45 protein-coding genes (2 of these 45 running past the window's edge) are annotated in these 57,671 nt (G+C 72.7%); 18 read left to right on the plus strand and 27 right to left on the minus strand.

Going from position 1 to position 57,671, the window contains the following annotated elements:
• A protein-coding gene (locus RNL97_RS21430) for an OmpA family protein (RefSeq protein ID WP_243314963.1) crosses the window boundary here: on the plus strand, window positions 1-517 show its 3' portion. 131 nt of this gene lie to the left of the window's left edge; the window shows 517 of its 648 coding nt (coding positions 132-648); its start codon lies off the left edge, out of view; the stop codon is at window positions 515-517.
• A gap of 300 nt (window positions 518-817) precedes the next feature.
• On the plus strand, window positions 818-2,392 hold the full coding sequence (locus RNL97_RS21435; RefSeq protein WP_030576302.1) for a hypothetical protein: 1,575 nt from the start codon (window positions 818-820) through the stop codon (window positions 2,390-2,392).
• A gap of 172 nt (window positions 2,393-2,564) precedes the next feature.
• On the opposite strand, the gene RNL97_RS21440 is transcribed toward RNL97_RS21435, so the two are convergent.
• Together RNL97_RS21440 and RNL97_RS21445 are read right to left on the minus strand one after the other, a co-directional pair.
• Window positions 2,565-3,179, minus strand: coding sequence for a hypothetical protein (locus RNL97_RS21440; protein ID WP_308381893.1), 615 nt, complete (start codon window positions 3,177-3,179; stop codon window positions 2,565-2,567).
• A 31-nt stretch (window positions 3,180-3,210) separates the two neighbouring features.
• A complete protein-coding gene (locus tag RNL97_RS21445; protein WP_243314965.1) occupies window positions 3,211-5,250 on the minus strand; it encodes a hypothetical protein in 2,040 nt (679 codons plus the stop codon).
• Window positions 5,251-5,520: 270 nt separating this feature from the next.
• Here RNL97_RS21445 and RNL97_RS21450 point away from each other — a divergent pair, with 270 nt between their 5' ends.
• Both RNL97_RS21450 and RNL97_RS21455 read left to right on the plus strand, forming a co-directional pair.
• Window positions 5,521-6,117 carry a hypothetical protein gene (locus tag RNL97_RS21450; protein ID WP_243314967.1) on the plus strand — a complete coding sequence of 199 codons (597 nt, stop codon included), beginning with the start codon at window positions 5,521-5,523 and terminating at the stop codon, window positions 6,115-6,117.
• A gap of 61 nt (window positions 6,118-6,178) precedes the next feature.
• Window positions 6,179-7,375, plus strand: coding sequence for a glycosyltransferase family protein (locus RNL97_RS21455; RefSeq protein WP_243314968.1), 1,197 nt, complete (start codon window positions 6,179-6,181; stop codon window positions 7,373-7,375).
• Between the two features lie 12 nt (window positions 7,376-7,387).
• Here the strand turns inward: RNL97_RS21455 and RNL97_RS21460 are convergent, their stop codons facing one another.
• Complete coding sequence (locus tag RNL97_RS21460; protein WP_243314970.1) at window positions 7,388-7,816, minus strand: DUF192 domain-containing protein; 429 nt, start codon at window positions 7,814-7,816, stop codon at window positions 7,388-7,390.
• A gap of 124 nt (window positions 7,817-7,940) precedes the next feature.
• On the opposite strand from RNL97_RS21460, the gene RNL97_RS21465 reads away from it, so the two are divergent.
• From RNL97_RS21465 to RNL97_RS21475, 3 genes are all read left to right on the plus strand, one after another.
• Window positions 7,941-8,825, plus strand: coding sequence for a prepilin peptidase (locus RNL97_RS21465; RefSeq protein ID WP_030576316.1), 885 nt, complete (start codon window positions 7,941-7,943; stop codon window positions 8,823-8,825).
• Between the two features lie 86 nt (window positions 8,826-8,911).
• Window positions 8,912-9,751 (plus strand): class I SAM-dependent methyltransferase, encoded by an 840-nt coding sequence (locus tag RNL97_RS21470; RefSeq protein WP_243314972.1) that lies wholly within the window; start codon window positions 8,912-8,914, stop codon window positions 9,749-9,751.
• Between the two features lie 137 nt (window positions 9,752-9,888).
• Complete coding sequence (locus tag RNL97_RS21475; RefSeq protein WP_030576323.1) at window positions 9,889-10,335, plus strand: hypothetical protein; 447 nt, start codon at window positions 9,889-9,891, stop codon at window positions 10,333-10,335.
• A gap of 87 nt (window positions 10,336-10,422) precedes the next feature.
• Here the strand turns inward: RNL97_RS21475 and RNL97_RS21480 are convergent, their stop codons facing one another.
• Together RNL97_RS21480 and mgrA are read right to left on the minus strand one after the other, a co-directional pair.
• Window positions 10,423-11,598 (minus strand): winged helix DNA-binding domain-containing protein, encoded by a 1,176-nt coding sequence (locus RNL97_RS21480; RefSeq protein ID WP_030576327.1) that lies wholly within the window; start codon window positions 11,596-11,598, stop codon window positions 10,423-10,425.
• 391 nt (window positions 11,599-11,989) lie between these two features.
• Complete coding sequence (gene mgrA / locus RNL97_RS21485; RefSeq protein WP_308381894.1) at window positions 11,990-13,039, minus strand: L-glyceraldehyde 3-phosphate reductase; 1,050 nt, start codon at window positions 13,037-13,039, stop codon at window positions 11,990-11,992.
• A gap of 263 nt (window positions 13,040-13,302) precedes the next feature.
• Between mgrA and RNL97_RS21490 the strand changes: the two genes are divergently transcribed.
• From RNL97_RS21490 to RNL97_RS21505, 4 genes are all read left to right on the plus strand, one after another.
• Window positions 13,303-14,064 carry an isoprenyl transferase gene (locus RNL97_RS21490; protein ID WP_030576331.1) on the plus strand — a complete coding sequence of 254 codons (762 nt, stop codon included), beginning with the start codon at window positions 13,303-13,305 and terminating at the stop codon, window positions 14,062-14,064.
• 349 nt (window positions 14,065-14,413) lie between these two features.
• Window positions 14,414-15,736 carry a PhoH family protein gene (locus RNL97_RS21495; protein WP_030576334.1) on the plus strand — a complete coding sequence of 441 codons (1,323 nt, stop codon included), beginning with the start codon at window positions 14,414-14,416 and terminating at the stop codon, window positions 15,734-15,736.
• A gap of 389 nt (window positions 15,737-16,125) precedes the next feature.
• Complete coding sequence (locus RNL97_RS21500; RefSeq protein ID WP_030576337.1) at window positions 16,126-16,839, plus strand: aggregation-promoting factor C-terminal-like domain-containing protein; 714 nt, start codon at window positions 16,126-16,128, stop codon at window positions 16,837-16,839.
• 147 nt (window positions 16,840-16,986) lie between these two features.
• Window positions 16,987-18,372 carry an AI-2E family transporter gene (locus RNL97_RS21505; RefSeq protein WP_030576340.1) on the plus strand — a complete coding sequence of 462 codons (1,386 nt, stop codon included), beginning with the start codon at window positions 16,987-16,989 and terminating at the stop codon, window positions 18,370-18,372.
• 94 nt (window positions 18,373-18,466) lie between these two features.
• On the opposite strand, the gene RNL97_RS21510 is transcribed toward RNL97_RS21505, so the two are convergent.
• Entirely contained in the window at window positions 18,467-19,000 is a 534-nt protein-coding gene (locus RNL97_RS21510) for an alkyl hydroperoxide reductase (RefSeq protein ID WP_030576343.1), read from the minus strand.
• Window positions 19,001-19,012: 12 nt separating this feature from the next.
• Window positions 19,013-19,567, minus strand: a complete 555-nt coding sequence (locus RNL97_RS21515; RefSeq protein ID WP_003966619.1) for a peroxiredoxin — start codon at window positions 19,565-19,567, stop codon at window positions 19,013-19,015.
• A gap of 133 nt (window positions 19,568-19,700) precedes the next feature.
• On the opposite strand from RNL97_RS21515, the gene RNL97_RS21520 reads away from it, so the two are divergent.
• Window positions 19,701-20,693 (plus strand): hydrogen peroxide-inducible genes activator, encoded by a 993-nt coding sequence (locus tag RNL97_RS21520; protein ID WP_078651930.1) that lies wholly within the window; start codon window positions 19,701-19,703, stop codon window positions 20,691-20,693.
• Between the two features lie 61 nt (window positions 20,694-20,754).
• Here RNL97_RS21520 and RNL97_RS21525 read toward each other — a convergent pair whose 3' ends face one another.
• From RNL97_RS21525 to RNL97_RS21545, 5 genes are all read right to left on the minus strand, one after another.
• Window positions 20,755-23,148, minus strand: a complete 2,394-nt coding sequence (locus tag RNL97_RS21525; RefSeq protein WP_030576350.1) for an ABC transporter permease — start codon at window positions 23,146-23,148, stop codon at window positions 20,755-20,757.
• Window positions 23,145-23,831, minus strand: coding sequence for an ABC transporter ATP-binding protein (locus RNL97_RS21530; RefSeq protein ID WP_030576353.1), 687 nt, complete (start codon window positions 23,829-23,831; stop codon window positions 23,145-23,147). Before RNL97_RS21530 ends, RNL97_RS21525 begins: the two co-directional genes overlap by 4 nt.
• The gene (locus RNL97_RS21535) at window positions 23,828-24,352 is read right to left on the minus strand and encodes a PadR family transcriptional regulator (protein WP_030576355.1); all 525 of its coding nucleotides are present in this window, start codon (window positions 24,350-24,352) and stop codon (window positions 23,828-23,830) included. The genes RNL97_RS21530 and RNL97_RS21535 overlap by 4 nt, the downstream gene beginning before the upstream one ends.
• A gap of 112 nt (window positions 24,353-24,464) precedes the next feature.
• A complete protein-coding gene (locus tag RNL97_RS21540) occupies window positions 24,465-24,752 on the minus strand; it encodes a type II toxin-antitoxin system antitoxin (protein WP_030576358.1) in 288 nt (95 codons plus the stop codon).
• Window positions 24,749-25,720, minus strand: a complete 972-nt coding sequence (locus RNL97_RS21545) for an SPFH domain-containing protein (RefSeq protein ID WP_030576361.1) — start codon at window positions 25,718-25,720, stop codon at window positions 24,749-24,751. The genes RNL97_RS21540 and RNL97_RS21545 overlap by 4 nt, the downstream gene beginning before the upstream one ends.
• 238 nt (window positions 25,721-25,958) lie before the next feature.
• Here RNL97_RS21545 and RNL97_RS21550 point away from each other — a divergent pair, with 238 nt between their 5' ends.
• Complete coding sequence (locus RNL97_RS21550; RefSeq protein WP_030576364.1) at window positions 25,959-28,187, plus strand: transglycosylase domain-containing protein; 2,229 nt, start codon at window positions 25,959-25,961, stop codon at window positions 28,185-28,187.
• Between the two features lie 63 nt (window positions 28,188-28,250).
• Here RNL97_RS21550 and RNL97_RS21555 read toward each other — a convergent pair whose 3' ends face one another.
• From RNL97_RS21555 to RNL97_RS21565, 3 genes are all read right to left on the minus strand, one after another.
• The gene (locus RNL97_RS21555) at window positions 28,251-30,158 is read right to left on the minus strand and encodes an ATP-binding SpoIIE family protein phosphatase (RefSeq protein WP_243314976.1); all 1,908 of its coding nucleotides are present in this window, start codon (window positions 30,156-30,158) and stop codon (window positions 28,251-28,253) included.
• Between the two features lie 384 nt (window positions 30,159-30,542).
• On the minus strand, window positions 30,543-31,229 hold the full coding sequence (gene fomD, locus RNL97_RS21560; RefSeq protein ID WP_030576370.1) for a cytidylyl-2-hydroxypropylphosphonate hydrolase: 687 nt from the start codon (window positions 31,227-31,229) through the stop codon (window positions 30,543-30,545).
• Window positions 31,230-31,285: 56 nt separating this feature from the next.
• Window positions 31,286-32,701 (minus strand): class II fumarate hydratase, encoded by a 1,416-nt coding sequence (locus RNL97_RS21565; RefSeq protein WP_030576372.1) that lies wholly within the window; start codon window positions 32,699-32,701, stop codon window positions 31,286-31,288.
• A 105-nt stretch (window positions 32,702-32,806) separates the two neighbouring features.
• On the opposite strand from RNL97_RS21565, the gene RNL97_RS21570 reads away from it, so the two are divergent.
• Complete coding sequence (locus tag RNL97_RS21570; RefSeq protein WP_243314977.1) at window positions 32,807-34,360, plus strand: ricin-type beta-trefoil lectin domain protein; 1,554 nt, start codon at window positions 32,807-32,809, stop codon at window positions 34,358-34,360.
• 79 nt (window positions 34,361-34,439) lie between these two features.
• On the opposite strand, the gene RNL97_RS21575 is transcribed toward RNL97_RS21570, so the two are convergent.
• From RNL97_RS21575 to RNL97_RS21605, 7 genes are read right to left on the minus strand one after another with little or no spacing between them, the layout of a single operon-like run.
• Window positions 34,440-37,058 carry an amino acid adenylation domain-containing protein gene (locus RNL97_RS21575; RefSeq protein ID WP_243314978.1) on the minus strand — a complete coding sequence of 873 codons (2,619 nt, stop codon included), beginning with the start codon at window positions 37,056-37,058 and terminating at the stop codon, window positions 34,440-34,442.
• Window positions 37,059-37,095: 37 nt separating this feature from the next.
• Complete coding sequence (locus tag RNL97_RS21580; RefSeq protein ID WP_050499924.1) at window positions 37,096-37,968, minus strand: SDR family oxidoreductase; 873 nt, start codon at window positions 37,966-37,968, stop codon at window positions 37,096-37,098.
• On the minus strand, window positions 37,965-38,705 hold the full coding sequence (locus tag RNL97_RS21585; RefSeq protein WP_243314979.1) for a thioesterase II family protein: 741 nt from the start codon (window positions 38,703-38,705) through the stop codon (window positions 37,965-37,967). Before RNL97_RS21585 ends, RNL97_RS21580 begins: the two co-directional genes overlap by 4 nt.
• Window positions 38,706-38,743: 38 nt before the next feature.
• Window positions 38,744-40,045: a M18 family aminopeptidase gene (locus tag RNL97_RS21590; protein WP_030576387.1), complete on the minus strand. Its 1,302-nt coding sequence runs from the start codon at window positions 40,043-40,045 to the stop codon at window positions 38,744-38,746.
• Window positions 40,042-45,894, minus strand: a complete 5,853-nt coding sequence (locus RNL97_RS21595; RefSeq protein WP_313751084.1) for a MupA/Atu3671 family FMN-dependent luciferase-like monooxygenase — start codon at window positions 45,892-45,894, stop codon at window positions 40,042-40,044. Before RNL97_RS21595 ends, RNL97_RS21590 begins: the two co-directional genes overlap by 4 nt.
• Window positions 45,891-49,070, minus strand: coding sequence for a type I polyketide synthase (locus RNL97_RS21600; protein WP_313751085.1), 3,180 nt, complete (start codon window positions 49,068-49,070; stop codon window positions 45,891-45,893). Before RNL97_RS21600 ends, RNL97_RS21595 begins: the two co-directional genes overlap by 4 nt.
• A complete protein-coding gene (locus RNL97_RS21605; protein ID WP_078651938.1) occupies window positions 49,015-50,430 on the minus strand; it encodes an MFS transporter in 1,416 nt (471 codons plus the stop codon). Before RNL97_RS21605 ends, RNL97_RS21600 begins: the two co-directional genes overlap by 56 nt.
• Window positions 50,431-50,512: 82 nt before the next feature.
• On the opposite strand from RNL97_RS21605, the gene RNL97_RS21610 reads away from it, so the two are divergent.
• A complete protein-coding gene (locus RNL97_RS21610) occupies window positions 50,513-51,514 on the plus strand; it encodes a LuxR C-terminal-related transcriptional regulator (RefSeq protein ID WP_313751086.1) in 1,002 nt (333 codons plus the stop codon).
• Between the two features lie 59 nt (window positions 51,515-51,573).
• On the opposite strand, the gene RNL97_RS21615 is transcribed toward RNL97_RS21610, so the two are convergent.
• The gene (locus RNL97_RS21615) at window positions 51,574-53,253 is read right to left on the minus strand and encodes a fumarate hydratase (protein WP_030576400.1); all 1,680 of its coding nucleotides are present in this window, start codon (window positions 53,251-53,253) and stop codon (window positions 51,574-51,576) included.
• Window positions 53,254-53,421: 168 nt separating this feature from the next.
• Between RNL97_RS21615 and RNL97_RS21620 the strand changes: the two genes are divergently transcribed.
• Window positions 53,422-54,117, plus strand: a complete 696-nt coding sequence (locus RNL97_RS21620; RefSeq protein ID WP_030576403.1) for a DUF1707 SHOCT-like domain-containing protein — start codon at window positions 53,422-53,424, stop codon at window positions 54,115-54,117.
• 171 nt (window positions 54,118-54,288) lie between these two features.
• Window positions 54,289-54,660 carry a WhiB family transcriptional regulator gene (locus RNL97_RS21625; protein WP_030576405.1) on the plus strand — a complete coding sequence of 124 codons (372 nt, stop codon included), beginning with the start codon at window positions 54,289-54,291 and terminating at the stop codon, window positions 54,658-54,660.
• A gap of 72 nt (window positions 54,661-54,732) precedes the next feature.
• On the opposite strand, the gene glpX is transcribed toward RNL97_RS21625, so the two are convergent.
• The gene (glpX, locus tag RNL97_RS21630) at window positions 54,733-55,764 is read right to left on the minus strand and encodes a class II fructose-bisphosphatase (protein ID WP_030115326.1); all 1,032 of its coding nucleotides are present in this window, start codon (window positions 55,762-55,764) and stop codon (window positions 54,733-54,735) included.
• Window positions 55,765-55,966: 202 nt separating this feature from the next.
• Between glpX and RNL97_RS21635 the strand changes: the two genes are divergently transcribed.
• Window positions 55,967-56,470: a DUF4245 domain-containing protein gene (locus RNL97_RS21635; RefSeq protein WP_030576412.1), complete on the plus strand. Its 504-nt coding sequence runs from the start codon at window positions 55,967-55,969 to the stop codon at window positions 56,468-56,470.
• A 98-nt stretch (window positions 56,471-56,568) separates the two neighbouring features.
• On the opposite strand, the gene RNL97_RS21640 is transcribed toward RNL97_RS21635, so the two are convergent.
• The 3 genes from RNL97_RS21640 to xseA form a co-directional block, all read right to left on the minus strand.
• The gene (locus tag RNL97_RS21640; RefSeq protein WP_030576415.1) at window positions 56,569-57,159 is read right to left on the minus strand and encodes a malonic semialdehyde reductase; all 591 of its coding nucleotides are present in this window, start codon (window positions 57,157-57,159) and stop codon (window positions 56,569-56,571) included.
• Window positions 57,160-57,352: 193 nt separating this feature from the next.
• The gene (locus tag RNL97_RS21645) at window positions 57,353-57,595 is read right to left on the minus strand and encodes an exodeoxyribonuclease VII small subunit (RefSeq protein ID WP_030576418.1); all 243 of its coding nucleotides are present in this window, start codon (window positions 57,593-57,595) and stop codon (window positions 57,353-57,355) included.
• Between the two features lie 66 nt (window positions 57,596-57,661).
• Window positions 57,662-57,671, minus strand: partial view of an exodeoxyribonuclease VII large subunit gene (gene xseA / locus RNL97_RS21650; RefSeq protein WP_030576421.1) — the 3' end only. It continues 1,208 nt past the right edge of the window; only the last 10 of its 1,218 coding nucleotides appear in the window; its start codon lies beyond the right edge, outside the window — the gene reads right to left on this strand; its stop codon occupies window positions 57,662-57,664.

The raw sequence follows: 57,671 nt of genomic DNA on the forward strand, positions 1-57,671 counted from the left end.
CGGTACGGAGGCCACGTCGGAGCCACCTGTCCCCGTCGACCCGAACGACCCCGACCTCAAGATGCCGGAAGGAGGCACCCTCGCCCCCGGCCGGGTCCTCGACATCGTCCAGGTCGTCGAGGACCTCGGCGGCGAGGAGCGCCGCGAGGACAGCAACGCCGACATCAAGTTCGCACTCCAGGCGGAAGTCCTCTTCGGCAAGGACAGCGCGAAGCTGGGCTCGGCGGCCAACGCCCGTATCGCCGCCATCGCCGAGGAGATCAAGAAGCAGAACGCGACCAAGGTCCGCGTCTTCGGCTTCACCGACAACCTCGGTTCCTCGGCCCACGGGGACGTCCTGTCCAAGCAGCGGGCCGACGCCGTGCACGGGGTCCTGTCGAAGCAGCTCGGCCCCACGGTCACGTACGAGATCCGGGGCTACGGCGAGCAGTACCCGATCGCCAGCAACAGCAACGAAGAGGGCCGGAAGAAGAACCGCCGCGTGGAGGTCTCCTTCCCGCGCGGAGAGGGGTCCTGACCCCTCCCCAACCGGGCGCCCGGACCGCCGGGCGGCGCACCCCGCACCTCGAAACCCGCGCCCGCCGGCGTTCTCCCACGACGGCGGGCGCGGGCGCGTCCGCCGAGGGCGCACCGCCAGGGCAGAATCCGGCCGCGTGCTCTCCGAACCCGTCACCCGAACGGCGGACCCTCGTTGGTGGTGTGGGCCGGAATCCGGACTGCCCGGCGTAGCAGACTGTGACACGCCGCGCACCGTCGGCACCCGCACAGGTAGGCGGGGGCCGCGACGCGCATACGAACAGTCGTCGAGGAAGGTGTGATGGGTGTGGAGGCCCACGCGACGAACGAACGCGTGACGGGACGCAGGTGGACGGTGCGGCTGGACCCGGTCGGCCGTGGTCGTGCCGACGTACGCGTCTCGTGCAGCCGCCCGGCCTGCGCCGCGCAGGTGCTGCCCTCCGCCGCCGCCGGCCGTACGGCCGCCGTCGCGCACCTCAAGGCCCACCTGCGCGCCGGCCCCGCCCCCCGCCCCTCCGCGCACTGCGCCTGCCGGGCCGAGGAGTGCCATACGCACATCCGCCCCGCCGGACCCCGTGAGCGCCCCGTCCCCTGGCGGTGCGGGGGAGCGGTCGTCCTGGCCGTCATCACGGACCGGGAAGGGCGCTGGTGGCAGGTCATGGAGTGCTGCTCGCGCTGCGCCGCCGCCCACCCCGCCGCGAAGGTCGTCGCCACCGCGCCTGCCGCCGAGGCACCGGCGAGGAGCGACGGGTTCCGGGCCGACGCCGCAGCGCCCGCAGCCCTCGCGCCGACCTTCTCGGCGGCCGGCCCGCACTTCTCGCACAGCGCCGCTCCCACCGCCGTCCCCCAGCAGGCGTCCGCGCCCCGCTCCGCCCCCCGGTCCGCGAGGCCGCCGCGGAAGCGCCCCCCGCGAGGGAGGATCGCTCAGCGCCTCGTCCCGCACGACCTGCGGCCCGTCGCGCTGCGGGACGAACTGACCGAGCTGGGCGAGCTCTTCCGCGCCTACCAGGCCCGCACCGAACCCGACCTCGCGATGCTCGCCGACCTCCACGCCCGTAAGGCGGAGGCCTTCAACGCCTGGGCCGAAGTCACCGCCGACACCGGGCTGCGACTCGACGCCCAGCGCGCCGAACAGGCCGCCGCCACCGCCCGCCTCCAGCATCTGCACCGCATCGGCCAGGCCCCGGACGGCGAAGGGCCCGCTGTCGCACGGCTGCTGACCGCCCCCGCGCAGTGGAACCACGCCCGGGCCGTCCTGGCACACGTGGCCCAGAACGCCCCCCTGCCGGGAGCCGAGGCGCGCCTGCTGGTGGTGATGGTGACGCTGCGCACCGCGCAGGCCGGGGTCGGCAACCTGGTCGGGCAGGACATCAAGGGGCTGCCCCTGCGGGATCCCGAGCACCTGGTGGGGCAGTTGGTGGAGTCCGGCTGGCTCGGCATCTCCGGGACCGTCGAGGAACTGATCGCCTCCCGCCCGGAGAACCCCACCCGGATCAGCGTGCCGTCCCTCACACCCGAGGAGGACGACCCGGGACCGTTCACGTTCGGCAGGAAGCTGCGCCCCAAACTCAGCGGATGGGCCCAGCGGGTCGTCGGGGAGAAGAAGCTCCGCAAGGGCAAGACCGAGGCCGACGTACGACTCCTCGCCCTGGCCCTGGCCACCGGGGCAGACGGCGAAGGACGGCTGGGGCCCGGAGGAGAGGGCCTCGGCCTGGACGCCCTGGCCTCCTGGTGCGTCGTCGACCCCGGTGACCTGCCGCAGCTCGTGGACCGGCTGACCGCTGCGGACTGGCTGGCGGAGTCCGATGTCACCGACACCCTCCTGACCGGCCGGCTGACCGAACGCGTCCTCCCGCTCGGTTGCCCGCTGACCTGAGCAGCAGAGCGCGAGCCGTCCCCGGAGACCCGGGCGGCCCGGGCCGCGGGCCTCAGGACACCCCGAGCTGCGCTCCGGCGGCAGCCCGGCGACGGTGACGGCCGGCCGGTGGACCGCCGGATCCGGCTTGCAGGTACGGGCGTCCTCCGCGGACAGGGCTGTTCTCCATGCCCTACTTGACCGTGATCGACCCCACGAACGCGTCCAGGTCCTCCGCGTCCACCGCGTCCTTCACCGCGTTCAGGCGCACCACGAACGGAACGCCCTTCGAGTCCACCCCCGCGACCAGGACCCCGGTCATCGGTGTCCCCCTGTTCGGGGTGTCCTCCTGGCCGTCCGCCGTGAAGTCGTAGTCGATCCGGCGTGCTTCGCGGGCCTCGCCCGCGTCGTCCGGGCCCGCGAGGCGTACGTCGTCCGTCGCCCTGCGGGTGGAGTTGAGGCCGATGCCCGCGCCCGCCGCTGCCGCCGCCCCGGCCGGGTCGTGCACGCCCGTGGCGAAGTCCAGCTGGACCGAGACCATGCCGGTCCGGATGCCGTCCTCCTCCTTGAGCGCCACGGCCGCGTTGGCCTTGGCCCGCTCGGCCGCGGGCTGCTCCGCGTACCCCTCGTTCCTCGGGTAGCCGACGCTCAGGCTGCCGGTCTCCAACGTGCCCCAGCCCTCGGGCACGGAGGCCTTGCCCGCGCCGCCGCCGCATCCGGTCAGCAGGACGGCCGCCCCCGCGACGGCCCCGGTGGCAGCCGTCATCCGCCGCAGGGCGTTCCGCACGGTCCGCGTCCTGGCACTCATCGTCGTACTCATCGACTCCGTCACCGCCCGTTCAGTTCGCGCAGTAGCTGTACGGAAGATACGTGCGCGCGTCGCCCCGCGGGGCCCCGAGGAACTGTGCGTCCGTGAGCGTCTCCTTCTTCTCCTCCGTGGAGAGGGAGAACCCGAGGCTCATCCCGAGGGAGATCTCGAAGCCGAACTCCTGGGCGTCGCTCTCGCCCGTGTACCGCATGGTGCTGGACAGCCCGTCCTCGAACATCAGCTGCTGGAACGGGTCGTTGCCGTCCGGGCGGTTCTCCATACCGTGGTCGCCGAAGAGGTACTCGAAGGGGGCCGTGTTGTTGCCGGAGCCGTCCAGCCACTGTTCGGCGACGCCCCGCTTGGCCTCGGTCGCCGCGTCCGTGTCCTTGCCGAAGACGATCGAGTTCGTCACCACGTCGATGCCACTCCCGCCCGAGGAGTCCGACGCGCTGCCCTTGCCGCCGCGCTTGTCCTGGCCGCTCTCACCGTTGTCGCCGCCGACCTCGACCTTGCCGGACGTCGAGCCGCTCTCCACCGTCTGCGTCATGTCGATGCGGACGATCTTCCCGGTCTTCTGGTCGCGGGTGACGGTGATGGCGCCGGTACGGTTCTGCTTGCCGCCCACGGTGCCCTTGACCGGGCCCACGTTCCCGCCGGCCTTGCCCTCCAGTTCGAGCTTGGCGGTGTACGTGGACGACTCGTTGCCGTTCACGTCGTCCTTGGTGATCGTCACCTCGGGCGAGAACTTCGCCTTGCCGCCGAGTTTCGCGCCCAGCTCGTCCTCGTCGCCGCCCTTGACGGAGAGGCCGCCGTCCGCGTAGGCGTTGAGGCCGACGGTCGAGTAGGAGATCTTCTTGTCGCCGATCTTCTTCTCGATGTCCTCCTTCTTCTCCGCCCACTTCATCGCGGAGTACCAGCCCCCGCCGTAGCCGCCGCTGTGCTTGGTGGAGGTCTCCCACATCTTCATTTCCTCGATGTCGTCCCGCATCTGCTGAGCCTCCTCCTCGCTCGCGAAGATCCAGGTGTCACCGTTGGTGATCTTGATGCCGCCGCCGATGTCGACATCCGCCTTGCCCAGGCTGCCGAGCTTGACGCCCGGCGTGCTGGCGGTGGCCCCGGCGGACGCGGCGTCGGTGAACGTCATCGAGACGACCTTGTCCTTCCCGTCGACCGTGCCGTCGCCGTTCACATCGGTGGCGGCCTGGGAGACCTTCTGCTGGAAGCCGTACTCCTCACCCCACTCGAACCAGCCGATCTTGACCTTCCCGCCCGCCGTGTCCGAGATGCTGGACACCTGGCACATCTTGGGTTCGTAGTCCGCGTCCGTCTTCGGCTGCGCCTCTGGGTCCTGGCCGCCGGACGCGCAGGAGCCGCCGCCACCGGCCAGCGAGCTGATCGCGCACCGCAGCCGCTCTCCGATCTTGCCGCCGACCCCGGCCATCGCCATCGCGCCGATCAGCATCGTGACCAGGACGACGAGGCCCAGGTACTCCATCGCCGTCGCGCCGCCGTCCCGCCAGTTGTACGAGTACCGGGGCGGCTCCGGGGTGCGTGTGGCGCGCTCCTCCAGCAGCCGGTCGACGGCCACCCCCGACGCCGCGCCCGCCGCCAGTGAGACGGCAGGCATGAGCACGCCCTCGATCCCGACGACGTCGCCGGCGACGGCGAAGCCGTACAGCAGCCCGGCCAGGGGTACGGGCAGGGCCGCGAGCAGATACACCGTGCGGGAGGACTCGCGGTGCTCCTCGGGGAGGATGCGGGTCGCCGCCAGCACCGTCAGCAGCGTCACGACGAGGGCGGGCAGGTGCAGCAGGGCCAGCCTCCAGCCGAACGCCTCCAGCCGCTCCCCGGTGGCCAGCAGATCGACCAGGACCCGGCTCATGACGAACCCGAGGGCGAGGTAGACCAGGCCGCCGATCACCCAGCTCCGGGTCAACGCGAAGAAGCGGCTGCCCTGTCGGCGCTGGTAGGGGACACCGGAACCGGCGATGCCGTGGCGTCCCAGCGGCATGTGCCCCGCGCTCCGGTCTCCCCGGGCCACGCCCCGGCCTCCGCCCCCGTCACCGCTCACGGTGCACCCTCTCCTCGACCCGCGCGTGTTGCCGACGGCCGAGAGCGTACGGCCGAAAAGCTGCCCGGGCCCGGGCCCCCGGTCCCAAAGCCGGGCCCAAGTCCGGGGGGCCTCCTGTCTTTTGCGCGGGGCCGTGGTGGCCGTTCCGCTGGGGGCCGTCCGTGGGTCCGTGGGCCCACGCAGCCCCGGCCGCCGCTCAGTACGCTCGGAGGTCCGGGGGTCGCCGACCACGACACCGCGCGAAGACGAGAGCGATGGGGGTGGGCGTCGATGGGTGCCGGATTCTTCTACTCGTACCACCTCGGCTGGACCCGGCTGGACGCCCGCACCCTGCTGGGCGATCTGGAGGCCGCGGGGCTCCGCCCGGTACACCCGGTGACCGGCCGTACGGTGCTCGTCAGCCTCGACTCCGCGTCCCTCGGGGCCCGTTCGCCCGTCACCCGCGAGCAGTTGCTGTCCCTCGCCGGTCTCCAGCGGCTGCATGAGGTCGGGTTCCGGTTGTGGACGGACGGGGGCTTCGACCTCATGGTGCGCATCCGGCGGGCCCGGGCCGGTGTCGTCGCCGTCGAGTTCTCCGTGGGGGAGCTGCCCGAGCCGGAGCGGGAGCACGCGGTGGGCGCCATCCGGCGGACCGTCGGACGGGCCTCGGTGCTGTGCATCGGCTTCGTCGTCGACCGGGCGGGCGCGACGGCCGCCACCGACTGGGACGGCGTCGTCATCGAGGGCGCCGCTCACCTCGACGCCTGGCCGGACACGGTCGCCGTTCGGGACGAGACGGCGGCCCGGCACCCGCAGCTGGCGGTGGTGGACGCGGTGGAGATGTCGCCGTGGAAGGTGTTCGGGAACGAGGTGCTAGGCGGGGTCTGACCCGGGCGGCCCCCGCTGCCCGTGGCACGGCGTACCCGCCGCCGACGTCATAATCGGCCGTATGTCCGATCACCGGCCCCTCACCCGGGCGCCCGCCGACCCGGCCCCCCGCACTCCCGGTGGGTCCCGGGTCGCCGCCGCGTTCCGGGCCGCCGCGCCCGCCCTCGCGGTCTACGCCGCCGTGCGGGCCCTGGGGCTCCTGGCCTTCTGGGCGGCCGCCTCCGCCGCCGGGAAGGACCCCCTGGGGCCGCTCAGCGGACGCTGGGACTCCGTCTGGTACCAGCGCATCGCCGAGAACGGCTACCGCTACACCGTCACCCTCCCGGACGGCTCCGTCCACTCCGATCTGGCGTTCTTCCCGCTGCTCCCGGCCCTGGAACGCGCCGTGTCCGCCGTGACTCCGCTCACCCTCGGCGGCGCCGGACTCCTGGTCGCCTGGACCGCCGGGCTGCTCGCCGCCTGGGGCATCTTCGCCGTCGGCGCCCAGCTGCGCGGACGGCGTACGGGGGTGGTGCTGGCCGCGCTGTGGGGCGTCTATCCGACGGCGTTCGTCCAGTCGATGGCGTACACCGAGACGCTGTTCACCGCGCTCGCCGCCTGGGCGCTGTACGCCGTCCTCAAGGGCCGCTGGATCGTCGCGGGCGCGCTGTGCGTCCTGGCGGGGCTCACCCGGCCCTCGGCCGCCGCCCTCATCGCGGCCCTGGCGATCACCGCCGCCGTCACCCTCGTACGGGAGTACCGCGAGACGCACCGCGCCGGCCCGGTGCTCCGCCGCAACGCCCGGATGATCGCGGGAGTGGCCCTCGCGCCGCTGGGCTGGCTGGCGTACGTGGTGTTCGTGGCCGTACGCGAGGGCAGCCCGGTCGCCTACTTCGACGTCCAGGCGCAGTGGGGCAACAACATCGACGGCGGCCGTGCGCTCGCCGCCTTCATCGCGGGGCTGCCGTGGCCCGCCGCCCTCGGCCTGTGCGCGGCCCTGGGGCTGCTGGGGTGGCTGGTGGTCCTCTGCGTACGGCAGCGGCAACCGCTCCCGGTGCTCGTCTACGCGATCACGATCGTCGTCATCTCGCTGATCGGCGCCGGATACTTCGGCTCCCGGCCGCGGCTGATGATGCCCGCCTTCCCGCTGCTGCTCCCGCCTGCCGTCGCCCTGCTGCGGCTGCGCACCACGGGCCGCACGGCCGCCGTACTCGCCGCCCTCGCCTGCGCGTCCGCGGCCTACGGAGCCTGGACCCTGCTGGGCGCGGGCCCGCCGTAGGCCCGCACCCTCCTAGCGGGTTTCCGGCGCGGTGGCCGACGCCGCCTTCAGCTCCAGCCGCACGCCCGGCCGCACCCCCCACCGCTCCATCGCCCCGGCCTCCGCCTCCACCACGTGCCGGGCCCGCAGCCGGGGCAGCCCGAGGCGGCCCGGCTTCATCGTGGTGACCGCCAGGACCGTGAACGCCCGGTCCAGGTACGCCACATCGATGGGGAACCGCATCCGGAAGGTGTGCACACTCCCGCACGGGGTGAGCATCATCGCCCCCTCGATCCCGTCCCGCCCGAGCAGCCCCTTGGTACGGGCCCGGTACGAGGCGGCTATCCGCAACGGCACCCCCCGGGCCCCCGTCCCGGGCCCCGCTCCCGCCCCGGCCCCGGCCCCGGCCCCGGAGTCCGTGTCGACCGTCAGCGTCCCGTCGCCATCGCGCCATGTCCTCATGGGCACCGACCGTAGCGCCCGGCGGACGCGCCCGGACCCCGAACGGCGACGCTTGGGTCCCGGTCGGCCGCTCTGGGTCCTCGGGCCCACGACCCCAGGTCCCGAACCCCGTTAGGGTCGCCCCGTGGACGCCGTGCTGCTCGCCCTCGCCGCGGTCTGGGGTGCCGTCACCGGACTGCTGATCCCGCGTGCCGCCTACCGGTTCGCCGTCGAGCCGGAGGAGCCCTGGCGCACGGCGTGCCCCGCCGGCCACCCGCTCACCGGTCCGGCCCGCGGCTGGCTCGGCCCGGCCCGCTGCACACCCTGCGCCGCCCCGGCCGCCCGGGTCCCCGACACGCCCGCCCCCGAATCGCAGGCTCCAAGAACGCCCGACCCGCATGCCCCCGCCCCGGCCCCGGAACCGCCCGCCCCGCAGTCGCGAGCCCCCGCCGCCCCGGTCCCGGGAACCCCCGTCCCCGCAACCTCCGCCTACGCCCCCAACACCCTCGCCCCCCTCGTCACCGTCCTCGCCTGTGTCGCGCTCGCCGCCGCCACCGGGGCCCGGCCCGAGCTCGTCGGGTGGCTGGCGCTGGCCCCCGTCGCCGTGCTCCTCGCCGTCGTCGACCGGCGGGTCCACCGGCTGCCCGACCCGCTGACCCTGCCGCTCGCGGCCGCGGCCGTCCTGCTGCTCGGCGGGGCCGCGCTGCTCCCGGGGCACGCCGGGTCCTGGACCTCCGGGCTGCTGGGCGGGCTGGCCCTCGGCGGCTTCTACCTGGTGCTCTTCCTGATCAACCCGAACGGCATGGGCTTCGGCGATGTGAAGCTCGCGCTCGCCCTGGGCGTCGTCCTCGGGTGGTACGGCTGGACCGTGCTGTTCCTGGGCGGGTTCGCCGGGTTCCTGTTCGGGGCGGGGTACGGACTCGCCCTCGTGCTCCTGCGCCGGGCGGGGCGCAGGACCGGCATCCCGTTCGGCCCGTTCATGATCGCCGGGGCGCTGACCGGAGTGCTGCTGGGGGCCCTGGCCGGGTAGGAGAGTGGGAAGGGTCGCGCCCTTTCCCCGGGCGGCCCGGGGAGAATCCGTTCGCGTGCTCGGGGCCCGCCTGACACGATTCCCCCATGTCCGACCCATCCGCCTCCGCCCCGAATCCCGCCCCCGCCGAGCCGCCCTCCGGCCCCGACTTCGACTCCGCGGCCTCCCGCGACCGGTTCGAGGCCCTCGTGGCCGAGGCCGACGCCGTGTCCGTGGACGGGTGGGACTTCTCCTGGCTCGACGGCCGCGCCACCGAGGAACGTCCCTCCTGGGGGTACGCCCGCGCGATGGCCGACCGGCTCGGCCGGGCCCACGCCGCGCTCGACCTCCAGACCGGGGGCGGCGAGGTGCTGGCCTCCGCGCCGAAGCTGCCGCCGGTCACCGTGGCCACGGAGGCGTGGCCGCCCAACATCGCCCGCGCCACCGCCCTGCTGCACCCGCTCGGGGCGGTGGTCGTCGCCGACGAGGACGAGCCGCCGCTGCCCTTCGGCGACGCCGCCTTCGACCTCGTGGTCAGCCGCCACCCGGTCACCACGTGGTGGGAGGAGATCGCGCGCGTGCTCGCCCCCGGCGGCACGTACTTCTCGCAGCAGGTCGGCCCGGCCAGCGTCTTCGAACTCGTGGAGTACTTCCTCGGCCCGCAGCCGCCCGAGGTCCGTCGCGGACGGCACCCCGAGGACGCGCGGGCCGCCGCGACGGCGGCCGGCCTGGAGGTGGTGGACCTGCGCTCGGAGACCCTGCGCACCGAGTTCCGCGACATCGGCGCGGTGGTCTACTTCCTGCGCAAGGTGATCTGGATGGTGCCCGGCTTCACCGTCGAGGAGTACCGTCCCCAACTGGCCGCTCTGCACCGGAAGATCGAGACGGAGGGGCCGTTCCTCGCCCGCACCGCCCGCTTCCTGATCGAGGCCCGCAAGCCCCGGTGACGTCGGCCGGATCCCGTACCACCGGTCAACCCGCTTACCCCGTACGTCAGTTCAGCCGTGTCTCGGAGGCAACGGGATCGTGCGGGCCACCGTCCTACCCTGCGAGGGGCACGCACAGTGAAGGAGTGGGAGCGGGCATGACCGTGGAGAGGGAAGACTGTGCGGGGCCCGCCGGGCGCGCGCGCCAGGGCAACGCCGACTGGCTCACGGGGGCCAGGATCACCGCCGTCCTCGGCGTCTACTACCGGCCCGAGGGCCGGGCGGGCGAGCCGGAAGCCGTCGAGTTCGTCCTCGCGGAGGACCAGTCCGTCCTGCTGACCTGCGCCTCCGACCGGACGCTGCGCGTCACCCCGGGCGCCTGGCCGCGGTTACCCGACTGGTGCGTACCGGCGAGCCAGTGGCACCACGCGCCGCCCGCGCTCCTGCCGCCGGTGCCGTACGGGGGAGCGTGGACGGTCGTCGGGACCCAGGAGGTCAGGGACGGTTGCGGCGAGGTGCTCCAGGCCGTCATCCGGTGCCGGGAAGGGGACTTCGTGGTGGTCGCCGGAGACACGATGGCGATCCGCTTCGACCCGCGCCCCTGAGGCGTACCGGCTGCGCCTCTGCCCGCGCTCCCGACGGCGTCCCCGCCTCGCGCCCCGCCTCCGTACGCACGTACACGCGCCCCAGCCCTACGCGTGCGGCCCCACCGCCACCGGGCCGACCGTCAGCTCCGCCGTCCCCTCCATGATGGCGGCGACCCGCTCCACCTGCTCCTCCAGGTCCCGCAGCCGCGCCCCGGACAGCGGCTTCAGCGGTTCCACCGTCACCGCGATCCGGCGGCCCGAGCGGCGCTGGTGCCAGACGCCCGCGACCACGCCGTCCACCAGCAGCACCGGGAAGTTCCCCGCCTGCCCGCCCCCGAGGGCCCGCTCCCGCGCCGCCCCCGGGAACAGCCGCTCACGGGGGCCCGAGGCGATGGCGAACGCGTCGAAGTAGGGGAGCAGGCGCACCCCCCGCACCGGCGCGTCCGGGAAGTCCGTGTCGCCCGCGACCACCCACGCCGGCCCGTCCTCCCCGAACGTCACCTCCTCGATCGCCCCCGATGCGGCCAGGGCGGCGAACTGCTCGGCCGCCCAGCGCTTCGGCGCCGCGAGCCACCGGGCGGCGTGCGCGGGGGTCGCCGGCCCGTAGGCGTACAGGTACCGCTCGACCAGGGCCCGCAGTGCCCCGGCGCCCGGCAGCGGGGTGCACCCGGGGTTCGTGTACGCCGCCTTCCGGCCCCGGTTCGGGGCGTAGGCGAGGGCGCCCCGGTGTCCGGCCCGATGCAGGACCTGCCGCCAGCGCGGCCACATCGCCTGGAACCCGGGCATCACCAGGTCCCCGGCCCACGGCCCGGTCCGCGCGACGACCTCGTCCGAGAGCTCGTCGATGGTCAGCTCCGCCCCGGTCAGCGCCTCCCCGACCGCCGCGACGACCGCCTCCACCTGGTCCGGGGTCATCCGGGCGTTCTTGGGGAAGGGGTTCGGGCCCGTCGGTACGGCGGACAGAGCGCCGGTCCACAGGGGCAGGTCCGCCGCGGGCAGCAGATGGACCGTGCCGCGCGGCCCGAACGTCTTCACCAGGGTCCGGTCGGTCCACAGCGCCGTACGGACGTCCGTGCGCGTCAGCCCGTCCCCGCGCAGCCCCACGGACAGCTCGGCCGCCGACAGCACCTGGGCGTGCGCGCCGAGCATCGCGGCCACCGCGTCGCCCGGCTCGGTGAAGGGCGACGCGGTGGCGGCGGCCTCCGGGTGGAGGCGCTGCCGTGCCAGCCGCCGGGCGTTCGCCCCGGCCCAGGTCACGGTCGCCGGGGATCGTGTCGTCATGCCCCGAACCTAGAGGCCCTGGGGGTCAGCTCCTGTCCTCTTCCGCGGCCCCGGCGTGTGCGTACCGGCCGCGTCAAGGCGGCGGCGCCCGGCGACCCCTCGATACGGAGGTCGATAACGGGCGGCGAACGGGCCCCGGAGGGGGCGCCGACGAGGGATGGGGCCTGCTCGGAACGGAGTCCGGCATATTCGGAGAGTAATGGTGGGGTGGCGTGGCGCGCGTCGGCACTTACGAAGGGTTATGGTGGAAACCCCCCCTCGGGCCGGTCCGTATCCCCCCCCACGGACCGGCCCGTTTTTCGTGGGCCGGCGCCGGCGCTGCCGGGCGGCCCGGGAGCGGCCCCCGGACCGCTCCCGTTCCTCCTTCCGCGCAGGCCCCGTTGAGCCGACGTCAGCCGCGGTCGGCCCAGATGTTGGTGCCCGCCGTGTCCACGGCGAAGGTGTCGATCTCCTTGAGCTCCTCGGCGGTGAGTGCCGGACCCGCGAGGGCCGCCACGTTCTCCTCCAACTGCTTCACGCTCGACGCGCCGATCAGCGCCGAGGTCATCCGGCTGTCGCGCAGCACCCACGCGATGGCGAGCTGGGCGAGCGACTGGCCGCGGCCCTGGGCGATGTCGTTGAGCCCGTTGAGCCGGCGGACCACCTCGTCGGAGAGCAGACCCGGATCGAGGGACTTGCCCTGGGTGGCGCGCGAGCCCTCCGGGATGCCCTGCAGATACTTGTTCGTGAGCAGGCCCTGGGCGAGCGGCACGAAGGAGATGCAGCCCATTCCGGCCGCTTCCAGGGTGTCGAGCAGCCCGTCGTCCTCGATCCAGCGGTTGATCATGGAGTAGGACGGCTGGTGGATCAGGGCCGGGACGCCCATCTCCTTGAGCAGCCCGGCCGCCTCGGCGGTCTGCTCCGCGGGGTACGAGGAGACGCCCACGTACAGCGCCTTGCCCTGCTGGACGGCGGACGCCAGGGCGCCCATCGTCTCCTCCAGCGGGGTGTTCGGGTCGAAGCGGTGCGAGTAGAAGATGTCGACGTAGTCCAGGCCCATCCGCTTCAGAGACGCGTCGAGCGAGGACAGCAGGTATTTCCGGGAGCCCCACTCGCCGTACGGGCCGGGGTGCATCAGATAGCCGGCCTTGGTGGAAATGACCAGTTCGTCACGGTACGGCGCGAAGTCCTGGGCGAAGAGCTTCCCGAAGTTCAGCTCGGCCGAGCCGGGCGGCGGGCCGTAGTTGTTGGCCAGGTCGAAGTGGGTCACCCCGAGGTCGAAGGCGCGGCGCAGGATCGCCCGCTGGGACTCCAGCGTCCGGTCGTCGCCGAAGTTGTGCCACAGGCCCAGCGAGAGGGCGGGCAGCTTGAGGCCGCTGCGCCCGGTCCGGCGGTACTCCATGGAGTCGTAGCGCGAGGGAGCGGCTCGGTAGTACAGGTCGGGGGAGAGGTAATCAGTCACGTTTCTCTCCTTATCACGGAGTTGTGACAGGCCGGGTTGGGTCCAGGTGACCCGCTCGCAGTAATGTGGCGGCTTCGGGGAATGCCGATGTGCGGCGCGGCGAAGGCCCGCGTGGCCCGTGCCGGTGGTAGAGGCGCGGACCGCCCGGGGATCGTGCGAGCGGCGCAGGCCGTGCGGCGATCCCCTGCGGGGGACGTCCCCTGTTGCCCCCGGCGACGGGGAGGGCGGGCCCCGGCCCGTACGGAACCGAGAGGGTGAACGCAGTGAACTTCCGCGACCTGGTGTACAGGCTCTACGCGCGCCGGGTGGAAGGCCGCCTGGACCACGACCAGGTGCCGAAGCACATCGGGGTCATCCTCGACGGCAACCGGCGGTGGGCCAAGGCGTCCGGCGGATCGGCCGTGCAGGGCCACCAGGCCGGTGCGGACAAGATCTCCGAGCTGCTCGGCTGGTGCGACGAGACCGATGTCGAGGTCGTCACCCTCTGGATGCTCTCCACGGACAACTTCGACCGGCCCGAGCACGAGCTGAAGCCGCTGCTCGGCATCATCGAGAACACCGTCCGCAACCTCGCCGCCGACGGGCGCTGGCGCGTCCACCACGTCGGCACGCTCGACCTGCTCCCGCCGGAGACGCAGACGGTGCTGAAGGAGGCCGAGGAGGCGACGTCCGGCATCGACGGGATAATCGTCAACGTCGCGGTCGGCTACGGCGGCCGCCAGGAGATCGCGGACGCGGTGCGCTCCCTGCTCCTGGACCACGCGGACAAGGGCACGACCTTCGAGGAACTGGCCGAGGTCGTCTCCACGGACCTGATCTCCGAGCACCTCTACACCCGGGGCCAGCCCGATCCCGACCTGGTGATCCGGACGAGCGGCGAGCAGCGGCTCTCGGGCTTCATGCTCTGGCAGAGCGCCCATTCGGAGTACTACTTCTGCGAGGTCTTCTGGCCGGCCTTCCGCAAGGTCGACTTCCTCCGGGCGCTGCGTGACTACTCCGCCCGCCACCGGCGTTTCGGGGGCTGAGCCGCCGGGGCGCGCGAGGGCGTGCCCCGGCGCGTCATCGCGCGTCCACCGGGACTTCTCCCCGCCGTGTCATATGCAGCGGCATGGCTTCGGGCCGATGAGGGAATACCCCTGACAGGTCGACATCCGGTCATCAACCAGGCGGACGTCGTCACCAAGTGAGCGGCACCCAGTCCGCTCGCCCGGGAGGCCCTTTGCACACGAAGGACCGTACGCAGCGTGCGGCCGACGCGGTGGCCGTGGTCCGGCCCGCGCACGAGGGCCCGATCCCGGTCCGTCCTCTCCCTTCGGGAAGCTCCGCGACCGTCCGTCGCACTCCCCGACCTCGTCCGAGGGGGTACGTCCTTCCGTGGTGAACAGCAGCAAGCGCCGCATGCCCGACCGGCGCACATACGTTCTCGACACCAGCGTCCTGCTGGCCGACCCTGGCGCCGTGGCCCGCTTCGACGAGCACGAAGTCGTGCTGCCGATCGTGGTGGTCACGGAGCTGGAGGCCAAACGGCACCATCCCGAGCTCGGATACTTCGCCCGCCAGGCCCTGCGCCTGCTGGACGACTTCCGGATCCGGTACGGCCGGCTGGACGCCCCGATCCCGCTCGGGGACCTGGGCGGGTCGCTCCGTGTCGAACTGAACCACTCCGATCCCGGCGTCCTGCCCGCCGGCTACCGGTTGGGGGACAACGACTCACGGATCCTCGCGGTCGCACGCAACCTCCAGGCCGAGGGGTACGACGTCACGGTCGTCTCCAAGGACCTGCCCCTCCGCATCAAGGCGTCCTCCGTCGGCCTCCTCGCCGAGGAGTACCGCGCCGAGCTCGCCATCACGGACTCCGGCTGGACCGGTATGAGCGAACTGTCCCTCGCCGGGGAACAGGTCGACCTGCTGTTCGGCGAGGAGACGCTGTACGTCCCGGAGGCCGCCGAGCTGCCGGTCCACACCGGCCTGGTCCTTCAGTCCGAGCGCGGCAAGGCGCTGGGCCGGGTGACGGCCGAGGGCAACGTGCGCCTCGTGCGGGGCGACCGGGAGGCATTCGGCATCCACGGGCGCAGCGCCGAGCAGCGGATCGCGCTCGACCTCCTCCTCGACAGCGACGTCGGCATCGTGTCGCTCGGCGGACGCGCGGGCACCGGCAAGTCCGCGCTGGCCCTCTGCGCGGGCCTGGAGGCCGTGCTGGAGAGGCAGCAGCACAAGAAGGTGATGGTCTTCCGCCCGCTGTACGCGGTGGGCGGGCAGGAGCTCGGCTATCTCCCCGGCAGCGAGGCCGAGAAGATGAGCCCCTGGGCGCAGGCGGTCTTCGACACGCTCTCGGCGGTCGCCGGGCGCGAGGTCATCGAGGAGGTGCTCGGCCGCGGGATGCTGGAGGTCCTGCCGCTCACCCACATCCGCGGCCGCTCGCTGCACGACGCGTTCGTGATCGTCGACGAGGCGCAGTCGCTCGAACGGAACGTCCTGCTGACCGTGTTGTCCAGAATCGGGGCGAATTCGCGTGTCGTGCTCACCCACGACGTGGCCCAGCGGGACAACCTCCGGGTCGGCCGGTACGACGGAGTCGTCGCCGTCGTCGAGAAGCTGAAGGGCCATCCGCTGTTCGCGCACGTCACGCTCACCCGGTCGGAGCGTTCGCAGATCGCCGCGCTGGTGACCGAAATGCTGGAGGAGGGTCACATCTGACCCGCATGTCCCCTTGATGCCGCCCGGCGAGCCAAGGAGTTTAGCCGGGCGGCATTGTGCTGCGCCGTCATTTCCGAAAAACCGATGGACCGAACGGGGTGTGACGTTTCCCACGCAACACAGAATTGCCTCCACGCGTCCCCGTCCGGCAGAGTCTTGCTTCCGTCAGGCCCCGCATACGGCACTTGGGCACCTCCAGAGGCGCCACGCACCACACAACTCAACACGAGACGCCCGTATGCCGCCCGCGAGCACCACGCGGCAGCCTCCTCACCGGGGTTGCCCATCGGGCCCGTGCCTCCCGTGACCCACGCAGTAGGGGGGCCAGTGCCGGGGGCACGAACGCGCCCGCGAGGTCACCTAAGCGGGCGATGCTGGAAGGACACCATGTGAGCCGGATCTCGGTCCGGGGGTTCGCCGTGGCATCCGCCACCGCGGTCACCACCGTAGGCGCCGTCGTAGGCGTTGCTGCGGGCGGCACACCTGCCGCCGACGACAACAACTTCGAGGCGGCCGCAGCCGACACCACGCTGCTCGCAGACATCCCCGCGGGCCAGCAGGCCCAGGTCCAGACCGCTTCGCTGACGCAGCAGGCCGACGCCCAGGCGTCCGCCGCCGACGCCGCCGCGAAGAAGTCGGCCGAGGAATCCGCCCGCCTCCAGGCAGCCAAGGACGCCAAGTCCAAGAAGCAGGCGGCCGAGGACCGGATCAAGGCCGAGCGCGAGGCCGAGGCGAAGAAGAAGGAAGAGGCCGAGCGCGCCAGCCGTTCTTCCGTCCGCGACGCCTCCTCGTTCGCGGCCCAGGGCTCGTACACCGTGGCCCAGGTCCAGGCGATGGCCCGTCAGATGGTCCCCGCCGACCAGTTCCAGTGCTTCAGCAACATCGTGAACCACGAGTCGACCTGGAACTACCGCGCGACCAACCCGTCCTCCGGGGCGTACGGTCTGATGCAGGCGCTCCCGGGCTCCAAGATGTCGTCCGCCGGCGCCGACTGGCAGACCAACCCGGCCACCCAGATCAAGTGGGGCCTCAGCTACATGGACGGCCGCTACGGCTCCCCGTGCGGCGCCTGGTCCTTCTGGCAGGCCAACAACTGGTATTAGGGGAGAGCGGGCGGAAGTACACCGGCCGCCCTCTCAACCCCGCGAGGCCCCCCACCGTCCAGACGGTGGGGGGCCTCGCGCGTTGTACGGTCACTTCCTGGTGAACCCGGAGCGCTGGGAAGCCCAGATGGGGGAAGGAAAGAGAGCATGTCAAAACTGCCGGGCTGGCTGGGCCGCTTCGGGTCCGAACTGACGGAGCTGGGCGCACGCCTCGACGAGCGTCGAGCGAGGGCTGCGGCCGACGATGAACCGTTCCCGGTGAAGGGGGCCGTCCCCGGCACCGACGACGAGCCCGGGCAGGTGCCCGCGCCCCCCAGTTACGCCCCGTCGGTCGCCGCCAAGCCGGATCCGGTGGCGGCGATCCCGTGGGGCATGCGGGTCGCCGCGGAGGCCGGCTGGCGCCTCCTCGTCCTCGCCGGGACGCTCTGGGTGCTGATGCGGGTGATCACGGCCGTGGAGCTGGTGGTGCTCGCCTTCTCCGCCGCGCTGCTCATCACCGCGATGCTCCAGCCCACGGTCGTGCGGCTCAAGCGGTTCGGGCTGCCCCACGGGCTCGCCACCGCCGTGACCGCCGTCCTCGGGTTCGTCATCATCGGCCTGGTGGGCTGGTTCGTGGTGTGGCAGGTGATGGAGAACCTCGACACGCTCTCGGACCGGGTCCGGGACGGTATCGACGAGCTGAAGCGCTGGGCGCTCGACAGTCCTTTCCACGTCACCGAGTCGCAGATCAACGACATCGCCAAGAACCTCAGCGACACCATCAGCACCAACACCGAGGAGATCACCTCCGCCGGGCTCCAGGGCGTCACCGTGATGGTGGAGTTCCTCACCGGACTGCTGCTGGCGATGTTCTCCACGCTCTTCCTGCTCTACGACGGCCGGCGCATCTGGGAGTGGTCGCTCAAACTGGTGCCCGCCGCGGCACGCCCCGGGGTCGCCGGTGCCGGACCGCGCGCTTGGCGCACCCTGACCGCGTACGTGCGCGGCACGGTGCTCGTCGCCCTGATCGACGCGATCTTCATCGGCTTCGGCCTCTACGTCCTGAACGTGCCGCTCGCGGTGCCGCTGGCCGTCTTCATCTTCCTGTTCGCCTTCATCCCGCTCGTCGGCGCCGTGGTGTCCGGGGCGCTCGCGGTGGTCGTCGCGCTGGTCACCGAGGGCGTGTGGACGGCGCTGTGGGCGCTGGTGGTGGTCCTGGCGGTACAGCAGATCGAGGGCCACATCCTGCAGCCGTTCATCCTCGGCCGCGCCGTCCGGGTGCACCCGCTCGCGGTGGTCCTCGCGGTGGCGACCGGCGGGCTCGTCGCGGGCATCGGCGGCGCGGTGGTCGCCGTACCCCTGGTCGCCGTGACCAACACCGTGGTCGGCTATCTGCGCTCGTACGGGGAGCCCGGCGAACGAGGCGGACACCACGGGGCCACCGCCCTGTCGATGAGCCCGGCGCACGCCGGTCCCGCTCCGGAGCCACCCCACCCGGGCCCGCAGGACGCTCCGGCCGAGCGGCCGCAGGAGAACCCGCCGCCGCAGGAGTAGCGGGGGGCGGGAACGTGAAGAAGAGCCCCGGGGACGGTCGGTCGTCCCCGGGGCTCTTCCCGTACCCAGGTGGGCCGGGGGTGGTGCGGTGTCACTACTCGGCGAGTACGGCCTCGGCGTCGAGGGTCACACCGACCGCCTGGATCACCGAAGCGATCTTGACGGCTTCCTGGATGGTCTCGCGGTCCACGCCGGCCTTGCGGAGCACCTGCTCGTGGGAGTCCAGGCACTGGCCGCAGCCGTTGATCGCGGAGACGGCGAGCGACCACAGCTCGAAGTCGACCTTCTCCACGCCCGGGTTGCCGATGACGTTCATCCGCAGGCCCGCGCGGAGCGTGCCGTACTCCGGGTCCGACAGCAGGTGCCGGGTCCGGTAGAACACGTTGTTCATCGCCATGATCGCGGCCGCCGACTTCGCCGCGGTGTACGCCTCGGTGGAGAGGTTGGCCTTCGCCTCGGGCTCCAGCTCGCGCAGCACCTTCGGCGAGCGCGAGGCGATCGCGCAGGCCAGTACGGTGCCCCACAGCTGCTGCTGCGGGAGGTCGCTGTTGCCGATGACCGAACCGAGGTTCAGCTTCAGGTCCTTGGCGAAGTCCGGTATGGCGGTCTTCAGTTCGTCGAGAGCCATGTCGGTATCAGCTCACTCGCCCGAGAGGAGCGCGACCGGGTCGAGGGTGTTCTCGCCCTTGGTCCAGTTGCACGGGCACAGCTCGTCGGTCTGCAGGGCGTCGAGGACCCGCAGGACCTCCTTGGGGTTACGGCCCACGGAACCGGCGGTCACCATCGTGAACTGGATCTCGTTGTTCTGGTCGACGATGAAGACGGCGCGCTGGGCGAAGCCGTCCTCGCCCTCGATGCCGAGGTCACGCATGAGCTCGTGCTTCGAGTCGGCCAGCATGGGGAAGGGCAGGTCGGTCAGGTCCGGGTGGTCCTTGCGCCAGGCGTGGTGCACGAACTCGGAGTCACCGGAGAAGCCGAGGATCTGGGCGTCGCGGTCGGCGAACTCCTCGTTCAGCTTGCCGAAGGCGGCGATCTCCGTCGGGCACACGAAGGTGAAGTCCTTCGGCCACGCGAAGACGATCTTCCACTTGCCTTCGTAGGTCTTGTGGTTGATCTGCTCGAACTCCTTGCCGCTCTCCAGCGAGACACAAGCAGTCAGGTCGAACTCGGGGAACTTGTCACCGACAGTGAGCACGCGCTCTCCTTGCAACGTCTGGAATTCCCTTTTTGAGGGTCTTCCTGAGGGTTGGACGGCTCCCACCATGGCACAGAGTGCATTGATCACAGAAATAGCTACACTCGGTCCGTATGATCGGAGGTGCCTATCAGTGACCCAGGTGAATCAGGGCGTACGCCCCAAGCAGTCCGGTAAGTCGCCCGCCAAGCAGCCCAGCCTGTCCCAGCTGCGGGCCTTCACGGCCGTGGCGGAACATCTGCACTTCCGGGACGCGGCGGCAGCGATCGGGATGAGTCAGCCGGCACTCTCCGGAGCGGTGTCCACCCTGGAGGAGGCACTCGGTGTCCAGCTCATCGAGCGTACGACGCGCAAGGTGCTCCTCTCGCCCGCGGGGGAGCGGCTCGCGGTGCGGGCCGGGGCGGTGCTGGAGGCGGTCGCCGCGCTGATGGAGGAGGCGGAGGCGGTCCGCGCCCCGTTCACCGGCGTCCTCCGGCTCGGCGTGATCCCGACCGTCGCCCCGTATCTCCTGCCCACCGTGCTCCGCCTCGTCCACGAGCGCTACCCGGACCTCGACCTCCAGGTCCACGAGGAGCAGACCTCCTCGCTGCTCGAAGGGCTCTCCGCCGGGCGGTTGGACCTGCTGCTGCTCGCCGTGCCGCTCGGGGTGCCGGGCGTCACCGAGATCCCGCTCTTCGACGAGGACTTCGTGCTGGTCATGGAGCAGGACCACTGGCTCGGCGGCCGCGCGGACATCCCCCGTGACGCACTGCGCGAACTGCCGCTGCTGCTCCTGGACGAGGGGCACTGCCTGCGCGACCAGGCCCTGGACATCTGCCGCGAGGCCGGCCGCACCCGGGGCGCGCCGGTCACCACGACCGCCGCCGGGCTCTCCACCCTGGTCCAGCTGGTCGCCGGCGGCCTCGGGGTGACACTGCTGCCGCGCACCGCGGTGACGGTGGAGACCGGCCGCAACGACGCGCTGGCCACGGGGTACTTCGCGGACCCGGCCCCCACCCGGAGGGTGGCGCTGGCGATGCGGACCGGGTCGGCGCGGGGCGGCGAGTTCGAGGAGTTCGCGGCCGCCCTGCGCGAGGCGATGAAGCCGCTGCCGGTGCGGCCGGTGGACCGCGCCGACCAGGACTGAGACGTACGCGGCCGGGGCTCCCGTTCCCAGGAGCCCCGGCCGTGCGCCGATCACCCGGGTGTCACTCGGTGCGCAGCCCCTCCGGGCGCATCAGGCGCCACAGCGGCGGCAGCGACGCCAGCGTCACCAGCGCGATCAGCGCGCCCCCGGCCCCCACCATCGGCCAGAACAGCCACCAGTCGGTCACCGACTTGCTGATCATCCAGGCGAGCGTCCCGCCGAGGCCCAGGCCGCCCACGACCGCGACCACCAGGCCGAGCGCGACCGGCACGGCGGTCTGCCACAGCACCGACCAGCCGAGCGTGGAGCGCCGGGTGCCGAAGGCGACCAGCACCGACAGCAGCCGCCTGCGCTCGCGCAACTGCTCCAGCTGGGAGACCAGCATCGAGGCGGCGATCAGCAGCAGCACCACGGTCGCTCCGACCTGGAGTCCGGTCTGCACGCTGTCGTACTGACGGTCGCGTGCCACCGAGTTCAGCTCGACGAAGCGCACCCCGGGGTCGATCCTGATCGCCGTGTTGCGTACGTGCTCGGCGACATCCGGCACGCTCTCGTCGACCCGGACCTGCGCGACGATCGTGGCGCCGGGCAGCTTGCCCGCGTCCAGCGCTCCGGTGGTCGCCATGATCCCGAAGTGGGTCTCGCCCATCGGGTCCTTGCGGCCCATGACGGTCTCGGTGTCGGCGGGCAGCGTCCACCGGAACGGCTCCGCGCCCATGCCCTCGCCGATCAGGACGGTCCTGCCCTTGCGCGCGGTCTGGTCCACCCAGCCCGCCTGGTCCTTGTCGTCCGGGGGGTGCACGACGAAGGCGTCGCCGTCCTCGCACCGGTCGATCCGGGCCAGTTCGCGCAGGGTCGCGCAGGTGCCGAGGGTCAGCGAGGTGGTGGGCTGTATCTCGTCGTCCGTGTACGTCCCGGGCTTGGTCGCGTACGCCTCCACCGAGCCGATCACCACCTCCACGCCCTCGGTGGCGCGGAACTGTTCGATGGCGGAGGTGGCGGCCTCGCCGGTGACGTCCTCGGAGTACGCGGCGAACTGGGCCCGCGAGGGGTCCTGGCCGGTCACCTGGTGGAAGTCGGCGTTCAGCGCGGCGAAGAGCATCTGCAGGGCGATGGCCCCGGCCACCGCGACCGTCACCCCGCTGACCGCGCGGGACGCGGCCCCACTGCTCAACTGGAGCCGGCGGGTGGCGAGCTGCCAGGGCACCGGGCCGCCGCGCAGCCGGTTCACACAGGCCTCGACCAGCCAGGGCAGCAGCAGCGCGAGACCGACCAGCACCAGGACCGCGCCCGAGGCTATGGCGAAGGGGTTCACCGGCTCGTACCCGTTGGTGCGGCCCGTCACGGCGAGCACCGCGAGACCGGCCGCGGGCATCAGCAGCCGCCACCAGAGCCGGCGTCCCCGCTCGCGGCCCCGGCGTACGACGCCGAGCGGCTCGACCACCACGGACCGCATCGCGACCAGGGTGACGAGGACGGCGGTCAGCGGCACCGCCACCACGATGAGGAGGGCGAGCCGGGGGTCGGGCAGCAGGTCGGCGGGGAACGCGCTGACGTCCCAGATCTCCACCGAGCCGACGAACAAGCGGCCCCCCAGGAAGAACGCCACACCGATCAGCAGCCCGAGCAGCGCGCCGAACATCGCCTCCCCGGCGGCGATCCGCCGGGTCGTCCGGATGTCCGCGCCGACCAGGCGCAGCGCGGCCAGCCGGCGGTCGCGGCGGTCGCCGCCGAAGCGCACGGCGGTGGCGATGAAGATCGCCACCGGCACCAGCAGTACGACGCAGACCATGACGACGAGCACGATCAGCAGCGGCGGCAGGGGGGCGCCCTCGCGGGAGTCCCCGTACCCGTCGACGCGGTGTCCGCCCTTCGCGGGGGTCAGGGTGTCGCTGCCCGCGTAGTAGAGGAGTTCATGGGGGGAGCGCAGCCCGGCGTCCCCGATCGTGCCGGTGATCTCGTACGGCAGCCGCTCGCGCAGCAACGCGTTGCCCGGGTCGGTGAGCAGTTCCTTCAGCGCGGGGGAGACCACCATGGTGTCCGCCGCCGGGAAGCGGTCGACCCCCGGCGGGAGGACCGGCGTCGAACCGTCCGGGCGCATCAGATACCCGGCGACCGTGCGGTCCCGGTACTCGGAGGTGGCGTCGATCCGCACCACCGAGCTGTCCGACTTCGCGGCACGCGCGTCGGGCGAATCGGAGGTCCGCGGCTCGCTGCGGGCCTGTTCGCGCGCGTTCCGCTCGTCGAGCAGATGCGGTACGGAGGAGGCGAGCAGCAGCAGCGCCACGCCGAGGCCGACGCCGACGGCGGTCAGCAGCGTACGGATCCAGCCCTCGCGGCCACCGGCGGCGGCGAACCGGACGCCGAGGCCGAGGTCGCGGAGGATCGCCGCGCCCCGGGACGGCGGTGCCGGGCGCGGGGGTGCCGCGGCCCGCTTCTCGTCGAGCAGGGTCATGCGGAGTGCTCCAGGTCCCGGGCCCGGCCGTCGCGCACGGTGACGTCACGGTCGGAGTAGGCGGCTACCCGGGGCTCGTGGGTCACCAGGACCACGGCGACGTTGGCGGAACGGGCGGCCTCGGTGAGCAGCTCCATCACCCGCTCGCCGTTGAGCGAGTCCAGCGCGCCGGTCGGCTCGTCCGCGAAGATCACCTTCGGCGCCGCGGCCAACGCGCGGGCCACGGCGACCCGCTGGCCCTGCCCGCCGGAGACCTCACCGGGACGCTGGGACCTGAGGTCGTCGACCTCCAGGCGCTCCATCCACTCCAGCGCGGTGCGCTCGGCGGCCTGGCGCTTCACGCCGTTGAGCCGCAGCGGCAGGGCGACGTTCTCCACACAGGTCAGCTCGGGAACGAGCTGGCCGAACTGGAAGACGAAGCCGAAGTCGCTGCGCCGCAGGGCGCTGCGCTCGGCGTCGGACATCGCGGACAGCTCGCGGCCCGCGTAGGTGATGGTGCCGGAGTCGGGCGTGATGATCCCGGCCAGACAGTGCAGCAGGGTCGACTTGCCGGAGCCGGAGGGGCCCATCACGGCGACGACCTCGCCGGGGTGCACGGAGAACGACGCGCCGTCCAGGGCGGGCGTCGAACCGTAGGTCTTGCGCAGATCGTGCGCGGCGAGCAGGGAGCCTTCGGGAATCACGGAGCCACCACCTTGGCGAGCTGGTCGAGACGGGCGGCGGTCAGTTCCAGCCAGCGCAGATCGGCTTCCAGGTGGAACAGGGCGTGGTCACAGATCAGCTGGTCGGCGAGGTCGCCCTGGCGCTTGCGGTCGGTGAGGACGCGCATCATCCGCAGATGTGCCGAGCGCTGGGTGTCCAGCAGGTCGGCCGCGCTGCGGTCGGTCAGCAGCGCGAGGACGACCTTGGTGTACAGCGTCGACTGGAGGTAGGGCTCGGGCTTCTCGGGCTGGGCCAGCCACTGCGAGACATCGGTGATCCCGGCGTCGGTGATGGCGTACCGCTTGCGCTCGGGACCTCCTTCGCTCTCGACGCCGTCGACCTCGACGAGTCCGTTCCTCAGGAGCCGGGACATCGTCGAGTAGACCTGGCCGTAGTGGAGCGGGCGGTCCTGGCCGAACTTCTCGTCGAAGGTCCGCTTCAGGTCGTAGCCGTGTCGGGGGCCGGACTCCAGGAGCCCGAGGAGGGTGTGACCGATAGACATGAGGAGCACTGTACACGGCGTGTATACCCCCGATGTATACGCGTCCGAAAGGCGACCCCGGCCCAGGAGAGGGACCGGGGTCGCTGTGTCGGTACGCGCCGGGGGCGCGGTGCTACGGGGTGCCCTGGCCGCGTGTCCCGGGCGGGGTCTCCGGCTCCTCCGGCGGCTGTTTCGGTGGCCGCCCCCGCCGGGGGATCGGCCGCGCCGCCCCCGGTAGCCGGCCCGCCTCCGCGAGCGCCCGCCGCAGCAGGAACTCGACTTGCGCGTTGGCGCTGCGCAGTTCGTCGGAGGCCCAGCGGGCGAGCGCGTCGTGCACCGCGGGGTCCAGCCGCAGCAGCATCTGCTTGCGCTGCTGCGGCCGGGACGCCGGCGTCCGCCGGGGAGGCGTCTGGTCGGTCACTGGTAGAGGGTGCCCGTGTTGAGGACCGGCTGGGCGCTGCGGTCGCCGCACAGCACCACCATCAGATTGCTGACCATGGCCGCCTTCCGCTCGGAGTCCAGCTCCACGATGTCCTGCTCGGCGATCCGGTGCAGGGCCATCTCGACCATGCCCACCGCACCCTCGACGATCTGCTGACGGGCCGCGACGACCGCGCCGGCCTGCTGGCGCTGGAGCATGGCGGAGGCGATCTCCGGGGCGTACGCGAGGTGGCTGAAGCGCGACTCGATGATCCGGACGCCCGCGGCCTGGACCCGGGCGGTCAGCTCGGCGGCCAGCTTCTCGGTGATCTCCTCGGCGTTGCCGCGCAGCGAGAGGCCGTCCTCGTCGTGGGCGTCGTAGGGGTACTCGATGGCGATGTGCCGGACGGCCGCCTCGGTCTGGGTGGCCACGAACTCCAGGAAGTCGTCGACCTCGAAGAGCGCCTGGGCGGTGTCCTCGACCTTCCAGACGACGATCGCGGCCAGCTCGATCGGGTTGCCGTAGGCGTCGTTGACCTTGAGGACGGCGGTCTCGTGGTTGCGGACGCGGGTGGAGATCTTTCGGCTGGAGGTCAGCGGGTTGATCCAGCGCAGCCCGTCGGCGCGGATGGTGCCGACGTACCGGCCGAAGAGCTGGATCACCCGGGCCTCGCCCGGAGCGACCATCTTCACACCGCTCATGCAGAAGAACGAGGCGATCACCAGGAGCACGCCGAGGATGAGGAGCGGGACGCCGACCGCGTTGCTGCCGTTCGCTCCGATCACCCCGCCGCCGATGGCGAGGCCGACGCCGGCGAACACCCCGAGCACGGTCAGGAGAAGTCCGAGGCCGCCCGGGATGGAGTGGGCGACGACCTCCCTGACCTGCGGTGCGGGCATGTCGGGAGTGTCGATGGAGAGGTCCGCCGCCGGCGTGTCCGGGTGGCGGTCGTCGTGCTGTGCGGTCATGGGATCCCCCGTTCGGAGCGGCCTTCGCCGCGCTAGCAATGTGATTACACATTATCGGTTCTCGCAACCTTGTCCACCCCTGGGGAGTCGGTTCCTAGGGAACGGGTGCTGATTCTCACGTCCGTAAAAGGCCGGATCGCTTGTCTTTTGTCCCTGCCGTCGGTGTTAGCTGGAAGGTCTGAGCGAGCAGAGGAAACCGAGCGAACCGGTCGAGCAGAGAAGCGGGAGCAACACACCAATGGGTCGAGCGGATGCGCGACGAGCCCAGGCGCAGGAGTCGCGCCGGGCCGTGAAGAGCGGCGGCATACGCAGACTCTTCACGTGGAAGAAGCTGCTGGGCACGGTCTTCGGGATCGTCCTGCTGGGCATGGGCGCCTTCGGCGCGCTCTACCTGTACGTCGACGTCCCCGCCGCCAACGCCATGGCCGAGCGGCAGAGCAACGTCTACCAGTACAGCGACGGCACGGTCCTCGCCCGGACCGGCAAGGGCGTCAACCGCCAGATCGTCGATCTGGACGAGGTGCCGAAGAAGGTCCAGCACGCCTTCGTCGCCGCCGAGAACAAGACCTTCTACAAGGACCAGGGCGTCGACCTGAAGGGCACCACCCGAGGTCTCTTCAACACGGTCAGCGGCAAGGGCAAGCAGGGCGGCTCGACCATCACCCAGCAGTACGTGAAGAACTACTACCTGACGCAGGACCCCACCGTGAGCCGCAAGCTCAAGGAACTGGTGATCTCCCTCAAGATCGACCAGCAGATGTCCAAGGACCAGATCCTCGCCGGGTACATCAACACCGCCTACTACGGACGCGGCGCCAGCGGTGTCCAGGCCGCCGCCCAGGCCTACTACGGGGTCGACGCCGAGGACCTGAACGTCTCCCAGGGCGCCTACCTCGCCTCCCTCCTCCAGGCCCCCAGCCAGTACGACTGGGCGACCGCCACTCCCACCGGCAAGAAGCTGGTCAAGGAGCGCTGGGCCTACACCCTGCGCAACATGGTCGAGATGGGCTGGCTCACCGAGTCCGAGAAGGCGGAGCTGAAGTTCGCCGTCCCGCAGAAGCCGAAGCCGGCCGCGGGCATGGAGGGCCAGACCGGCTATCTCGTCGAGGCGGCCAACAAGGAGCTGGAGAAGCAGGGCGTCTCGGCCGAGGACCGCGAGGCGGGCGGCTGGACCTTCACCCTCACCGTCGACAAGAAGCGCCAGCAGGCGCTGGAGAAGGCGGTCGACGACCAACTGGAGTCCAAGCTGGACCGCGAGGGCAGCAAGGTCGACGCGACTGTCCAGGCCGGCGCCACCTCCGTCGACCCCAAGACCGGCAAGGTCGTCGCGCTGTACGGCGGCGAGGACTACATCAAGCACTACATCAGCAACGCCACCCGCCAGGACTACCAGCCCGCCTCCACCTTCAAGCCCCTGGTGCTCGCCTCCGCCCTGGAGAACGAGTCGACGACCCAGGACGGCAGTCTGATCGGGCTCAACACCATCTACGACGGCACCAGCAAGCGGCCCGTCGTCGGCAGCGACACCCCGTTCAACCCGCAGAACGAGGACGACCGCAGCTACGGGCCGATCTCCGTCCAGAAGGCGATGAACAGCTCGGTCAACTCCGTCTTCGCGCAGATGATCGTCGACGTGACGCCCGCCGCCGCCAAGGAGACGGCGCTCGACCTCGGCGTACCGGACAAGAACTTCCCCGAACGCCCCGCGGTCTCGCTCGGCACCATGAACGCCTCGACCTGGGACATGGCCGGGGCGTACGCCACGCTCGACAACCACGGCCGGAAGGTCACCCCGCACATCCTCCAGTCCGCCGAACACCGCGACCGCACGGTCACCCCCGAGAAGCCCAAGCGGGAGCAGGCCATCAGCCGCGCCTCCGCCGACACGGTGACCAAGGCGCTCACCGGGGTCGTCGACGCCGGATCCGGCAGCGCGGCCAACACCCCCGCCTACGACGCGGCGGGCAAGACCGGCACCTCCGAGGACAACAAGTCCGCCTGGTTCGCCGGGTACACCCCGGAACTGACCACGGTCGTCGCCCTCTTCGGCGAGGGCGACGGCGGCCGCAAGCAGGTCTCCCTGACGGGTACGGCCAACTCCGGCCGCGCCAACGGCGGCGGCTTCCCGGCGCGGATCTGGGCCGACTACACCCTCGGCGCCCTCGACGGCGGGTCCGGCAAGACGTTCGACCTCCAGGACGTGGAGCGCGGTGAGGTCCCCGCCCCGCCGACCCCGTCGGACACGCCCTCCGAAGAGCCCACCGAGCCGGAGGAGCCGACCCCGTCGGACAAGCCCTCCGAGACGCCGAGCGAGACGCCCAGCGAGACCCCGACGACGCCCGCGCCGCCGACCACCAGCCCGCCGGCCACCGCGCCCCCCACCAGCCCGGAGATTCCGCCGCTGCCCGGGGACGACGACGGCCAGCCGGGCGAGCGGCCCGGCGGCAACGGAGCGGCCCCGCAGTGACAGGCATGAGGGAGGGGGCGGGCCGACGGCCCGCCCCCTCCCTCATGCCCTTCAAGCCGCTCGCTACTGCGCCCGGGCCGCCATCTCGAACCAGACGACCTTGCCGGTCGAGAGCCGGGTCGCTCCCCACCGCCGGGCCAGCCGGTTGACCAGGAACAGCCCGCGGCCGCCTTCGTCCGTCTCGCGCGCCCGGCGCTGCCGGGGCAGTTGCGGGGAATCGTCCCCGACCTCGCAGCGCAGCACATCGGTCCGCAGCAGCCGCAGCGTCACCGGCCGCTCCGCATAGCGCACCGCGTTGGTGACGACCTCGCTGACCAGCAGCTCCACCTCGTCGGCCAGGTCGTCCAGACCCCAGCGGCTCAGCGCCCGCCGGGCCAGCCTCCGGGCCCGGCCCGGAGCCGCGTCCTCCGGTTCCAGATACCAGTACGCCACATCGCTCGGCGCGATCCCGTCGAAGCGGGCCGCGAGGAGCGCGATGTCGTCGTCCCGGTCGCCCGGGCCGAGCATGTCCAGCACGTCGTCGCAGAGCGCCTCCAGCGGCGGCGAGTGGTCGGGGCCGGTGAGCTGCGCGGTCGCCGCGAGGCGCTCCCGCAGCTGCTCGATGCCCGTCCACACGTCCCGCAGCCGCGACTCCACCAGACCGTCGGTGTACAGCAGGAGCGTCGCCCCGGCGGGCGCGTCCAGCTCGACGGCCTCGAAGTCGACACCGCCCACCCCGATCGGGGCGCCCGGCGGCACCCGCAGCACCTCGGCCCGCCCGCCCAGATGCAGCAGCACGGGCGGCGGGTGCCCGGCGTTGGCGATGGTGATCCGGTGCGCGACCGGGTCGTACACCGCGTACAGGCAGGTCGCCATCCGGTCGCTGCCGAGCCGCTGCGCCTGCTCGTCCAGGTGGTGCAGCACCTCCTGCGGCGGCAGATCGAGCTGCGCCAGGGTCTGCGCCGTCGTCCGCAGCTGTCCCATGATCGCCGCCGAGGTCATGGAATGGCCCATCACATCGCCGACGACCAGCGCGACCCGGCTGCCGGGCAGCGGGATCGCGTCGTACCAGTCGCCGCCGACCCGGGCGGTCTCGGCCGCCGGGAGGTAGCGCGAGGCGAGCCGGACGCCGGTGGGCTGGGGGAGCGAATCGGGCAGCATCGTGCGCTGCAGCTCGTCGGCGATGTAGGCCTCGCGCCCGTACAGCACGGCCTTGTCGATACCGAGCGCGGTGTGCGTCGCCAACTGCGCCGCGACCAGCAGATCACTGGCCTCGAACGGGGTGCGCTCGGTGCCCCGCACGAAGACCGCCGCCCCGATGACCCGCCGCCGGCCGCGCAGCGGGGCGAGGATCGCCCGGTGCCCGGTGGGGACGGACCGGCCGGGGCCGAGCAGCTCCGGCAGCGCGGCCCGCGCCGCCGCGGAGTCGCCGAACACCGGCCGCACCCCGCGCAGCACCTCGGCCAGAGCACCGCCCGCCCGCACCTCGCACAGCTCGGCGGCGGGCATCAGGTCGGCCTGCGGGTCCAGGATCAGCGGCCGCAGCCGCTCCGTCTCGGAACCGGCCGCCTCGGCGCCCTCCTCGTCGCTGACACGCAGCCGGTCGCTGCGCCGCAGCCGCAGGACGAACGGGCTCACCGGGCGCTCGTCGCCCACCGGCAGCGGATCGCGGAGATAGACCAGGATCGCGTCGGAGAACGTCGGCACACTGGCCCGGCACAGCCCGAGGACGATCTCGTCCAGGTCTATGCCCCGGGCGATCCGCCGGGTCGCCGCGCCGACGAACCGCAGCCGGTCGCCCTCGCGGCGGGTGGCCGCCTGCGCGTCGGCGACGGCGGCCGCTCCGGGACCCGGGTTCGGCGCGGCGGCCGGAGCCGGCACCGCGGCAGCGGCAGCCGCGGCCGCGGCGTCCTGCTGCCGGGGCCGGGTGCGCTCCTGCGGCCGGGCAGCCAGCGGCTGTCGGCCTTCGTGGGAGGTGGGGTGCTCCGTCACGCGTGGGATTCCGTCCGTCCGGGCCGGTTGTATGAGGCAGTCGCCTCGTGGGGCGTCACTGTGCCCCGGCAAGCGCGGGAAGAACAACGGCTGTCACCGGATGCCCCCGATGAAGGGGCCGAAACCGAGCGCCTCGGAGATGGCCGACAGGCGACCCCTCCGGCTGCGGACGCGACGAGCGGGCAGCGGACGGCGTGCATGTCTCCACCCCCTCGTGGCGGCTCCCGCGACCGAGCGGAACGTCCGGGTCCGTGGCCCGTCGCTCCGCACGACCGGCGTGATGACTTGTGGTCAGTTCCGGTGTGGTGCCCGCTGGTTGCGGCGATCGGCCCTCCGTACGACCGGACCTGCCGACCAGGCCGCCCGAAGGGTTCTTCCAGGGTCTCACGACGGCATACGGGCCGGGGTGCGGTCCCAGTCATCCGGCAGCGGCGGAACCTGCCACCCCGGATCGGGCCGCCAGTGCTCCCAGCCGTCCCGGAACGGCGGCCCCCAGGCGGTGATCACCTCGACCGCCGCCAGGCCCGCCTCCCGGACCCGCCGGGCCGTCCCCCGGTCCATCAGGCCGACCTGCTGAGCCTGCGCGAACTCGTCCTCGTCGAGCCACTTCCAGCTCCGGTCGGGGTTCACGGAGATGTCGAGAAAGTGATCCTCGGAATCCACCCCTCCGGACCACCGGGTGCGGGGCTCCTCCAGATTCACGTACCAGTTGCGGAACATCCAGCCGCGGTCCCAGAACAGCCACACCGACCACGGGTCGTCCGGCCGGGCCAGCTTCAGCACCCCGGAGCCGAACCACGTCGAGCGGGCCGTGGTGCGCGGCGCGGTGTAGCGGGTGGCCAGCGGTTCGGCGTGCACCTGGGTGCCGTTCGCCAGGACCGGCCGCACGCACTCGGTGCCCGGCGCCATCCAGACGGCGAGCAGCTCGTCGGTGTCCTGCACGACGGTCACCGGACGGCAGATGTGCACGGGCGGGGCAGCGGCCGTCCGGTGGGCCCGGCCGTTGTCGCGGTAGCGCCAGAGGATCTGGTCCCCCGGCGCCCAGCGTGCGCACTCTCCCGTACCTGTCATGGAGAGATCTTACGGAGCGCTCCCACCGGCCCGCTGCGACTCAGGTCACCCGGGGCTCACGGACGGGTCATCCGCAGTACGTCCAGCGCCTCGTCGAGCTGTTCCAGCGTCAGGTCGCCGCGGTCCACATACCCCGAGGCCAGGACCGTCTCGCGGATCGTCGTCCCGTCCTTGAGCGACCTCTTGGCGACCTTCGCCGCCTCCTCGTAGCCGATGTACTTGTTGAGCGGGGTCACCACCGACGGGGACGACTCCGCGTAGGCGCGGGCCCGCTCGACGTCGGCGGTGATGCCGTCGACCGTACGGTCCGCGAGCAGCCGGGAGGCGTTGGCCAGCAGCCGCACCGACTCCAGGAGGTTCTTCGCGATGACCGGGAGCATCACGTTCAGCTCGAAGTTGCCCGCGGCACCCGCCGTGGCCACCGTCGCGTCGTTGCCGGTGACCTGGGCGGCGACCATCAGGACCGCCTCGGGGATCACGGGGTTGACCTTGCCCGGCATGATCGACGAGCCCGGCTGGAGGTCGGGCAGCGCGATCTCCGCGAGACCCGTGCGCGGACCCGACGCCATCCACCGCAGATCGTTGGAGATCTTCGTCAGCGACACCGCGATGGTCCGCAGCTGGCCCGAGGTCTCCACCAGCCCGTCCCGCGCGCCCTGCGCCTCGAAGTGGTCGCGGGCCTCGGTCAGCGGCAGCCCCGTGGCCTCGGCGACCTCCGCGATCACGGCGGCGGAGAAGCCCGGCGGGGTGTTGATGCCGGTGCCCACCGCCGTACCGCCCAGCGGCAGTTCGGCGAGCCGGGGCAGGGAGGCGCGCAGCCGCTCCACGCCGTAGCGGATCTGCGCGGCGTAGCCGCCGAACTCCTGGCCGAGGGTGACCGGGGTGGCGTCCATCAGATGCGTACGGCCGGACTTCACGACATCCGCGAATTCGGCTGATTTCCGCCCCAGGGAATCGGCCAGGTGATCGAGCGCGGGGATCAGATCGGCCGTCACGGCGGCGGTGGCCGCGATGTGGATGGAGGACGGGAAGACGTCGTTGGACGACTGCGAGGCGTTCACATGGTCGTTGGGGTGGACCTCGCGGCCGAGGCGCTCGGTGGCCAGGGTGGCGATCACCTCGTTGGTGTTCATGTTCGACGAGGTGCCCGAACCCGTCTGGAACACGTCGACCGGGAAGTGCTCGTCCCAGCGGCCCGCCGCGACCTCGGCGGCGGCCTCCTGGATCGCCGCGGCGATGTCCGGATCCACCACCTCCAGCTCGGCGTTGACCTTGGCGGCCGCGCCCTTGATCCGGGCCAGCGCCTCGATGTGGGCCCGCTCCAGACGCTGCCCGGAGACGGGGAAGTTCTCCACCGCCCGCTGGGTCTGCGCGCGCCACTTGGCGTGCGCGGGGACCCGCACCTCGCCCATCGAGTCGTGCTCGATCCGGAACCCGGTACCGCCTGCCGTGTCGCCCGATGCGTCAGTCATGTGTTTAAACCTCCTGAAAAAGATGAGCACTTGTCTTGTTCTATGTATTCCCAAGTCGCCTACCGGCCAGTAAATACCGGGGGTAACCACTTACCGGGAGGCGCAATGACGCGCACCAGCACCAGACTTCGAGGGCTCCGAAGCCTTCGCCGGCTCCGCTGTACCGTCGCCGCCACCGTCGCCCTCGCGGCTGCCGTCGGCGGTATGGCCGCCGCCGGACCCGCGGGCGCGACGGAGTCGGCTACCAGCTCTATCGCATCCACCCCTCTTCCGCCCGCGCTGGAAGCCGTCCGGGCCGCCGAAGCCACCCAGCTGTACGGCAGCCCCGCCGAGCGGCCGCTCGCCGAACGCAAGACCGGGCTGATCTCGCTCGGCGACAGCGAGATCTCCGGCGAGGGCGTCGGCACCTACGACCCCGGAACCAACGGGCCGGACAACTGGTGCCACCGCTCCCCGGAAGCCGCCATCCACCGCACGGGCATCGCGGCGGACCTCACGTACAACGTCTCGTGCTCCGGCGCCTATACCGGGAACATCAAAATCGCCGGAAACAAGCAGTACGCCGACGAACTCGTGCAGAGCGACAGCCTCGCGATCAAGGCCCGCAACACGCGGATCAAGATGATCGTGCTGGTCGCCGGGGCCAACGACGACCTCCAGTTCGGACCGGTCATGACGGACTGCGTGGTCCGCTACATCAGCCTCCAGGGCCCCTGCGAGCCGAAGTACGCGGGCGGCTGGCAGGCCCGCGTCGACGCGCTGGTCCCCAAGGTCGAGGCGACGGTCCGCGATCTGCGGACGGTGATGACCGGCGCCGGGTACGCGGACAACGACTACAAGCTCGTCCTGATGGGCTACCCGAGCCCGATCGGGCCGGACTTCCGCGACAACCCGAGCTTCCCCGGCAAGCTCGTCTGCGGGGGCCTCGGCTACGACTCCGACACCGTCTGGGGCCGCAACACCGCCGTGCCCGCCTTCCAGGCCGGCATGCGCAGGGCCGCCGCCAGCACCGGGGCCTCCTACCTCGACAACTCCCGGCTCTTCCACGGCCACGAGGTGTGCAGCGAGGCCCCCTGGGCGCGCGGCCTCTACATCGACCTGAGCAAGCCCGGCCTGCCCGACGAGAACTCGGTCCGGCAGTCCTTCCACCCCAACGCGGCCGGCCACCGGGCCTTCGCCTCCTGCCTGACCCAGCTGTACGACTCCGGGTTGCGCGAGGCGAGCTGCGCCGACCCGGCGAGCACCGGAAACCCGGTCCTGACGGGCAAGGCCTGGGACGACCTGTTCACCCCGCTGAAGAACGAGGCCACCGGCACCTGTGCCGACGTCCCCGGCTCGGTCACCCGCAACGGCACGGCCATCGGCGGCTGGGACTGCCACGGCGGGCGCAACCAGAACTGGTGGTACGACGCCGGTACGCAGACCCTGCGCACCGCGCTCAGCCACGACCGGTGCCTGGACGTGTCCGACGCCGCGTACAAGCCGGGCGCCACGCTCATCGTGTGGAACTGCGCGGGCGCGGCCAACCAGAAGTTCGTCCGGCAGTCGGGCACGATCCGCCCGGCCGCCGCGACGGGCCTGTGTCTGACGCTGGCAGGGGCCAAGGACCCGCTCAAGCTCCAGGCGTGCGACGGCAGCGCGAAGCAGCGCTTCGTGTAGCCACGGCCGGTGAGCGAGGGGGCGACCGTGTGAGGCGGCCGCCCCCTTCTCATGCCTCCGGGACCCGAGTCCTCAGGGCTCATGTCTTGAGGGCCAGGGCCTCGGACAGCGCCCCCAGCGTCGGCGTCAGATACAGCTGGCGCAGCGGTATACCGGGCAGCCCGCGCTCCCGGGCGAGCGCGCCGATGCGGATCGCGTACAGCGAATTGCCGCCCAGATCCCAGAAGTCGTCGTCCGGACCGATCGCCTCGACGCCGAGCACGTCACACCAGATGGCGGCGAGGGCGGCGGCCGGACCGGCCTCGTGGGCCGCTGCGGCCGGTGCTGGTGCCGGGACAGGAGCTGAGGCAGGGGCGGGAGCCGTCACCGGATCTCCCCGCCTCCCGGGCGCGGGCAGCCGGGCCGGGTCCAGCTTGCCGTTCGCGGTGAGGGGGAGGGCCGGCAGCACGGTCACCGTCGCGGGCACCATGTGCGGCGGCAGCAGCCGGGCTGCCCGCTCCCGTACGGGACCGGGGTCCTCACCCGCCCCCGGGGCCGGAACCACGTACGCGTCGATCCGCACGGCCGCCGCGTCCCCGGTGTCGCCGCCGGTCACGGAGACCGCCGCCGCCGACACCGCCGGGTCCTCCAGCAGCACGTGCCGGATCTCGCCCGGCTCGATCCGGAAGCCCCGCACCTTCACCTGGTCGTCGATCCTGCCCAGGTGTTCCAACGTTCCGTCGGGGAGCAGCCGCCCCAGGTCCCCGCTGCGGTAGAGCCGCCGCCCGGCCGGGTCCAGGGGGTCCGGGACGAAGCGTTCGGCGGTCAGGGCGGGCCGGTTCAGGTAGCCGAGCGCCACGCCCGCCCCGCCCACCACGATCTCCCCGGGCGCACCCGGCGGCACCGGCCGCCCGTGCGCGTCCAGGACCCGGACCGACCAGCCGGGCAGCGGCCGCCCCACGGTCCGGGAACCGGAGAGCGCCTCCCGGCGGGTCACCGTGGCGGCCGTGACATGGACGGTGGTCTCGGTGATCCCGTACATGTTGACCAGCCGGCAGCGGTCCTCCGGGTGCCGGTCGAACCAGTCCAGCAGCGGCCGGGCGTCCAGCGGTTCGCCGCCCAGCACCACGAGGCGCGGGGCGGATTGCCCGTCGGCGGCCCGGTCGGCCGCCGCGAGCTGGGCGAACGCCGAGGGGGTCTGGCTCAGCACGCTCACCCGCTCCCGGACCAGCAGCGCGTGGAAGTCCTCCGGGGAGCGGGTGGTCCAGTGGTCCACGACCACCAGCCGCCCGCCCGTCAGCAGCGCGCCCCAGATCTCCCACACCGAGAAGTCGAACGCCGCCGAGTGGAAGCACGTCCAGGTGTCGTCGGGGGAGAGCCCGAAGTCCTCGCGGACCGCGTCCACCAGGGCCGTGACGTTGGCGTGCGGGACGAGGACCCCCTTGGGGCGGCCGGTCGAGCCCGAGGTGTGGATGACGTACGCGGGCGAGCCCGGCCTTCCGCGGGGTGCGGCGGGGCGGGGCGGGTGGCCGGTGAGGGGCGCCGGGTCCTCGACCGTCAGCCGCACCCCGGCGTCCCGTGCGGTGCGCTCCCGCCGGACCGCCGGATGCTCCGGATCCAGCGGTACGTGGACGGCGTCCGCCTTCAGCACGGCGAGCATCGCCGCCACCAGGTCCGTCGAGCGGGGCAGGCAGAGCCCGACCAGATCACCGGGGCGGACCCCGTGGGCGTACAGACCGTCGGCCAACGCCTCGGCACGGGCGTCCAGTTCGCCGTAGGAGAGCGTGGTGGACCCGGCGGTGAGCGCGGGGGCGTCGGGGCGGGCGGCAGCCCGCGCGGCGAAGGCTTCGTCGATGCGGAGGGGGGAGGGGGCCGGGGGCGCGGGGCGGGCTCCGAGGGTCAGTTGTTCGGCCGACTCCGCCTCGCTCAGCGGATCCAGCCGAGAGAGCGGGGTGGTGGCCGGGCGGACCAGCAACTGGTGCCGGATGCGCTCCACTTGCCGGACCGGTACGGGAAGGGCGTCCCGGCCGGCCGGCAGGGCGGCGGGCCCGTCGCCCGCCATCACCTCCAGCGAGGGCGGCTCCTCCCCGTCGGCCGGGGCGGCCGGCTCGGTGGCCAGCAGCTCCGCGACCGTACGGCCGGGGGACAGGTCCGCCGGGAATACCGCGTACCCGTCGAGCGGCCCCAGTGCGTACGGCGGCCGGTCCCGGGCGGGCGCGGGGACGGTGACGCGCACCGCGGTCGCCCCCTCGTACCGCCCGACGGTGAGCGCGAGCGCGGAGGCGAGGCGGCGGGTCTCCTCGTCGAGGCGCAGGTCGAGCGGGAGCGGCCCGGCGAGCGGCGTCACCGCATCCGGGGCCTGATCGCCCCGCAGCACCCGGGCGACGACCCGCAGCGAACGCGCGTCCAGAGCGGATGCGTCGGCCGTCAGGACGAGATCGGGGCCCGCGGCCGCCCCTTCCCGCCGCTCGTCCGCGTACCGCAGCAGCACCGCGCGCAGCCGGTGGCCGGATGCGACGGGGCGGCTCGCCTCGGCCGCACGCCGTCGGGCCGCCGCGCCGGATGCGGCCGGGGCGGGCACGGACTCCGTCCAGAGCCGGGGGTGGCGGCGGTCCCCGGGCCACCACAGCTCGGCCGCCGCCGTGAGGGTGGCGGCAAGCGCGGCGTCGGTGGTGGCCGAGGGCAGGCGGACCGTCAGGCTGTGCTGGGCAGGCGGCACGTGCGCAACTCCTCCGAGGCGAAAGGGAGACAGGGGGTCAGCGGGCGGTGAAACCGCCGTCCACGGTGACCACGCTGCCGGTCACCTGCCGGGATGCGTCCGTGGCCAGCCAGAGCACCGCGTCCGCCACATCGCCCGGCTCCACGAGCGCGTTCATCGGCTGGTCCCGCACGAAGGCCTCCTCGTGCTCCGCCACCGGCACCTCCAGCGCGCGGGCGATCTCCGCCAGCATCCGGCCCTCCATCGCCTCGTCGTCGCGCACCGAGCCCGGACAGACCGCGTTGACCCGGACCTTGCGGGGCGCGTAGTCCAGGGCCACCGCTTTCGTCAGGCCCACCAGACCGTGCTTCGCCGCGACGTACCCCGCGAAGTGCCGGTAGCCCACCAGCCCCGCCGTCGAGGCGACGTTGACGATCGAACCGGACCCCTGGGCGACCATCCGGGCCCCCACCGCACGGATCGCCCGCCACGCGCCACCCAGGTCGACATCGATCATCAGCTGCCATTCGGCCTCGGTGATCTCGTGCGCCGGTCGGCCCGAAGGAGCGGCGATACCCGCGTTGTTGACCAGGACGTCGATGCGCCCGAACCGCTCCTCCGTCGCCTCCGCCGCAGCCTCCAGCGCCGCCAGGTCCCGCACATCGGCCTGCCGGGTCAGCACGGCGGACCCCGCCTCGCGGCAGAGGTCCGCGGTGTGGGCGAGCTGCGAGGCCGAGCCGAGCGGGTACGGCACCCCGGGCAGCTCGCCCGCCACGTCCAGCAGCATCAGGTCCGCCCCCTCACGGGCGAACGCCAGGGCGCAGGCCCGGCCGAGACCGCGCGCCGCCCCCGTGACCACCGCAGACCGCCCGGCCAGCCGCCCCGCGCCACGGCCGGTCACCGGCCCCGTGCCCGTACCGTCGCCGGTCACCGGCCCCTCGCCGCTCGGACCTCGGCTGCCACCAGCTCCAGCAGTTCGTCCGGCCGCTCGGCCAGATACATGTGCCCGCCGGCCGGCTCGGCCACCGTCAGCTTTCCCGTCGTCGCCCGGCCCCATTCGGCCGCCTCCGCCGCCCCCACGAGGGTGTCCTCCCGGCCCCGGACCGCGAGGACGGGGACGCTCAACGGGCTTTCCGTGGACGGGACATACGTCTCGTGAAGCCGGACGTCCGCCCGCAGCGCCGGCAGCAGCAGCTCCCGCATCTCCGGGTCCGCGAGCGCCGGGTGGTCGTACCCGGCGAACGCCCGGACCCGGGCGGCGAACTCCTCGTCCGGCAGTCCGTCCGCCCGGTCCGTGCGCGGCGTCCAGGGGCCGGGCGCGCCGCTGACGACGAGCGCGGCCAGGCGGACGGGCCCTGCCGCCCGCTCGATCCGGTGCGCCAGCTCGTACGCGAGCACCGCGCCCATGCTGTGCCCGAACAGCACGACCTGGCTGCCGCCCCCGTCCCCCTCCGCCCCGCCGAGCGCCGCCGTCACCTGCGCGTACGCGTCGTCGACGGCTGGGGCCGCCGCATCGTACGCGGGCTCCGGGAACCGCTTCTCGCGGCCCGGCAGGGATACCGGGAGGATGCGCAGCCCCTCCGGCGCCCCCTTCTGCCAGGGCGTGAAGAAGGAGGGTCCCGCTCCGGCGAAGGGCAGGCAGATGAGGACGGTGTCTTCGGCGGCCACGATCGTTCCTGTTCTCTTCCTCTTCCACCGGGGTCCGGTCAGTCCCCGACCATGATCGTCGTGAGGATCGCGGCGAGGTAGCCCGGGTCGCTGACCCCGCACAGCTCCCGCGCCGAGTGCATCGACAGGCCCGGCACCCCGACGTCCACCGTGGTGACGCCGAGACGGGCCGCCGTGAGCGGGCCGATCGACGTGCCGCAGGGCATCGCGTTGTTGGAGACGAACGGCTGCCAGGGGGCACCGACCCGCTCGGCCGCCGCCGTGAACATCGCGATGCCGGTGGAGTCGGTGGCGTAGCGCTGGTTGACGTTCACCTTGACGGTGGGGCCGCCGTTGGGCAGCGGGCGGTGGTCGGGGTCGTGCCGCTCGGAGTAGTTCGGGTGCACCGCGTGTGCCATGTCGGCGGAGACGCAGAACGCGCCCGCCAGCGCCCGTGACCAGTCCTCGTCGCTGCCGCCGCGCGCCGAGACGGAACGCGACAGGATCCGCTCCAGCAGCGGGCTCTGCGCGCCCGTCTCGGAACCGCTGCCGACCTCCTCGTGGTCGAAGGCGGCCAGTACGGGGACGAACGCGGGCCGGGTCGCCCCCGTCGCCGCGTCCACCAGCGCGGTGACCCCGGCGTGCACCGAGATCTGGTTGTCGAGGCGCGAGGCGACCACGAACTCCCGGTCCACGCCCAGGTATCCGGGCGGCTGGATGTCGTGCAGCATCAGGTCCCAGCCCAGGACGTCCGCCGGGTCCTCACCGGCCGCCGCCGCGACCCGGCGCAGCAGTTCGCCCTCCCGCGCGTCGCCCAGCGCCCAGATCGGCGCGATGTGCCGCTGTCGGTCCAGCGCCACGCCCTCGTTCACCGAACGGTCCAGGTGGATCGCCAACTGGGGTACGCGCAGCAGGGGTTCGTCGATCTGAACGAGCCGGCTGCGCGGCACACCGTCGGAGCCGCGCAGCGCGAGCCGGCCGGAGATGCCGAGGTCCCGGTCGAGCCAGGTGTTCAGCGGCACCCCGCCGTAGATCTCCACCCCGATCTGCCGCCACCCCGAAGTCCCGGTGTCCGGAGCGGGTTTGATCCGCAGATTCGGGGAGTCGGTGTGGGTGCCGACGATCCGGAACGGGGTGTGGGCGGGCGCGTCCTCGGGGACGTACCAGGCGATCAGCGCACCGGCGCGGCAGACGAACAGGCCGCCGGCCGCCCCGGTCCAGTCGTCGGTGCCGCGCAGTTCACGGAACCCGGCCTTCTCCAGACGCTGGGCCGCACTGGCAACCACGTGGTACGGGGACGGGCTGGCGGCGATGAAGGAGAGCAGGTCGTCGGTGTGGCTGCGGTGGGGGGCCGGAGTCATACGGCGTCCGCCTTTCCGGTGTTCGGCAATGACTGGGAGGGTGACGGTCCGCCGGGCTGGTCGGGCCCGGCGCTGGCGCCCTGGGCGGAGCCCCCGGAGCCTTGGCCCGAGGGCCCCCGCGAGGGGCGCTCCCCGAGGAGTTCGCGCACCGGCCGGTCGGGCCGGGCGCAGAACTCCGCGAGCAGGTCGGTGTACGACGCGAGAAGGTCGTGGGCGGTCGTGTGGTCCCACAGGTCGGTGGAGAATTCCAGGAACGTTCGATAACCCTTCGCGGCGTCCCGGCGCGGCGCAAGCCCGAAGCACAGCTCGCTGCGGGAAAGCGGCGGTGCCAGATCGGCCACCTCGACCCGCAGCCCGGGGATCTCGATGTCCGTGTCGACGGAGTTCTGGAAGGCCAGGACGTGCGGCACCCGGTCGGGGACGCTGACAGCGCCCGCGTCCCGCATCGCCTGCATGATGCGGGCCGTGGGCAGCACATGCGCCATGGCGCCGAGCGCCCCCGCCCCCGTCCGCACCGCGAGCTCCGCGCACGTCTCCCCAAGATTGGCTGAATCCAGCCGTACGCGGACCATCACCGCTGTCGACGTCATCGCCACGAGCGACTCCGACGCGGTGCCCTCGCGGTTGGCGTACGGCACGCTCAGCAAGGTGTCCTCCTCGCCCGACAGCCGGGTCAGGAACACCCCGAGGGCGGCCGCGGCGACGGCGAAGGGGGTGGTGTGCCGGTCGGCAGCGAGCCTCTCCACCGCCGCCCGCAGGCCGCCCGACGCGACCCCGCGCACCGTGTCCCCGTGCCCGCTCAGCTTCTGCGGACGCGGCCGGTCCGTCGGTACGGGGACGGCGGACGGCACCCCGTCCAGATAGCGGGCGCAGAACGCGGCCCGCTCCTCCTCGGCCCCGGGATCGTGGTGTTCCCGCTGCCACCGGGCGTACCCCGGCGCCTGCATCGCCGGATCGGGCAGACCGTGCGGGACGCCCGCGGCGGCCGCCGTGTACAGCGCGGCGATCTCCGCGAGCAGCAGGGACAGCGACCAGCCGTCGGCGCACACGTGGTGCAGGACGAACATCAGCTCCCAGCGGTCCTCCTCCACCCGCAGCAGCCGCAGCCGGGGCAGCAGGGGCCGCCCCGGCTCGAAGGGGGCCGCAGCGTCCGCCCGGCACAGGGCGTCCGCCCGGGGCCGCCGCTCGCCGGCGGGCAGCGCCGTCAGATCCTCCACCGGCAACGCCACCGGCCCCGCCGCCACGACCTCCTGCCACCAGGGCCCGTCCGGCGCGTCCTCCTGGACGAACCGGGTGCGCAGCGCGTCGTGCCGGGCGATCACCTCGGAGACGGCGGACCGCAGGGCCGCCGGATCCAGCGCCCCGGTGAACGTGATCCGCGTGGGGATGTTCCACACGGCGGGGTCGGGCATGGCGTGGTGCCCGGCGATCATGCGGGCCTGCTGGTCGCTGACCGGGGCGCGGTCGACGACAGCGGTGTCCTCGGCGGCGTCGGCGTCGGCGGCGCTGTCCTCCGCCGCTGCGGTGGGCCCGTCGCCGGTCACCAGCTGCGCGGTCATGGCCCGCAGCGTGGCCTCGGCGAAGAAGTCCACCAGCGGGTAGTCGACGCCGAGGGTGTCCCGGACCCGGTTCACGAGGCGGATCGCGGCGATCGAATTGCCGCCCAGGTCGAAGAAGTTGCTGTCGTCGGGGAAGCCGCGCGCATCGAGGACGGAGTCCCAGATCTCGCGGAGGAGGGCGGCGTCCGGGGAGGGCTTCCCGCGCCGGGCGGCCGGCTCGTGCGGTGAGTGCTTCTCGCGGGGGACGGCCTCCTCGCCGGGTGCGGGCTCCTCGCGCGGGGCGGCTGTCACCGCCTCCAACTGCTCCTCCAGCTCGGCGAGATACCCCGTCGCCGTCGCCGCGTCGAACAGGTCCGCGTCGTAGCGCAGCCGCAGCCGCAGGCTCCCGTCCGGGCAGCGGGTGGCCATCAGCGCCAGCTCCAGCGGCGCCGATTCCGTCCCGGCCGCCACCCCGTCCGCCCGCAGCCCGGGCAGGTCGATTCCGGCCAGCGCCGCGCGGTCCAGATCGACCGAAACCGTCACCAGCGGCCGCGGGTTCCCCGGGTCGGGGTGGACGGCGGCGACCAGCGCGTCCAGGTCCACCCCGCTGTGCTCCTCCGCCGCGAACAGCGCCCGGCCGGTGGCCCGTACGGCCTCCGGCAGCGGGGTGGAGTCGGTTGCGGACAGCGACAGCGGCAGCAGGGCCACATGGAAGCCCACCGTGTCCGCCATCGAAGGCCGCCGCCGCCCGAACGTCGTGCCCAGCAGGAACGCGTCCTGCCCCGACCGCCGCCGCAGCACCAGCTGCCAGGCCGTGCACAGCGTGGCGAACAGCGTCACGCCCTGCTGCCCGCTCCACTCCCGCAGCCGGTCCGCCCGCTCCCGGCCCAGGGTCCGGGCCACCGCCCCTCCGTGGCCCGCCACCCGGCGCCCTCGCGGCCGGTCCGTCGGCACGGACAGCACCGGGGGCTTCTCGCCCAGCAGCCCGCGCCACCAGGCCAGGTCGGCCGGGTCGTGCGGCGGCTCGGGGGCCCCGACGGTCGTTCCGGCGGACCGTGCGAAGACCGGCGGGCGCCCGGCGCGGGCCGCCGTGTACAGCTCCCGGAGGTCCCCGGCGACCAGCGCGGCCGAGTGCGCGTCGGTTACGATGTGGTGCATACCGAGGACCAGCACGTGGTCGTCCTCGGCCAGCCGGAGCAGCCGGGGCGTGAACAGCGGCCCCCCGGCCAGGTCGTAGGCACGGTGGCTCTCCTCGGAGAGCAGCGCCTCGATCGCCTCGTCCGGGTCCTGCCCCCGCGCGTCGGACACCGCCAACGGGATGCGGAGCCCGTCGCGGACGACCTGGACGACGCCCGCCTCGTCCTCGCCCCGGAACACCGTTCGCAGCCCCGGGTGCCGTTCGACCAGCCCGTCCACCGCCGCCCGCAGCGCCGGCACGTCCAGCGGGCCGCGCAGCCGTACGGCCTGGGTCTCGTTGTACGCCGCCGGGTTCTCCAGCAACTGCGCGGCCAGCCACAGCCGCCGCTGGGCGGAGGTGGCGGGCGCGACGGTCTCCCGTGCGGGGCGGTTCGCGGGCTCCGCCGCCGCCTCCTCGGCCCGCTCCCGCGTCCGGCGGCGCAGGACGTCCAGCCGCTCCAGCCCCGACCGCAGTCGCTCCCGGTCCATCCCGAAGTCGACCAGCGCGGCGATCTCGTCCACCCCGGCCCCGTGCAGGGCGGCCACGAACGGGGCGACGCTGTCCGGCGTACCGATCAGGGCCCGCTGGTCGCAGTAGCGGTCGTAGGCCCGGCGGAACAGGTAGTCCAGGTCCTCCTCGCTCGCCGCCGCCACGTCCTCGCGCCGCTGCCCGGCCGCCGTCGCCGCCGAGCGCATCAGCAGCGAGGACCGCAGATAGCGCACCATCGGCTCCAGCGCGTCCGCCCGGGCGGTGGCGTGGTCGTCGCCCAGATACGTGTGCACCAGCACCGTCACCCGCCCGGCGTCCGGGGCGAGCCCGCACGCCGCCCGCGAACGCCGGTAGTGCGCGATGTTCGCCGCCAGCTCGTCCACGGTCTGGCTCATCAGGTTGGTGACGACCCCGAGACCGCGCCGGGCCGCCTCCTCGTACGAGGCCCGCTGCCCGGAGGTCGCCAGGAAGAACGGCGGCTCCTCCTGCACCGGACGCGGCCGGATCCGGATCTCCGCCTCCGCGCCCTCGCCCGTGCGCCGCCGCACCGCCTCCCCGCGCCACAGCCGCCGCACCTCGTCCAGGTGGTCGAAGGCGACCCGCCGCCGGTCCGCGAACCGGTCCGGGTGCAGGGCGAAGTCCCGGGCGTGCCAGCCGGTGGCGCAGCCGATGCCGACCCGGCCGCCGGAGAGGTTGTCGACCACCGACCACTCCTCGGCGACCCGCACCGGATCGTGCAGCGGCAGGACCACCGAGCCCGCGTTGATCCGGACGCGCTCGGTCTCCCGGGCCACGGCGGAGGCGAGCACGGCGGGGTTCGGGAAGAGTCCGCCGAAGGAGTCGAAGTGCCGCTCGGGCAGCCAGACGGAGGAGAAGCCGTGCTCGTCGGCGAAGCGCACGGTCTCGAAGAGCGCGTCGTACGCCTCAGGAGCGCGGGCCCGGCCGGTGCGATCGGTCCCGCCGGCCTCGGCGGCTTCCTCCGCCTCCGGGTGGTCGCCGAAGAAGTAGACGCCGAAGTCGGGCGCGGGACGCGGGACGCCGACCGGCTTCACGGCCACCGGGCGGGGAGCGGACCGGGGAAAGAACCCGCCGTCCCGCAGCTCGCGCAGCGACCCCTCCACCGCCTCCGCGACCCGGTTCACGTCCTCCTTCGTGTGGGCGGTGGAGAGGTAGAAGCTGCGCCACTCCCATACGTACACACCGCGCAGTTGGAGATGGTGGTAGAGCAACTCCAGGTCGGCGCGGTGCCTGAACCGGAACATCGACCCGAAGTGGGCCAGCTCCAGCGGGAACTCCTCGTCGCGGAAGAAGGTGTTGAGCCGGTCCGCGAGCGCCTGCGTGCGGGCGTTCAGCCCGCTCTGGAGCCCGGGTCCCTGCTCGGTGAGGTGCGTGAGCACCGCACGGGCCGCCGCCATCGACAGCGGGTGCTGCATGTGCGTACCGCCGATGAACGCGGTCTCGCGCGCGGGCCCGCCTGGCTCCCCGTACCGCCAGAACCCGCCGTCCACCCCGTCGAGCAGGTCCGCCCGCCCCGCGACCGCGCCGATCGGGAAGCCGCCGCCGAGCGCCTTGCCGTACGTGGCCATGTCCGGCACCACCCCGAAGTGCGCCTGCGCGCCGCGCTGGTGGGGCCGCAGCCCGGTCAGCATCTCGTCGAAGAGCAGCACGATGCCCCGCCGCGCGGTGAGTTCGCGCAGCGCCCTTATGAACTCCACCGGCCGCAGGCCCGGGTTGCGGCACTGCACGGGCTCGACGAGCACGGCCGCGACCGTCTCCCCGAGGGCGTCGATCGTCTCCAGGGACTCCTGCTCCCCGTACTCCAGCACGATCAGCTCCGCCACCGCACTGTCCGGGATGCCCCGGGAGACGGGGACCGTGTGCTGCCCCGGGCCGCCCGGGCGGCCGAGGACGGAGTCGATGTGTCCGTGGTACGAGCCCCGGAACATGACGACCTTGTCGCGCCCGGTCGCGGCCCGGGCCAGCCGGATCGCCGCCGAGTTCGCCTCCGTACCGGACGAGGCGAACGCGACCCGCTCCATGCCGGTCAGCGAGGCCAGCAGGGCCGCCGCCTCCCCGGTGTCGGGGGAGCGGGGACCGAAGCGCAGTCCGTCGGCCAGGTGGCGGCGCACGGCCTCGGTGACCGGCTCCGCCTCGTGTCCCAGCAGCAGTGCGCCGAATCCCATGGTGATGTCGGTGTACGCGTTGCCGTCCACGTCGACCAGCCGGGAGCCGTGCGCCGAGCGGGCCGCGAGCGGGTACAGCATCTCCTTGGTGGCGTCCCGGAACCCCACGACGGCCCGGCTGTCGGCCAGCACCGGACGGTGCCGCTGGGCCAGCTCCTTGGAGGTGCGGGTGCGCTCCGTGAACCGCCGGATCAGCGAAGCGGTGTGCGCCCGCTGGACCTCGTCGGCCCCCGCCCCGGCCATCCCGCCCGCCGCGTCCACGACGAGCCGGGGGCCGTGCGTCCTCTCCGGGGCGGGCCGCGGATCCCCCTCCGCCGGGACCTGCTCCGCGACCTGCCCCCCGGCCTGCGCGCGGGCAGCCGCGAGCTGGACGGTGAGAGCCCGCGACAGCTCCGCCGCCCGGGCCACGGCCTCGGCGGCCCCGGCTGCGGCGTCGGCGGGCGCGGGCATCCCCGCGCTCATCGCGCGTCCGTCCCGGTGGTGCGGGCGGTCAGCAGGGCGACGGCCTCGGAGAGCTGGGTGAGCATCGCCGCCTGGGTCTCGGCCAGTTGACGTATCTGCTCGGACAGGGCGGCGACCTCGGCCCGGGTGGCGTACCGGGGCTCGTCGGCCGACGGCGCCACCACCGCTGCGGCCTCCGGGGCTGCCGGGGCCGTGAGGGCGGCCGGGGGAGCGAGGAGAGCCGAGGGCGGGGCCGCCGCCACCGGGGGAACCTTCCGCCCGGCTATCAGCGCGGCCGTGAGCCGGGGGGTGCCAGCCTCCTCCAGGACCTCCCGCATGCTGATCTCCGTGCCGAACTCGGCCTCCAACTGCCGCACCATCCCGATGAGCTGGAGCGAGTCGGCGCCGAGCCCGACGAACGTGCGGTCGGCAAAGACCTCGTCCGGCCGGTGGCCGAGATGGCGCGCGGTCAGCTCCAGCACCCTGTCCAGTACGGCCTGTTCGGTCATGCGGTCCTCCGTCGGGCATGGGGATGGGTGAACGTACGGTGCGGGGCCCCGCCAGTGGGAGCGCCGCTGGAAGGGGTACGTGGGCAGCCGGACGCGCCGGCCGCCGCAGCCGTCGAGCAGCGCCGCCCAGTCCACCCCGGCCCCGGCGCAGTGCAGCGCGGCCACCGCCCCCTCCCAGTCCCGGGTCGGTACGCAGACCGCGTCCGGCAACGCCCGGCGGACCAGCCCCGTCAGCACGGCGGACGGGCCCAGCTCCAGCAGCAGGGGCGAGGGCCCCAACTCCGCCAGGACGGCGGCGAAGTCGGCTGTACGGCGGGCCTGCGCGACCAGGTACGCGGCGTCCGGCCGCCACCCGGCGGGGCGGACCGCGCCGTCGATCCCGTCGACGAACTCCGTGTGCAGCGGGCGCGGTTCCACCTTGTCGGCCAGGACCCGGAACTCCTCCAGCGCCGGATCGAGCAGCGCCGTGTGGAACGCCCTTTCCACGGCGAGCACTTCGTACGCCTCACCGCGCGCCGCCAGCAGCACCCGCACCGCGTCCACCGCCTCCGGGGGGCCGCCCAGCACATGGTGCGTGGCCCCGTTGACCACGGCGAGCTCAAGACCGGGTACGGCGGCCAGCAGCTCCCGCACCCGGGCCCGGGGGACGAACGCGGAGACCATCGCGCCCGGGGCGGACCGTTCCTGCATCAGCCGCCCGCGCCCGCAGACCAGACGCATCGCGTCCTCGGTGTCCAGCGCCCCGGCCACGCAGAGCGCCGCGTACGCGCCGACGCTGTGCCCGGCGACCCGGGCGGGGGTGACCCCGAGCCGCTCCCACAGCCGGGCCTGGGCGATCTGGAGGGCGAAGAGGGCGGGCTGCGCGAACCCGGTGTCCCACCGTGCGGGACCCTGCCCGCCGACGATCCGGTCCAGGAAGCCGTCCCGGCCGGTCTCCTCCGCGTACACCCGGGCGCAGGACTCCAGTACCTCGGCCACCACCGGGAAGCGCGCGGCGAGTGCAGCGCCCATGCCCGGGTGGCCGCCGCCCTGCCCGCTGAACAGGAGGACCGGCGCCGGATCCCCTACGCCGCCGGCGACCCCCCTCGTGTACGCTTCGCCCGCCGGGGCCCCGGACAGGAACGCCTCCAGACCGGCCACCGGGTCCGCGGCCGTGACCACCAGCCGGTGCGGCAGGAGCCGCCGCCCGAGCGCGGTGGTGGTCAGCAGATCGGCGGGGGCGGGGCGATCCCCGCCCGCCAGACGGTCCCGCAGGGCTGTGGCGCAGGCCCGCAGCGCGTCCCCGTCGGCGGCCGACAGCGGCAGCAGCGCGGGCACGGGAGCCGCCGTCGGTGCGGCGGAGGCGGGTACGGCCTCCGGCGCCTGTTCCAGGATCACGTGAGCGTTCGTACCGCCCATGCCGATGGAGTGCACACCGGCTCGCCGCACCCCCGCCAGCGGCCAGCCCCGCTCCCGTACCGGCAGGAGGAAGGGGCTGTCGTCCACCGCCAGCGCCGGGTTGGGCCGGGCGAGGTTCACCAGCGGCGGGACGATCCCGTGCCGCAGCACCTCGACGGCCTTGATCAGCCCCGCCAGCCCCGCCGCACTGTCCAGATGGCCGATGGCCGGCTTCGTCGAGCCGAGCGCACAGAACCCGGTCCGGTCCGTGTACGCGCGGAACGCCTCGGTCAGGGCGGCGAATTCGATCGGATCGCCCTTCAGCGTGCCCGTGCCGTGCGCCTCCACATAGCCGATCGACGCCGCGTCCACGTCCGCCGCCCGCAGCGCCCCGAGCACCGCGTCCCGTTGCCCGGCGACCCCGGGAGCGGCGAACCCCCGTTTGGCCGCGCCGTCGTTGGTGACCGCCGAGCCCAGGATCACCGCGTGCACGGTGTCGCCGTCGGCCAGCGCCCGCGCCAGCGGCTTCAGGAGGACGGCCGCGGCCCCGTTCCCGCCGACCGTGCCGTCCGCGTCCGCGTCGAACGCCCGGACCGTGCCGGTGGGCGAGAGCGTGGAGCCCTTCACCGGGACATGGCCGCTGACCTGCGGAAGATGCAGGGCGGCCGAGCCCACCAGCATCAGCTCCGCGTCCCCGGCGCGCAGCGCCTGGCAGGCCAGATGCACCGAGACCAGGGCGCTGGAGCAGGCCGTGGACACGGTGAGCGCGGGCCCGGTCAGACCGAGCCGGAAGGCGGCCCGGGTGGCAGTGAAATCGGTGTAGTTGCCGACCTGGACCTGCTTGGCGGTCATCCAGTCGCCCGAGTCGGCCTCCGCCGCGAGGTGGTGTGCCAGATAGCTGTGCAGCGAGTACAGGCGGTAGCCGGAACTGCCGTACACCCCGATCCGTACGGAGCCGCCGTCGCCGACCGCGCAACGGTCCTCGCCGCCCGCGTACCCCCCGTCCTCCAGCGCGTGGAAGCAGCACTCCAGGAACAGCCGCTGCTGCGGATCGGTGAGTTCAGCCTCCCGTCCGCTCATCCCGAAGAACCCGGCGTCGAAACCGTCCACGTCCGCCAGAGGCGCGCTCGCCCCGCCGAACCCCGGCCGCTCGTACTCCGCCGCCGGGACCCCCGCCGCGGCGAACTCGGCCCGGGTGAACCGGTGTACGCGGCTCGTGCCCGCCCGGATGTCGCGCCAGTACGCCTCGGGGGTGTCAGCCCCCGGAAACCTCAGCGCCGTCCCGATCACCGCGATCCGGTCGTCTCTCAACGGCTTCTTCCTTTCGCAGCCCCGCCCGCCCCGCCCCGCCCCCACACCCCATCGGGCCCGCGGGCTCGGCCCGTCGCAGCGCCGCCACCCGCAGCAGGAACACCACGGCGACGACGATGGCGGCGCCGTGGGACCAGCCCACCACGGCCAGCGGGGAGAACCGGTCGAGGGCCGCCGCCACCAGGATCATGCCGACCCCGAAACCGAGGTTCTCGAAAGTGGCCGAAAGCCCGAAGGCGTGACCGCGCAACGTGGCCGGAAGTGTCTGGAGGTGCGAGGTGTACGCGACCTCGGTGAGACCGTCCGCTCCCCCCGCGATCAGCGCGATCACCGCCGTGACCGCCAGCGGGAACCCGGCGAACGCCGCGATGAACGCCGCCGACATCACCACCGTGCCGTAGCCGAACCCGAGCGCTCCCACGGTCCGGCCGGTGCGCTGGGTGTACCGCTGGATCACCTGCTGGGCACCGATGTTGCCGAGCGCCCACACACACCAGAAGGCGCTGACGAACACCGCCGGGTTCGATGCGTCCAGCGAGGCGGAGTAGACCGGCAGCGCCGCGTTGTGGGACGACGAGCCGAACGCGTCGACCCCGCGCAGGGCCACCATCAGGCCCAGACCGGGAGCGGCGGCGAGCGCCAGGAAGGCCACCGGCCGCCACCGCGGCCCGCTCTTCGCTTCCTTCCCGCCCTTCCCGGCGCCAAAGGCCCCGGCGGCGCTCCCCGCCCCCTTGCCGCCCGCGATCGGCAGCAGGGCCACCGTCACCGCGCAGACCACGAACGTCGCCATGTCGAGCAGGAACGCGGCGGTGTACCCCACGAGGGAGACCACCACGCCCGCCGAGGCGAACCCCGCCACCATGGCCATCGAACGGCCGGTGATCGAGAGGGAGTTGGCCCAGGCCCTGCGGTCCTCCCCGACCATCTCCGGGATGGAGCTGCGCAAGGCGACCATGAACAGCGTCCCGCACGCCCCGATCACCACCGAGACGGCCGTCAGCGCCCCGGTCACCAGGGAGTCAGGGGCCAGGATGAGCACCAGCATCACGGCGCCCTGACCGACATTCGCCCACAGCATGATGCTTTTCGCGCTGAAACGGGCGAGCAGCCCGCCGACGACCAGTCCGGCGACGAATCCGGAGGCCAGCCGCACCGCCATGAACAGCCCCATGGCCAACGCCCTGCCCGTCGTCTCGTAGACGAAGAGATTGAGCGCGACCATATTCAGGAATGTGCCGTAGGAAGACACCGCGTATCCGGCCACCAGGAATCGAAAACGGCGCTCGGAGACCGCGTTGTCCCGGGTCTTTCGAGACCCGCCGTCCGGCTCGTCCGCCGTCGGCCCGTCCGCACTCCCGATTCCAGATGTCACCCGCTCATACTCGTCGAGCGCGGGAGCCGGGCGGGAGACTCCCGATTGCACAAAGGTAATCTGCATCCTTGTGAAGGACGATCATTCCCCCTCACCGGTATGTGATTGCCGTGAATCACCCTCGGACCGGTCGATACCGGAACACCCCTGCGAGGCGGCGCTCGCGACCTATCGCCGTGCGCTGACGGAGGGCGGCCTCCCGGCCGCCGCCGCACCCCCCTGCCTGCTCTCCCTGCATCTGCTGGTCGCCGACCAGGACTCGCCCGGCCACCTCATCCCCGTACCGCCGGAGACCGCCTCCTTCGCCGCGCTCGCCCCGATCGAGAAGGCGATCGTCGAGCAGCGCCGCACCCTGCGCTCCGCCCGGGCCACCCTCGCCGCCTTCGAGTGCCTCTACGCCGAGGTCCACCGGCCCGAACGCCCCGCCCTCACCCGGCTCTCCGGCGAGGCCGTCATCAGCAAGGCCCTGGACGCCGGGGTAAGCGGCTGCCGCGTCGAGGTCCGCACCGCCCACCCCGGCGGCGGGCGCCCCGCCCGCGTCCTGGCGGAGTCCCTCCCGCGCGATCTGAACAACCTGCGGCGCGGCGTCCGGCAGCGCACCCTCTACCAGCACACCGTCCGCTCGGACCGCACCACGCTCGCCTACATCGAGCAGGTGACCGCCGAAGGGGCCGAGATCAGGACCCTGCCCGAGGTCATGGACCGGTTCATCGTCTTCGACCGGGACCTCGCCTTCATCCCGTACTCCGACGAACCGCACACCGCGCTGCGCGTCCGGCACCCGTCGCTGGTCCGCTTCCTGGCCCGCCACTTCGACGAGGCGTGGTCCCGCGCCGTCCCCGTACGCCCCGAACGCACGCCGCTGCGTACCCCCGTCGTCACCTCCGGCCTCCAGCGCGCGATTCTCCAGGCCGTCGTCAACGGCGAGACGGACGCCGCCATCGCCCGCCGCATCGGCATGAGCCGCCGCAGCGTCGCCGAGCACATGCGCAAGGTCTCCGAGCAGCTCGGCAGCAACAGCCGGGCCCAACTCGGCTACCTGGTCGCGACGTCGGGCCTGCTGGACGACTGACCACGTGAGGAGGGCCCGTCCGCGCGGACGGGCCCTCCTCTACGTGCGTACGGTACGGGTCAGGCCAGGCCCGGCCCCCGCACCGGAATGCTGGTGAACGTCGGAGCCGGGGCGGGCTCGGTGAAGAAGTCGTTGCCCTTGTCGTCGACGACGATGAACGCGGGGAAGTCCTCGACCTCGATCTTCCAGACCGCCTCCATACCGAGCTCCTCGTACTCGACGACCTCGACCTTCTTGATGCAGTCCTGCGCGAGGCGGGCCGCCGGGCCGCCGATCGAGCCGAGGTAGAAGCCGCCGTGCGCGTCGCAGGCGTCGGTGACCTGCTTGCTGCGGTTGCCCTTGGCGAGCATCACCTTCGAGCCGCCCGCCGCCTGGAACTGCTCCACGTAGGAGTCCATCCGGCCGGCCGTCGTCGGCCCGAAGGAGCCGGAGGCGTACCCCTCGGGCGTCTTCGCCGGGCCCGCGTAGTAGACCGGGTGGTCCTTCAGGTACTGCGGCATCTCCTCGCCCGCGTCCAGCCGCTCCTTGATCTTGGCGTGCGCGATGTCACGGGCCACGACCAGCGGGCCGGTCAGCGAGAGCCGGGTCTTGACCGGGTACTTCGTCAGCTCGGCCAGCACCTCGTCCATCGGCCGGTTGAGGTCGATCTCCACGACGTCCCCGCCCGCCTCGTCGAGGTGCTCGTCGGTGGTGTCGGGGAGGAAGCGCGCCGGGTCCTTCTCCAACTGCTCCAGGAAGACGCCCTCGGCGGTGATCTTCGCGGTGGCCTGGCGGTCCGCCGAGCAGGACACGGCGATCGCGACGGGCAGCGAGGCGCCGTGCCGGGGCAGGCGCACCACGCGCACGTCGTGGCAGAAGTACTTGCCGCCGAACTGCGCGCCGATCCCGATCTTCTGCGTCAGCTCGAAGACCTTCTCCTCCAGTTCCTTGTCCCGGAAGCCGTGCCCGGTGGGGGAGCCCTCGGCGGGCAGCTCGTCCAGGTAGTGCGCGGAGGCGTACTTGGCGGTCTTCAGCGCGAACTCCGCCGACGTACCCCCGACCACGATTGCCAGGTGGTACGGCGGGCAGGCCGCGGTCCCCAGCGAACGGATCTTCTCCTCCAGGAACTTCATCATGGAGGCCTCGTTCAGGACGGCCTTGGTCTCCTGGTAGAGGAACGACTTGTTGGCCGAGCCGCCGCCCTTCGCCATGAAGAGGAACTTGTACGCGCCGCCGTCGGTGGCGTACAGCTCGATCTGGGCCGGCAGGTTGGAGCCGGTGTTCTTCTCGTCCCACATGGTCAGCGGGGCCATCTGCGAGTAGCGCAGGTTGAGCTTGGTGTACGCGTCGTAGATCCCGTGCGACAGGGCCTCCTCGTCACCGCCCTCGGTCAGCACGTTCTGCCCGCGCTTGCCCATGACGATCGCCGTGCCGGTGTCCTGGCACATCGGCAGGACACCGGCCGCGGCGATGTTCGCGTTCTTCAGGAGGTCCAGCGCCACGAACTTGTCGTTGGAGGACGCCTCCGGGTCGTCGACGATCCGCCGCAACTGCGCCAGGTGGGCGGGGCGCAGGTAGTGCGAGATGTCGTGCATGGCCTCGGCGGCCAGGGTGCGCAGCGCCTCCGGCTCGACCTTGAGGAACGTACGGCCGTCGGCCTCGAAGGTGGAGACACCCTCGGCGGTCACCAGACGGTACGGCGTGGTGTCCTCCCCCAGGGGGAGCAGATCGGAGTACGCAAACTCTGCCATGACGGCCATTCCTCACTCGGCGACAGCGGCTGACCTCCCTCGGGCAGCGCGTCCACCAGGGTAGAACGCCGGCTTCGCGCGGATCCTGTGAGGTAAGGCTCACCTGGACGCGGGCCGGGCGGGGCGCGCCGGTTGGAGGGGTAGTCGCGATCTATCGCGTTTGGGTACGCTGGGGCGGTGGACCTAGAGAAGCAGCCCCAGCAGCCCCTCAGGCCGGCCGTCCCACCGCCCGCCGAAGTCCTGAACGGCGACGACATCCGCGCCTCCGACGCCGACCGCGACCGGATCGCTGACATCCTGCGGGAGGCGATGGCCGAGGGCCGTCTGACGGCGGACGAGCACGCCGAGCGGGTGGACCTGGTCTACCGGGCCAAGACCGTCGGCGAGCTCCAGCCGCTCGTCCGGGACCTGCCCGCCTCCTCCGGCTCCACCGCGCGGGGCCCGGGCCCGCGCCCGTACAGCTACGGCCCGGAGGCCCCGGAAGGCCCCGCGGACAATCTCGTCGCGGTCTTCAGCAGCTCCGTCCGCAAGGGTCGTTGGCGGGTCGGCGGCCGGACGAACGCCTTCGCGCTCTTCGGCAGCGTGGAGATCGATCTGACCGAAGCTCTTTTCGGCCAACGCTTCACCGTCATCAACGCGACGTCCATCTTCGGCAGCGTCGAGGTCCGCGTCCCGGAGAACATCTCCCTGCGCGGCAACGGCACCGGTGTGTTCGGCGGTTTCGAGGTGAAGTCGCTCGAATCCGCCGACCCGGAAGCCCCGGTCGTCGTCGTGAACGGCTATGCCGTGTTCGGGAGTGTGGAGGCGAAGCCGAAGCGGGGAAAGTTCGTCGCGGATCTCCAGAGGCGGCTGCGTAAACACCTGGGCCACTGAATACGGCACGACGGGCGACCTTCGGTAATCGGCCAGAATGCCGTGGGGGCGCATTGCGGTGAGTCGCGCGCCGGTGCCACTCAGTGCATAGGCGTACGTACAGCGGGTAGGGAGTGCTGCATCGACTCCCGCTCGCGAAGCCGAAGCCGTAGCCGTCGTCAGGAGTAGCCCGTGCTGCAATCGCCGCATCAGCCTCTGCAGGTCGCCGCCGTTCCGGCCCAGCGGACCCCCGCCCGGGAGGACGATGCGGGCCCCTGGCATTCCGACGCGGCCTGCCGCCGCGACGAGGCGGGTCTCTTCTTCGCCCCCTCCAAGGAACCGACCGCCGCCCGGCTGGCCCGCGAGGAGGCCGCCAAGAGGGTGTGCGGCGGATGTCCGGTCATGATCGAGTGCCGGGAGCACGCGCTGATGCAGCCCGAGCCGTACGGGGTGTGGGGCGGGCTCACCGCTGCCGAGCGCCGGGTGGCGCTCGCCCGGCGGCGACGGCGGGACATCGAACTCAAGGCCGCGTCGACGGCCGAGCACATAGCCGCGGCAGGCTGAACGCCGACGTGCCCGGAGGGGGTGCGGGGAGCCGATCGGCTCCCCGCACCCCCTCCGCGCCCCGGGCGTCGGCTACTTCGCGCGGTCGAAGTCGATGGCGCTGTAGGCGCGCAGCTTCGACAGCCGGTGGGTCGAGGAGATCGACCGGATCGTGCCGGACTTGGACCGCATCACGATCGACTCGGTGGTCGCCGTCTCCGCGCGGTACCGCACACCGCGCATCAGCTCACCGTCGGTGATCCCCGTCGCCACGAAGAACACGTTGTCGCCGCTGACCAGGTCGTCCGTGGACAGCACCCGGTCCAGGTCGTGGCCCGCGTCCAGCGCCTTCTGCCGCTCCGCCTCGTCCTTGGGCCAGAGCTTGCCCTGGATGACGCCGCCGAGGCACTTTATGGCGCACGCCGAGATGATGCCCTCGGGCGTTCCGCCGATGCCCATCAGCAGGTCGACGCCGGTGCCCTCGCGGGCCGCCATGATCGAGCCCGCGACATCGCCGTCCGAGATGAACTTGATCCGCGCGCCGGTCTCCCGGATCTCCTTGACGATGCCCTCGTGCCGGGGCCGGTCGAGGATGACGACGGTGACGTCCTCGGGCGTGGAGTTCTTCGCCCGCGCGACGCGCCGGATGTTCACGGCCACGGGCGCGTTGATGTCGACGAAGTCCGCCGCCTCGGGCCCCGTGACCAGCTTGTCCATGTAGAAGACCGCCGACGGGTCGAACATCGCGCCGCGGTCGGCCGCCGCCAGCACGGCGATGGCGTTCGGCATGCCCTTGGCGTTGAGCGTGGTGCCGTCGATCGGGTCGACCGCGATGTCGACCTCGGCGCCGGTGCCGTCGCCGACCCGCTCGCCGTTGAACAGCATGGGGGCTTCGTCCTTCTCGCCCTCGCCGATGACGACGACGCCGTTCATCGAGACGGTCGAGACGAGGGTCCGCATGGCCTTCACGGCGGCGCCGTCGGCGCCGATCTTGTCGCCGCGGCCCACCCAGCGCCCGGCCGCCATGGCGGCGGCCTCGGTGACCCGGACCAACTCCAGGGCCAGGTTGCGGTCGGGGGCCTCCGGGGAGACCTCCAGTTGGGACGGCAGATGATGCTCGGACATCGGAGCGCACCTTTCTGTACGGCGACGACCGGATATGAGGGTGCTGCGACTCTATCGGTAGGTCGATAAAATGAGCAGGGCGGGTCACGCATGAGCACCCTGGCGTCGCCGCCCCGGACCGGCACCCTGCGGCCGGGCGTGTCAGGCCGCGTGCCACCATGGACCCGTGGCAAGCAAGCGAGGCAAGCAGACGGTCCGGGACATGTTCCTGTCGACTTTGGTGATCGCCGCCTGCGCGGGGGTCATATACCTCTTCATCCCGAAGGACGAGCACGCCGACCCGATCAAGGCGGTCGACTTCACCGTGGAGCTGGCGACGGTACGGACCGCCGCCCCCTACCCGGTGGCCGCGCCGGAGGGCCTGCCGGAGAAGTGGAAGGCGACCTCCGTCCGGTACGACGAGGCCGAGGGCAAGTCCTGGCACCTGGGCTTCCTCGACGCCGACCGCAGGTACGTCGCGGTCGAGCAGTCCACCGCCGCCGCGCGTACGTACGTCCCCGAGGTCAGCCAGAAGGCGAAGGACACCGGCCGGACCGAGACGGTGGCGGGCAAGGAGTGGCAGGTCTGGGAGGGCGACAAGTACAACGCCCTCGTACTGCCCGGCAAGGGCCACACCACGGTGGTCACCGGCTCGGCGCCGAAGGAGAGCCTGGTCGAGATGGCCGAGGCGCTGAAGACGACGCCGCCCGCCACGCCGGCCGGCTGACGCGCGGCCCGCGCCGGCTCCGTACGCGAAGGGCCCCGGAGCACCAGATGGTGGTGTTCCGGGGCCCTTCGCGCGTGACGGGACCGTGTGGCGGCGGCTCAGACGGTCGTGACGACCTCGTCGAAGGAGAGGCGCGGGCTGCGCGGGAACCAGGCGTCCTCGCCCGGCTTGCCGATGTTGACGACCATCAGCGGGGTGTGGTCGTCGTCCAGGAACTCCTTCTGGATGCCCGCGGCGTCGTAGCCGGTCATCGGGCCGGCGGCCAGACCGGCGGCGCGGACGCCGATGATGAAGTAGGCGGCCTGGAGCGCGGCGTTGAGTCCGGCGGCCGACTCACGGGCCGGGCGCTCCGAGAAGAACATGTCCTTGGCCTGCGGGAAGTGCGGGAGCAGCGCCGGAAGCTCCTCGTGGAACTCGTTGTCGGCGGCCAGGATCGCGACCAGCGGGGCCGTGGCGGTCTTCGGGCGGTTGCCCTCGGCCATGTGCCGCACCAGGCGCTCGCGCCCCTCGGCGGAGCGGACCAGGACGACACGCAGCGGCGACTGGTTGAAGGCGGTCGGGCCGAACTTCACCAGGTCGTAGATCGCCTGGACCTGCTCGTCGGTCACGGGCTCGTCGGTGAAGGTGTTGGCGGTGCGGGCCTCGCGGAAGAGGAGGTCCTGAGCGGCGGGGTCGAGAACGAGGGACATCTGGTGCAAACCTTCCGAACGAACGCGGTGGGGAGGGCTCGAAGGTACGCCAGAGATAGGTTAACTTTCAACTAAAGCCGGAACTGAGTGATCCATTGCACACCATTGCATGGTGCAGCTACCTGGTGAGGCTCTCGGCTCCGCCCCGGCCGGCGCCCTCGCGGGCCGTCGTCGGCGCGCTGCGGGGCCCGCCTCAGCCCTCGTCCCCGCCCTCCTGCGGGCGGGCCAGGGCCGCGTCCAGCCGGGCGCGGGCGCCCTCCAGCCAGCGCCGGCAGACCTTGGCCAGCTCCTCGCCCCGCTCCCACAGGGCCAGCGACTCCTCCAGCGTCGTACCGCCCGCCTCCAGCCGGCGCACGACCTCGATCAGCTCGTCGCGCGCCTGCTCGTACCCGAGCGTGCCCGTGGCGGCAGCCGCCGCCGTACCGTCGTCCGTCATGTGATCCACCCTAGATGTGAGCTGTTACGTCATCGTGGGAACGGCCCCGGCCGCTGCCGGCGCCGCTCATCCGTCC

It is taken from the genome of Streptomyces parvus (genome assembly GCF_032121415.1).
GTDB lineage: Bacteria > Actinomycetota > Actinomycetes > Streptomycetales > Streptomycetaceae > Streptomyces > Streptomyces globisporus_A.

What these genes read in the sequence shown, in the direction of transcription:
- RNL97_RS21475 (WP_030576323.1), top strand. Translation starts at nt 9,889, where the DNA reads ATGACCGTGGAGAGGGAAGACTGTGCGGGGCCCGCCGGGCGCGCGCGC.
- RNL97_RS21455 (WP_243314968.1), top strand. Translation starts at nt 6,179, where the DNA reads ATGTCCGATCACCGGCCCCTCACCCGGGCGCCCGCCGACCCGGCCCCC.
- RNL97_RS21525 (WP_030576350.1), bottom strand. Translation starts at nt 23,148, where the DNA reads ATGACCCTGCTCGACGAGAAGCGGGCCGCGGCACCCCCGCGCCCGGCA.
- RNL97_RS21435 (WP_030576302.1), top strand. Translation starts at nt 818, where the DNA reads ATGGGTGTGGAGGCCCACGCGACGAACGAACGCGTGACGGGACGCAGG.
- RNL97_RS21510 (WP_030576343.1), bottom strand. Translation starts at nt 19,000, where the DNA reads ATGGCTCTCGACGAACTGAAGACCGCCATACCGGACTTCGCCAAGGAC.
- glpX (WP_030115326.1), bottom strand. Translation starts at nt 55,764, where the DNA reads ATGTCCGAGCATCATCTGCCGTCCCAACTGGAGGTCTCCCCGGAGGCC.
- RNL97_RS21595 (WP_313751084.1), bottom strand. Translation starts at nt 45,894, where the DNA reads ATGAGCGCGGGGATGCCCGCGCCCGCCGACGCCGCAGCCGGGGCCGCC.
- RNL97_RS21550 (WP_030576364.1), top strand. Translation starts at nt 25,959, where the DNA reads ATGGGTCGAGCGGATGCGCGACGAGCCCAGGCGCAGGAGTCGCGCCGG.
- RNL97_RS21545 (WP_030576361.1), bottom strand. Translation starts at nt 25,720, where the DNA reads ATGACCGCACAGCACGACGACCGCCACCCGGACACGCCGGCGGCGGAC.
- RNL97_RS21645 (WP_030576418.1), bottom strand. Translation starts at nt 57,595, where the DNA reads ATGACGGACGACGGTACGGCGGCGGCTGCCGCCACGGGCACGCTCGGG.
- RNL97_RS21535 (WP_030576355.1), bottom strand. Translation starts at nt 24,352, where the DNA reads ATGTCTATCGGTCACACCCTCCTCGGGCTCCTGGAGTCCGGCCCCCGA.
- fomD (WP_030576370.1), bottom strand. Translation starts at nt 31,229, where the DNA reads ATGACAGGTACGGGAGAGTGCGCACGCTGGGCGCCGGGGGACCAGATC.
- RNL97_RS21635 (WP_030576412.1), top strand. Translation starts at nt 55,967, where the DNA reads ATGTTCCTGTCGACTTTGGTGATCGCCGCCTGCGCGGGGGTCATATAC.
- RNL97_RS21590 (WP_030576387.1), bottom strand. Translation starts at nt 40,045, where the DNA reads ATGACTCCGGCCCCCCACCGCAGCCACACCGACGACCTGCTCTCCTTC.
- RNL97_RS21460 (WP_243314970.1), bottom strand. Translation starts at nt 7,816, where the DNA reads ATGAGGACATGGCGCGATGGCGACGGGACGCTGACGGTCGACACGGAC.
- RNL97_RS21615 (WP_030576400.1), bottom strand. Translation starts at nt 53,253, where the DNA reads ATGGCCGTCATGGCAGAGTTTGCGTACTCCGATCTGCTCCCCCTGGGG.
- RNL97_RS21640 (WP_030576415.1), bottom strand. Translation starts at nt 57,159, where the DNA reads ATGTCCCTCGTTCTCGACCCCGCCGCTCAGGACCTCCTCTTCCGCGAG.
- RNL97_RS21480 (WP_030576327.1), bottom strand. Translation starts at nt 11,598, where the DNA reads ATGACGACACGATCCCCGGCGACCGTGACCTGGGCCGGGGCGAACGCC.
- RNL97_RS21505 (WP_030576340.1), top strand. Translation starts at nt 16,987, where the DNA reads ATGTCAAAACTGCCGGGCTGGCTGGGCCGCTTCGGGTCCGAACTGACG.
- RNL97_RS21450 (WP_243314967.1), top strand. Translation starts at nt 5,521, where the DNA reads ATGGGTGCCGGATTCTTCTACTCGTACCACCTCGGCTGGACCCGGCTG.
- RNL97_RS21470 (WP_243314972.1), top strand. Translation starts at nt 8,912, where the DNA reads ATGTCCGACCCATCCGCCTCCGCCCCGAATCCCGCCCCCGCCGAGCCG.
- RNL97_RS21570 (WP_243314977.1), top strand. Translation starts at nt 32,807, where the DNA reads ATGACGCGCACCAGCACCAGACTTCGAGGGCTCCGAAGCCTTCGCCGG.
- RNL97_RS21440 (WP_308381893.1), bottom strand. Translation starts at nt 3,179, where the DNA reads ATGAGTGCCAGGACGCGGACCGTGCGGAACGCCCTGCGGCGGATGACG.
- RNL97_RS21565 (WP_030576372.1), bottom strand. Translation starts at nt 32,701, where the DNA reads ATGACTGACGCATCGGGCGACACGGCAGGCGGTACCGGGTTCCGGATC.